We start from the raw sequence: 57,671 nt of genomic DNA, 5'->3' as shown, positions 1-57,671 counted from the left end.
TGCTCGCGGCCTATATCGGGGCTCCGCTGATCTTTCATCTATCCATGGCCTGCCTGGCCTGGAACTTCCCGATCACGAGCCGCAAGCATGGAATCATCCAGCGTCGCCTGGAGGCGCGAGCGCGACGTCTGGAGGCCAAGGCCGCGACCGAATGAGGGAGGCGCCTCTCAGCCCATATCCTTGATGAAGGTGCGGGTCAGCGCCTCGACATAGCGGATCAGATCCTTCCGCGTGCCGGACGGGTTCGAGATCATGTCCGTCGAGATGGCCACCGCCACCCCGTATATGAACGAGAAGAAGGCGTAGGTCCGCTTGCAGTGCTCATGCGACCAGGCGATGTCGTCGGCGCGGAAGAAGTCCTCGCCATAGACGATTTGCGTCAGGGTCGCGAGCGAGCGGTCCGCCAGCTCCACATATTTCGGGTTCTGCTTCGGATTTTTCGAATAGCCGAACATGATCCGGAAAAGCTGAGGCTTTTCGAGGCCTAGCTCGACGGTCTTGACCGCGCACTGGACCATCGCCTCCTCGCGGGGAAGGCCGCGCTTGAGGAGGCGGCGCATCATGCGGATGCGCTCCTCGAAGCCTTTCGCGGCGATCTCCAGAAGCAGGAATTCGAGGCTCGGATAGTGATTGTAGAAGTTGGCGGAGGTGACGCCTACTTCGCGGCAGAGGCGCCGGGCGGTGATGTCCTCGACGGTTTCGGTCGCCAGGATGCGCTCGGCCGCCTCCATCATGCGCAGCGGAACGTTCCCCTTGTGATAGGGGGCGTTGGCGCTGGCCGGCTCGGCGCCGGTGGGTAGAGAGGCGGTCATCGCGGCTTCATGGCTCCTTCGTCCGTGGCCGGTTCAGGCCGGCGCAACTACAACGCCCGCCTTGGTACACTTCGCGCCCGACTTGATAAATGCTGGGGTGGGCGGTGTCTTTCGATCGCCGTTTCAAAGGGATGGAAACGTCCATGGCGCGTCCAGTTCCGCCAGGCGAGCCAGCCTGAGCAGGATATCGTCGCGGTGACGGCGCGCGGTGATCTGAAGTCCGACGGGCAGGCCATCCGAGGTCAGGCCCGCCGGAATCGAGATCGAGGGGTTCCAGCAGGCGTTGGCCAACATGCCGAACGGTTCCGCGCCGGTGTAGGTCGCGTCGCGCCCGTCGATCACCGAGGGGATGGGATCGTCGGCGCCATAGGGGGCGCACGACGTGGCGGGCGACAGGAGAAGGTCGACCTCGGAGAAGAGATCGGCCACCTGCCGTTCAAGAAGATGGACGTTCTCCCAAGATTTCTTGACGTCGACCTCGCCGCGGTGCTCTCGGAACTTGGAGAGCAGTCGTTGGACCGGGGCGGAGAGCATGTCGAACCCGTCCGGCAAGATGCCGTCGCGGGTGAAGTCCTCCTCCAGCGTCGAGCCAAAGATGGCTCCGAAGTCGCGGTAGATGTTCACCGGACGGAAATCGACCTGGGTCTCCGCCAAGCGCGCGGCGCGCATCAGTCGTTGAGCGGCCTCGCGCGCGATCGCGACGACTTCCGGCTCGACCGGGGCGTAGCCATGGTCGGGCGTCCAGAAGGAGCGCAGGCCCGACACGTCCAGCGTCTCGATCGCGTCCTCGAAACGGCCGGGGTGGGCGGGCAGCGACTGGCGGTCGCCGTCATGCGGGCCGCTGGCCACATCCAGGTGACGGGCCGCGTCGGCGGCGGTTCGGGCGAGGGCGCCATGCACCGACCAGTTGGAGAAGCCGTTCATCTTGGGAATTCGGCCGTGGCTGGGCTTCAGGCCGACGAGACCGGTGAAGGCCGCCGGTTCGCGGATCGAGCCGCCGGCGTCGGTTCCGGTGGCCAGGGGCGTCATGCCGGCGGCGACGGCCGCCGAGGAGCCGCCGCTGGACCCCCCGGGCGTCTTGTCGAGGTTCCACGGATTTCGCGTCACGCCATAAAGCCGCGAGGTGGTCGCCGAATCCATGCCGAATTCCGAGGCGGCGGTGATGCCCACGATCACGGCTCCCGCGGCGCGCAACCGCGCGACATGGCGCGAGTCGGCCTTTTCCGGCGGATTGTCCTTCAGGAACCAGCTGCCTTGGGTGATGGGGAAGCCTTTGCACGCTTCCATGTCCTTCACGCCCAGTGGCACGCCCGCCAGCGGGCCAGGATCCTCGCCAGCCGCCACCGCTTGGTCGATTTCGTGGGCGCGGGCGAGGGCGCCTTCCGCGTCGACGCGGATGAAGGCGTTGATCGCCCCGTTGTGCTTTTCGATCGCGTCGAGCGCCTCCTTGATCCGATCCGTCGCCTTCAAGGCGCCTTTTCGAACCTGTTCCGCCGTTTCCACCGCCGTTCGCATAACGCTCATCCACAGAAGGTTGTCGGGTCTGACCTGTCGGTAGCCGCGGCGCCGATCTTATAGGCGCCAGGGTGTCGCCGGAACAAGCCAGTATGAGCAGTGTTGACATTGTCTTCAGCTCGTCACAACACTCAAAAAGTAAGCGGTGATCATATTAACGGCGTCGCTCAAAGGTCGGAGCGACCATTCCGGGAGGGAACATGAGGGGGTCTTGCCAGATGAAGGTTCTACTTCTCGCGGGCGTTGCGTGCTCGGTCATGGCTGCAAGCGCGGCGCGGGCCGAAGCCCCGGCCGATAAGAGCGACAAGGTCGACACCGTGCAAACGGTGGTCGTCACCGCGCGTCGCCGGGCCGAGGCGTTGCAGGAGGTTCCCGCGACCGTGACGGCCATCAGCGGGGCCGATCTGCGCGAGCGGGGCGTTACCAACATCCGGGACATCGTCGGCCTTGTCCCCAACGCGGTGATCCAGGACTCGCCTAACAACCTGAACACCTTCATCAACATCCGCGGGATGCAGCAGGTGAACACCCAGGCCGAACCGAATGTCGGCCTCTATCGCAACGGCCTGTACGCCGGCGGCGAGCGGGAGAACCTCGGCGCTCAGGTCGATATCGAACGGGTCGAGGTGCTGCGCGGGCCGCAGGGCGGCTACTACGGGCGCAGCTCGGTCGGCGGCACCGTCGACGTGATCGACGCCATGCCCAAGCACGACTTCGGCGGCTATGTGAAGGCGTCTTACGGCAGCTATCATCAGGCCGACATCGAGGGCGCGGTCAATGTGCCGGTCAATGACGTGGTCGCCCTTCGCTTCGCCGGGTGGAGCTTCAAGCAGACCCAAGCCGAAATGAAGAACGCGACGCTGAACCAGTATATCGGCGCCTTCAGCGACCGGGGCCTGCGCGCCAGCGCCTCCATTCAGCCCAACGATCGGCTGGATGTGCAGCTCCTCGCGGAATACGAGGCCTATCGCGGGCCTGCCCTGAGTTCCTACGCGCCGGGCGGCATTCACGGCAACGGCCTGACCTTCCAGCCGACGCCGAAGGAAACCTACGAGACGGTCTATCGCGACACGCCATCCGTCTCGTCGAAGACCAACGCCTATATGTTCGAGAAGATGACGTACCACACCGACCTCGGCGACCTGTCGGTGAACGCGAGCTATCGCCAATACGGCTTCCACTCGCTCTACGACCTCGACCAGACGCCGCTGGGGCCGCCCTACAACATCGCCGCGACGTCCGGCGAGCACGATGTGGTGCATGACACCTTCGTGGAGGGCCTGTTCTCGTCCAAGCAGGACCAGCCCTTCACCTGGATGGTCGGCGCTTCGTATTTCAAGGAAGACTACGCCTACTCGGTCGCGGGCCGTTACACGCTGAACGTCGACGCCGTGACTGGAATGCCCTTGGGTCTCGGCGTTCAGACCGTTCCCGTCGGAAGCCCCAGCCCCGGCACCAGCATCAACACCCGATCCTCATCGGTGTTCGCCACCGCCGCCTACGCCTTTGACGACCACTGGTCTCTCAGCGGCGGCCTGAGGTTCAATCATGACAGGAAGGCCCTGGTCTTCCGCTCGGGCATTCAGCCGATCGCCAATCCGACGCTCGCCTATGTGGCGGGCGCGGCCTTCGGCGCGACGTTCCCGACCTACAACCTCGACATCAGCAAGTCGTTCGACTTCACCGCGCCGTCGGTGACGCTGAAGTACGCGGTCAACACCGACCTGAACTTCTACGTGACCTATTCGACGGGCTTCCGTCCGGGCGCCTTCAATCTCACCCCGACCTCGGCGTCCACCGTGCCTTACGACGAGGAGCGGGCCCAGAACTACGAGGCTGGCGTCAAGGCCGTCCTGTTCGGCGGTAAGGCCTCGATCGACGCGGCCGTCTTCTACATGCCGCAGGACAACGTGCTGATCACCCAGTCCACGGCTCTGGCTCAATCCTACTACGCCAATGTGGGGACGAGCCGCACCAAGGGCGTCGAGGTCGAGTTCCTGTTCAAGCCGGTCTCGTGGTTCAGCGGCGGGATCAGCGTTGGCGTTCTTGATCCGCGCTTCGACAAGGCGGTGGTCAACGCGGGCAAGCCGAACGCCTTTACGCTGGACGGCAAGCTGCTGCCTTATACCCGGAAGGGGACGTTCAACGCGGTGTTCAACATCGATCGCCCCGTTACCGACGCCGTCCATTTCGTGGCCTCGGGCTCGGCGCGCATCGAATGGGGCGGCAAGCTGGGCGACTATGTCGGCGTGCTTCAGAGCTACAAGCAGTTCAACAAGATCGACCTGCAAGCCGGCGCGCTGGTCCACGATAATCTGCGGGTCACGGTCGGGGTGAAGAACCTGTTCGACCAGCACGTGCCGCAGTTCCTGTTCTACAACGGCGCCCAGACGGTGACCGAGGGGCGCACCTTCAGCTTCGACATCTCGCGCAAGTTCTGAGCTTAGACCGTCGCGGCGGCCGGCGCGCGCTGGCCCGGCGGAAGGCGGACGCCTGGCAGCCCCCAGTGCGTCCGCCGGCATGTCCGGCCGGCCGCGGGTTCCAGAGGACCTTTCCCCATGAAAAGACTGACCGCCAAGCGCGCCCTGGTCACGGCCTCGGGTCAGGGCATCGGTAGGGCCATCGCCGAACGCTTCGCGGCCGAGGGCGCCGAGGTCATCGCCACCGACATCAATCCGGCGCCGCTCGACGCGCTGAGCGGCGTGACGACCCGGGTGCTGGACGCGACCGACGCGGCCGCCGTCCGCGCCGCCGCCGCGGAAATCGGCGCCGTCGACATCCTCGTTAACGCGGTCGGCTATGTGCACTCCGGGTCGATCCTGGAGTGTGACGAGAAGGGTTGGTCCGACTCTTTCAGGATCAACGTCGACACCATGTATCAAACGTGCCGGGCGTTCCTGCCAGGAATGCTTGAGCGCGGCCGTGGCGTCATTCTCAACATCTCCTCCGTCGCCAGCTCCCTGAAGGGAGTTCCCAACCGCTTCGCCTACAGCGCCAGCAAGGGGGCGGTCCTTGGCCTGACGAACGCCATCGCGGCCGATTTCGTGGGGCAGGGGATCCGGTGCAACGCCATCTGCCCGGGCACCGTGGAGTCCCCCTCGTTGCTGGAGCGCTTGAAGGCGACGGGCGATTTCGAGGGCGCGCTCGCGGCCTTCCGGGCTCGTCAGCCGATGGGGCGCCTTGGCCAGCCCGAGGAAATCGCCGCCCTGGCCGCCTACCTCGTCAGCGATGAGGCCGCCTTCACCACGGGCCAGGCCCTGGTCATCGACGGCGGTTGGTCGATGTAGACCGGGCTCGTCCCCGTCTCTTGAAAGGAATCCCGGACGTGAAATTCATCCGCTTTGGAGAGCCCGGCGCCGAGAAGCCCGGCGTGATCGACGCCGACGGCGCCATCAGGGATCTGTGGGGTCTTGTCGCCGATATCGACGGCGCGACCCTTTCCAGAGGCGCGGATCTGGGTCTTGGATCGCTGGACCTCTCCGCCCTGCCGGTGGTTGATCCGGCGACGCGGATCGGTCCGTGCGTGGGCGGGGTAGGCAAGTTCGTCTGCATCGGCCTCAACTATTCGGATCACGCCGCCGAAACCGGCGCCGCCGTCCCGCCGGAACCTGTCGTATTTCTCAAGGCGACCAGCGCCATCTGCGGGCCCAACGACGCCATCGAGCGTCCCCGCGACTCGACCCGACTGGACTGGGAGGTCGAGCTTGGCCTCGTCATCGGCAAGAAGGCGAAATACGTTTCCGAAGCCGAGGCGATGGATCACCTGTTCGGCTATTGCGTGATCAACGACGTGTCGGAACGCGCGTTCCAGATGGATCGGCACGGCACGTGGGACAAGGGCAAGGGATGCGACACCTTCGGCCCCATCGGTCCCTGGCTTGTCACGCGCGACGAGATCGCCGATCCGTGCGCGCTGTCGATGTGGCTGGAGGTGAACGGCCGCCGTTTCCAGAACGGATCCACCGCCACGATGATCTACAAGCCCGCCTTCCTGATCGCCTATGTTTCGCGCTTCATGACTCTGATGCCGGGTGACATCATCTCGACCGGCACGCCGCCGGGCGTCGGCATGGGGCAAAAGCCGCCCTTCTGGCTCCAGCCCGGCGACGTGGTCGAGCTGGGCATAGAAGGCCTGGGGCGGCAGAAGCAGACGGTTGTACAGGGCTAGCCTTGGGCGCGAACCTTAGCGGGCCGCCATCTCCTTCTCCGCCGCCACGAGCAACTCGCGTGAGATGTCGGCGACCGTTCGCGCGCCGGTCAGGATCATGGTGACGCGCAGGTCGGCCGCCAGGAGGTCGAGCAGGCGCTCCACGCCGCGCTGACCATCCGCCGCGAGCGCATAGGCATAGGCGCGGCCTAGCAGGACGCCCTGGGCCCCGAGGGCCAGCATCCGCGCGACATCTAGGCCCGATCGAACGCCGGAGTCCGCGAGGATCGTAAGGTCGCCGCCCACCGCGTCGGCCACCCTTGGAAGCGCTCGCGCGGTGGGGATCGCGCCGTCGAGCTGGCGTCCGCCATGGTTGGAGACAACGATCCCGTCGGCGCCCATGCGCACGGCGTCGCGCGCATCCTCCGGATCGAGAATGCCCTTGAGGATCAGCTTGCCCTTCCAGCTGTCGCGAATCCACTCGAGGTCGGTCCAAGTGATCGACGGATCGAAGTTCCGGGCCAGGAACCCCGTATAGTCCTTCATCCCCATCCTGCGCCCGACATAGGCCTCGATGTTGCCGAACGACAGGGGACGACCCAGCAGGCCGACATCGACCGCCCATTCCGGATGGGTGAAGGCCTGCAGATATTGGCGTAGCGTGGCGGCGGGCCCCGCCATGCCCGAGCGCCGGTCGCGATAGCGAGAGCCCGGGGCGGGCATATCGACCGTGAAGACCAGGGTCTTCATGCCCGCGGCCCAGGCGCGTTCCAAGGCGTTGGTCATAAAGCCGCGATCCTTCAGCACATAGAGCTGGAACCAGAGCTGATCTCCGCCGGCGCGCGCGACCTCCTCGATCGAGCAGACGGAAACGGTCGACAGCACATAGGGAACGCCCTTGATCGCCGCCGCCCGCGCGACCTGGGTCTCGCCCCGGCGAGCGTACATGCCCGTGGCCCCGACGGGGCCGAACGCGATGGGCAGCGTCCAGCGATCGCCGAGGATCTCCGCGCCGAGGCTGGGCTCGCCGACGCCGCCGAGCACGCGCTGCCGCAAGGCGACCTCCCGCAGCGCTGTCACATTGGCGTTCATCGTGCTTTCGGTGACCGCGCCGCCGTCGATGTAATCGAACAGGAACCGGGGGAGGCGACGCCGAGCGGCTTCCCGATAGTCGGTGGGCGCGGAAATGATCATTGGCGGTTTCCCTGGCTCAGGCGCCGATAGCCGTGTTCTCGTCTCGATACTCGGGGTGTTTCAATGCGAAAAATGAGATGTTTGAATAGTTTTTAGTCGAAATTCGAATTTGGCGCGGAAGAGGCGGCCACAAGGTCCAGCCACGCCCTCGCGGCGTGGGAAAGATAGGCGCCGCGACGCCAGATCATGGTCAGCCGCCATTCGGTCTCGGCTTCGGCCAGGATGGGCGTCCCAAGGCCCGCGCGCAGAACGGGCTCGGCCAGCATGCGTGGCACGAAGGCGACACCCAGGCCTTCGGCGGCGAGTTCGAGCAGGAAATCGACCTGGCTGCTGCGGGCCGCGACCTCGGGCTCGAACCCATGTCGACCGCAGGCGGCCAGGATCAGCCGATTGATGCCGAAGCCCTCGCTGAACAGCAGAAAGGGAATGTCACGCAAGGCGTTGATATCGACGGCGCCAGCGCGCGCTAGCGGGTTGTCGGCGCGCAGCACCGCGACCAGGGGCTCTCGCCGGACGTCCTGCCAGTCGAGGTCGTCGAAACCGGGCATCAGGCTGGCGGCCAATTCCAGATCGCCGGAACGGACGAGGTTGGTCAACTCGTCGCCGCCATGCTCGGTCAGCTTGATTTCCAGGCCAGGATATAGCGCGCGAAAACGCGCGACGAGCGGACCGAAGATGCTGCTGCTGGCGACGGGCGGCAGGCCGAGGCGCAGGGTCCCGCGCTTCAGCCCGCGCACCTCGTCGATTTCGGCCAGCAGGTCGGCGCGATCCGCCAGAAGCTTCACCGCCCGGGGGTAGACGACCTCGCCAAGCGGCGTCGGCCGCGTTCTGTGACCGATGCGGTCGAGCAGTGGCGCGCCTATCTCGTCCTCCAGCTGCTTCACCGCCTTGCTGACAGTGGACTGGGTCGCGAAGACCACCTTGGCCGCGTGGGAAAAGCCTTGCTGGCGAACGACCTCGACAAAGGCGCGGAGCGTGCGGAACTCCATGTTCTATTCCCATTTCGAATGAGTGCTAGGAATATAGATCGTTTTCTTCTCGCCGCGCATCCGAATAGAGCCGTCGGGGATGCTCAACCTCAGCCCAACAAGCCGAACGGACAGGCCCAGCGCGAATGGCGCGCGACGTCGCCGCGCCCTCTCGCGCTACGTGGCGCGACAGGCCGGAAAAAAGGGCTACAGCTTCGAACCCGGCGCGCTGGCGGGGCCAGAGGGGCTGATAGGCGGGGCCGCGGTGGCGCTGCTGGTCGCCGTCGCGCTTGTCTTGCGTCGCCCGGATTTCGCGTGGGCGCCCTACGCGGCCTTCTGGACTTGCCTGGCGGACCCGGGCGGGGGGATGACGCGACGACTGCGGGTGATGACGGCCTTCATCGTCTGCGGCGGGCTCGTCGCGGGTCTGGTGTCGGCTTTCGCCGCCCCGTCTGGCTTGGCGAGCGGAGCGCTCCTTTCCGCGCTGGTCGGCTTACTGATCTATGTCGGGCTCTCGTCGTCGGGCATGGGCGGCGTCGGGGTCCTGGTGGGCGTCGTCGCCGTGGTCGCGGCGGAGCAGCCGGTCGGGGCGGCGGACGCGGTGATGGGCGCGCTGGTCTTTTTCCTGGGCGGCGCGCTGACCATGATCTTGTGCTTGGCGACCGTGGCTTGCGTCCCGCCGACGCGGCGTTCGCCGCGCGAGGATCGAGCGCCGCCGGCGGATCCGCGAGCTCTAAGCCATGCCGTGCTGGCCGCCATCGCCGTGATGGCGACCTATACGGCGGTCCACGCGCTGTCGCTGGCCTATCCGCAGTGGGCGACCGTCGCGGCCGTCGTGGTCGTTCGGCCCGACGTGCACGCCTCGCGCCGTCGGACGATCGAGCGCGTGGCCGGCAGCCTTATCGGCGCCGCCGCGGCCGCGCCCCTGATCCTGGCCGTTAAGGAGTCTTGGGCGCTGGTTCCGCCGATCTTCCTGCTGGCGGCGGCGGCGATCACCCTGCGCAAGGTCAACTACACCCTGTTCGTCAGCTTCCTGACACCTCTGTTCATCGTCATTGGCGCGACCATGGTTCCGAGCCTGGCTCACCAGGCGGCCGCCTCGCGGGCCGAGGACAACATGATCGGGAGCGTCCTCGCCACGCTGGGCTGCGCGCTAGTCTGGGGCGGGTGGCGGCTCGTGGGCGCCAGAATGCCGCGACGCCTCAAGACGAGCGGATGATGCTGGGCGGGCGTTTGGGCGCAAGGCCGCGCCGGCTGCGTTCAGCCCGCCACTCCCAGCAGGAGGCGCGCGCCGATGGCCAACGCCAAGGCCGGCGGCATGACCAGCGCTCCGACCTTGAGGAAGCGCCAGAACGTCACGTCCTCGCCTTCACGGCGGATGGCCGTAAGCCACAGAATGGTCGCGAGCGAGCCGGTGATCGACAGGTTCGGGCCCAGATCCACCCCGATCAGCAATGCGTCGATCACCATGCGAGGCGGTTGAGCCTGGCTGATCGCGGTGCTGGCGATAAGGCCCGCCGGCAGGTTGTTCATCAGGTTGGACGCGAAGGCGAGCAGGCCGCCCCAGACGGCCGCGGTGATAGGCGCGGAGCTTTGGGATGCTCTCTTGAGCGTTTGGGCGAGGGCGCCGATCAGTCCGGTGTGCTCCAGGGCTTCGACCAAGACGAAAAGCCCGGCCACCAGCGGTAGGACGCTCCAGGAAACGCTCTTCAGGACCGGCCAGGGCGCGGCCTTGCGGGCGACCAGGATGGCGACGGTCGTCGCCGCGCCGAGCAGGGCCGTGGGCGCGCCCAAGGGCTTGTCGAGCGCCGAAACGATCACCAGGGCAAGCGCCGTGATGGCGATTCCGGCGAGAGCCAGTTTACCGCCGCCCGACAGCGGCGGCTGGTCGATATCGCGCTCGCAAACCGCGTCCAGGCGGCGGGCCTCGACCCGCCTCAAGACCAGATAGGTCGCCAGGATGGCCAGCAGGGACGGCAGAGTGAAGCTCGCGAGCCACCGCCCCAGGGGCGGCGTATGGTCGCCATAGAGCACGATGTTGGCGGGGTTGGAGATCGGTAGGACGAAACTGGCGGCGTTGGCCACGAAGGCGCAGATGAACAGGTAGGGCAGCGGGTCCACCTTGGCCTTGCGCGCGGCCGCGAACACCGCGGGCGTCAGAACGACCGCCGTCGCGTCGTTGGACAAGAACACCGTCACCACCACGCCCACGGCGTAGATCAGCAGGAACAGGCGTCGTGGCGAGCCCTTGGCGTGATTGACCGCATAGGCCGCCACCCAGTCGAACAGGCCTTCTCGGCGCGCGACCTCCGACAGAAGCATCATGCCGATCAGAAAGAGGTAGACGTCCAGCCCCTTGCCGACCGCCGCCAGCCCCGCCGTCAGGGGAAGCAGCCCGGTCGCGACCAGCAGGATCGCGCCGCCGGCGGCCCAGATCGCTTCGGGGAGTCTGAAGGGGCGGGCGATGACGGCCGCGGTCGCGATCGCCGATATCGTCCAGATCGCCAGGTTGGCGGTCGATGGCGCCATGATCAACTTCAATAGAGGGGTTAGGCGCGCATCGGCCCTCGACCGGTAAAGCACATCGGAACGCCGAGGGCCACGCCCCAAGGCTTAGGGGGCGTGGTGTCCATCTCTTCGCGTGGCGCCATCGGCCGCGGCCTTAGGTTTCCGGACCCGAGGTCAGTTCGAAGAGGTTGTTCAACCTGTCGCGGACCTGTCCGAGAATGTCCTCGCCCCATTCCTCCGTCATGTTCGAGACCACGTCGCCAAAATGCGCGTGGTCGAGCAGGCGAAGGCCACAGACCCCGCACAGATGCAGGTCGAACACCGCCATCAGGGCCTTCAGGGCGCCGGTGCTGTTGACCCAGCGTCCGGGCGCGCCGGAGGTCGAAAAGCTGGTCAAGCTAACGCCGTCCAGCAGCGCCTCCATGCGGCCATTGATCGAAGCGTAGCCGAAGCCCATGCCGAACACCCGATCGACATAGCCCTTCAATATCGCCGGCGGCGCGTTGAACCAGAAGGGATAGACGAAGATCAGGCTCTTGACGTCCTTCAGCAACGCCCGTTCGGCGAGGACGTCGGCGGCCGGGGTCGCGCCCTGGCCAGTCGGCATCTCCTCGGCCTTCAGGCGCGGATCGAAATCCATCGCGTAGAGATCGCGCAGCACCACTTCGTGGCCATGCGCGCTCAGGTGGTCCACGCACGCGCGGGCCATCGCCGCGCCGAAGCTGGTGGGTTTGGGGTGGGCCAGGATCACCGCGTGTTTCATGCTTACGCCTCCTCCCGGGATGGCTAGGTCAGAAGGTTCGCTGGGCGACGAACAAGACGCTGCTCGTGAAAGACGCCCTCTTGGTTAGACCGAAGGGCGGTGAACTGGAATGCGGGACAATACCTAGGTCCGCGCCCTCCACGGTGGAGGCTTGACGGGGAAAGGCAGTCAAACCTTACCGATCTAGAGAGGCCAAGCTTGGGTGCGCGCTGACCAGTCTACCGCCTTAAGTAGATGTCCCGAAGTAGATATCCCGAATATGCCGACCAGGCGACGCGCGTACCATGAGACGGGTTACTGGGAGGCCGTGATGCCAGTCTCGATGCAAGCCGCCGTTGTTCGCGCCTTTGGCCAACCGCTCGTTCTGGAGAGCCGGCCACGACCGGCGCCCGGTCCTGGTCAGGTCTTGGTGCGGATCGCCGCCTGCGGGGTCTGCCACACCGATCTGCACGCCGCGCACGGCGATTGGCCGATCAAGCCGGCGCCGCCCTTCGTGCCGGGCCACGAAGGCGTCGGCGTCGTCGTCGAGATCGGCGCGGGCGTCGAGCATCTCAAGCAAGGGGATCGCGTTGGCGTGCCTTGGCTGCATACGGCCTGTGGCCGTTGCGAGCACTGCCTGTCCGGCTGGGAAACCTTGTGCCAGGAGCAGAAGAACACCGGCTATTCGGTCGATGGCGGCTTCGCGGAATACGCCCTGGCCGACGCCAATTATGTCGGACATATCCCCGACAATCTATCGTTTCTGGAGGCCGCGCCGATCCTGTGCGCCGGCGTCACCGTCTACAAGGGCTTGAAGGTCTTGAACGCCCAGCCCGGCGACTGGGTGGCGATTTCGGGCGTGGGCGGTCTTGGACACCTGGCGGTGCAATACGCCCTGGCGATGGGCTTCAAGGTCGCGGCCGTGGACGTGGCCGAAGACAAGCTCGAGTTGGCCAAATCCCTGGGCGCGCGCGTGGTCGTCAACGCCGCCAAGGCCGATCCGGTCGAGACGCTCACCCGGGAAATCGGCGGCGCGCATGGCGTGCTGGTCACGGCGGTTTCGACGCGCGCCTTTGCCCAAGCCCTGGGGATGGTCCGACGTGGCGGGACAGTGTCGCTCAATGGGCTGCCGCCCGGCGATTTCCCGCTGTCGATCTTCGACACCGTTCTGCGCGGAATAACCGTCCGGGGCTCGATCGTCGGCACGCGCCTGGATCTTCAGGAGGCGCTGGCCTTCGCGGCGGACGGCAAGGTTCGGGCGCGGATCGAACGCTATGCCGGCCTGCAAGACATCAACGCCATCTTCGCGCGGATGCTGGACGGGCGGATCGAAGGCCGGGCCGTGCTGGACCTGGAGGCGGCGGAGTAGGGGCGTCCCGTCGTTCACGCGAGCCGGGCGCGGGCCCGAAAGCCGGACCCGCCGCCCTTCTTTGAGACGGAGCAAGACGATGAAGAACATTCTCCTGCTGGTCCACGAGGACAAGGGCCAGGAAGCGCGACTTCAGACCGCGCTCGATCTGGCCAGGGCGCTGAACGGCCATATTCGCTGCGCCGAGGTCACGCCATTGCCCGTCTATCCGGGCGACTTCGACGGATCGATGGCGGGCATGGTCGTCGCCGAGGACATCAAGACCGAGGCGTCTCTTCGCCGTCGGCTCGATGCCCGACTGGCGCATGAAGACGTCAGCTTCGATTGGACGGATGACCTGGGCGACATGGCCCTGTGTCTCGCCAACCAGTCGCGATTGACGGATCTGATCATCGTCAATTGCAAGAAGGACGCCTTCTTCGAGCAGGATCGTCGCGGCCTAGCCAGCGATCTGGTGATGTCGGCGCGCTGTCCGATCGTCGCTGTTCCGGACGCGGCCGTGGGTCTGAATGTTTCGGGGACAGCCATGATCGCCTGGGATGGATCCGAACCCGCCGCGGCGGCCCTGCGGGCGGCGATCCCGCTGCTGAAGCTTGCGCGCTCGGTTCATCTGGTCTCGGTGGGCCAAATCGTCGACGGTCCCTCGGCGCGGGCCGCGGCCGTCTATCTCTCGCGCCATGATATTCACGCCAAGGTCCACTTGCTGGACTCGGTGGCGCAAACGCCGGACGTTCTGCTGCTGCGCCAGGCCGAGATCGATCGCGCCGCCTACTGCGTGATGGGGGCCTATGGACAGGGTCGTCTGTACGAGACCGTGTTCGGCGGCGTGACGCGGCGCATGATCGAGGCGGCCAGGATTCCGCTGATCTTGAGCCGGTAAGCTCTTGGAAGGCCCAGGTCGCCTCTTTGAGCGGCCCGGGCCTTGCCGTGAAACGCGCGCGCTCAGGCGTCTAAGGGCGTGACGGGCAGTTTCAGGAACACGTGACCCGCCGGTGTCGGCGGCGGCAGGGCTCCGGCCCGGATGTTCACTTGTAGCGAAGGCAGGATCAGCGTCGGCGGCGCCAGGCTCGCGTCGCGGGCCGAGCGCAGAGCGACGAAGTCGTCCTCCGACACACCGTCGCGAACATGAATATTGCTGGCGCGCTCCTCGGCGACCGTGGTCTCCCAGCGATAATCCGACCGGCCTTCCGGCAGATAGTCATGGCCGACGAAGATCCGTGTTTCGGGTGGCAGCGTCAGCAGCTTGCGGATCGAGCGGTACAGGGTTCGCGCGTCGCCGCCGGGAAAGTCGGCGCGAGCGGTGCCATAGTCCGGCATGAAGATCGTGTCGCCCACGAAGGCCGCGTCGCCAATCAGATAGGTCAGGCAGGCCGGCGTATGGCCCGGCGTATGTAGAGCCGTGATCGTCAGCTCGCCCAGCGGCAAGGATTCACCGTCATGCATCAGCACGTCGAAGGCGGAGCCGTCCGGAGCGATATCGGCTTCGAACACCGGCGCGAAGACCTTCTGAACCTCGACGATCCGGGCGCCGATCACGATCTTCGCCCCCGTTCTCCCGCGAATATGGTGGGCGGCCGACAGATGGTCCGCGTGAGCATGGGTCTCGAGTACGTAGCGCGGGGTCAGGCCGCGAGCCGCGATGGCGGCGAGCAGGGCGTCCGCCGCGCGGGTCGAAAGCCCGCCTGCTCTTGGCTCGAAATCGAGCACCGGATCGATGATGGCCGCCGCGCCGGTGGCGGGATCGGCGACGATATAGCTGACCGTGAAGGTGGCGGGATCGAAAAACGCTTGAACGTCGGGTCGCATGGCCGGAGCCTCCGAAGGGGACGAGATCATAATATTAGATCTTGCTAAATTAGATCAAGCTAATATATTGCGGTCATGTTCGATCTTTCGCGTTTCGACGTCAGCCAGTTCGAGATCAGCGCCGCGCGGGCCGCCAAGCTCCTGCGCGCTCTGGCCAACGAGCGTCGGCTGATGATCCTGTGCCAACTCGTCGACGGCGAACGGTCCGTGGGGCAGATCCAGCCCCTCGTCGGCCTCTCGCAGTCGGCTCTGTCGCAGCACTTGGCGGTGCTGCGAGAGGAGGGGATCGTGGCCTCGCGCCGCGAAGCCACCAGCCTCTGGTACCGGATCGCCGATCCCGCCGCCTTGAAGGTGGTCGGCACGCTCGCGGAGATCTTTTGTCCTCCGACAGAGAGCGCCGCTCATGACCACGCCACTGAATCCCCTGAAGCCTGAAGAGGTCGCTCGGCGTCTGGCCGACGGGCGCGCCGTGCTGATCGACATCCGCGAGTCCGACGAGTTCGCGCGGCGGCGGATTGGCGGGGCGCTATCTCGGCCCCTGTCGACCCTGGACGGCAAGGGTCTTGGCCTATCCGACGCGCGCGAGGTGATCTTCACCTGCCGCTCGGGAATGCGCACCGGCTCGAACGGTCAGCGTCTGTCGGTCGCTTGCGGGCGGCCCGCCCACGTGCTGGAGGGCGGGCTCGATGCCTGGGATCAAGCCGGGCTGCCGGTCGTGGTCGATGTCAAAGCGCCGCTGGAGCTGATGCGTCAGGTGCAGATCGTCGCCGGATCGCTAGTCCTGGTCGGCGTCATCCTAGGTCTGATGGTTTCGCCGTGGTTCCTCGGCGTGGCCGGCTTCGTTGGGGCGGGTTTGACCTTTGCCGGCGTCACCGGATTTTGCGGCATGGCGCGGCTGTTGGCTCTGGCGCCCTGGAATCGTCCGGCGTCGGCGTGAGATCATGGATCCCAGCCTCATCGTGGCCGCCTTCAGCGGAGCCTTGGTCGCCTTGCTGCTGACCCTGTTTGGCGGCGGCGGGTCCGTGCTCGCCACGCCCTTATTGCTTTATGCTGTCGGGGTGAAAGACGCGCATGTGGCGATCGGAACCTCGGCGGCGGCCGTGGCGGCGAACGCCGTCGTGGGCCTGGCCGCCCAGGCCCGAGCGGGGCGGGTGAAATGGCCCTGCGCCCTGACCTTTGGCGCGCCGGGTCTGGTCGGTTCGCTCGTCGGCGCGCATCTGGCCAAGGCTATTTCTGGGAAGCACCTGCTGGTCGGCTTCGCCGTGGCCATGGCGGCGGTCGGCCTGTCGATGTTTCGCGCGCCCCGGTCCCTGGGCGATCCGGATGTCCGGATCGATCCGGGGCGGGCCTTGAAGCTGGTTCCGATCGGCGCGGCGACCGGCCTTGCGGCGGGCTTTTTCGGCATCGGCGGCGGGTTCCTGATCGCGCCGGGCCTGATGGCGGCGACGGGCATGACGCTGGCCAACGCGGCCGCCTCGTCCCTGGTGTCGGTGGCGCTGTTTGGCGCCGCGACCAGCGTCAGCTACGCGGTCTCGGGTTTCGTCAACGGACCCCTGTTCCTGGCCCTGATCGCGGGCGGCGGAGTCGGCGTGTTGGTCGGCGCGCGCCTCGCGCCCCGCCTGGCGTCGCGGGGCGTGCTGGCGCGTCGAATATTCGCCGTCATGATCGTCGCGACGGCGGGCTACGTCTTTTGGCGCGCGGTCTCCGGCCTGTCGTAAAAGGCTCTAAATCAAATGTTTAGAGCGTGAGATAAGCTGAAGCCGGTTCCCACTTTCAGCCTCACGCTCTGGGCGGTCGTGCTATCTGTCGTCGGACATCGCCAGAGCCGCCACCGCGTTCGCCGCGCGCACCGTCAGGCAGCGGGCGGCGTGCTCCGCGCAGCGCGTGATCAGCGCGTCGCCTTCCGGGGTGGTGGCGATCTGGCCGGCCTCGTAGAGACTGGCCCGGCCGGTGCGCTTGGCGTGCGCCTCCTTGGCCGTCCAAAGTTCAAGAGCCAGGGGTGGCCGGCCAGCGATCCGCCGTCGCTCCTCGGGCGTGAAGGCGTCATCGGGGGGCGGATCCTGATCGAGGCGCTCGACATCGACGCCGACGGGCTGGCGCGCCACGGCGATGGCGAGGAAGGGCCAGCGGCCGCCCAGACTGACGTGCCAGCCCTCGGGCCCGACGATCACCGGCGCGCCGAGCGGCGAGCGGCCGATCTCGACCTCGTCCGGGTGACGTCCGGCCAAGGCGGCGACCAAACCCTTCACGAGCCGCCGCCGCGCCAGCCGCGACGCGCCGTCGGCCCGTCCGGCGAAGTCGGCATAGTCGGCCGAGGTCAGAGTGGTCCGCCCCATCACGGCCTCGGCTTCGGGACTTCCCAGCGACGTCAGCCACGCCAGGGGAAGCTCCGCAGCCGGCGAGAGGTCGAGCGGGCCGACGATCCAGCTCACCGCGCGGCGATACGCGCGGGCGAGCCTTCCCACGACGTGCCGGCGGGCAGGGTCTCGCCTTTCATCACCACCGACAGGTCGCCTAGCACCGCGTCTTCGGCCAGTTCGGCGTCGTAGAGCACGATGGCGTAGGATCCGATCGTGGCCCGGTCACGGATCGTGACGCCGCTGACCTTCATGACCCGGTCCTCAAAGAGGTGGGTCTGCAGGCCGCCGAGATCATTGATCGCCACGTCGTCGCCGATTTCGACCAGGTCGTGCTCGGTGATGTCGGTCGTATCGAGATAGCAGCGCTTGCCGATCTTACAGCCCAGCAGTCTTAGGTAGACGGCTAGCCAGGGCGTGCCGCGCAGAGGCTCGAGCAGATTGGGGCCGGCGAGGTTTTCGTAGGTGGCGGTGACCAGTTCCGTCCGCCACACGAAGGTGCTCCAAAGCGGCTGTATGGTCGACTTGTATCGGCCCATGACCAGCCATTTCAGCACCGCCACGAACAGACCCGCGCCCAAGGCGAAGCCCATGTAGAGGAATGGGAAGCTTAGCGCCATCAGCCAGCCGCCATAAGGCAGATCATCGATCGTGCTGACGGTCGAGAGCAGCATGGCGAACAACGCCAGGAACACCGTCAGCGACAGGATCACGCGAACGAACTCGATCGAGAGCCGCGTGGCGACCAGACGCTTGGAGGGGTTGAAACGCGCGCCCTCGTCGAACAGTCCCACCACTTGCCGGCTGGGCAGGGACAGCGGTGGCGAGCCGAACCAGGTGCCGCCGGGCTGGCTGGCCTCGCCGTGTTCGGGCGGCTTCGACAGCACCCCGATCAGCACCTCGTCGCCGATCGTCGCGCCGGTGGGCAGCAGGGCGGAATTGCCGATGAAGCTGCGTCGGCCAATCCGAGTGTGCTCCAGCCGGATGGCGCCGGGCTCGACGCGCGCGGCGCCGAACTGCACGGCGTCGGCGATGAAGCTCTCGGGACCGATCTCGACGAGGTCCGGCACGATCTTGGCGGCGGTCGAGATTTCGGCCCGCCGGCCAACCTTCACGCCAAGCGCCCGGTACCAGGGCAGGACGTACAGCGTGGCGTAGATCGGGTGCAGCAGTCGCAACGCGAGGTCGTTGATCTGCTGCACGAACCAGAAGCGTACATAGAAGAACGAATTCAGGCTGTAGCGTCCGGGCTTCACCTTGCCCATCAGCACGTGCTTGGCGAACACCGTCAGCAAGCACATCATCACCACATAGGTGATGGCCAACAGCGGCGTGATGAGCAGATAGCCATAGCCATCGGTCTGCCATTCCATCTCGATCATCAAGACGAGCCCCGGCGCGATCGGCAGGATGGCCATCAGCGGCAGCAACGCGGCGCCGACCAGCAAGGCCAGACTGGTCAGGATCCCGCGCAGAGGCGTCTCGGGCGGCGCCGCGCGCAGCTCCGCCTTGCGACCGGTGGGTTGGGCGGGTGAGCCGTCCCAGACCTCGCCGGCCGGCGCGTGCTGACCGGCGCCGAGCGCCGAAAGGTCTTCCAGCACCGCGCCTTCGCCCAGAGAAGCGCCGCGACCGACCACGGCCATCGAGCCGACGAAGGCCCGAGGCGCGATGGTCACCGGACCCAGGTGCAGCAGGCCGCGCTCGACCGCGCTGGTCGCCAGCAGAGCGTCGTCGCTAAGGATCGAGCCCTCGCCCAAGGTGACCAGGTCCGCCGCGTCGATGTTGCCTTGGCCGATGAACGCGCCCTTGCCGATCTTGGCGCCGAGAAGGCGGTAATAGACGCGGATCATCGGCGTCCCGGCCATGTACGGCGTGGCGATGACCTCCGAGAACCGCCGCACGAACCACCAGCGGAAATAGTACGCGCCCCATAGGGGATAGCTGCCCGCCCGGTAGCGGCCGATGACCAGCCACTTGACGGCGATGGAGGCCGCCACGGCGAGGGGCGGGATGAAGATGAAGCTGAGACCGCTCAGCAACAGGGCGCTGACCTTCGACATGTCGCCCGACAGGTGCGTGTAGGTCAGATAGGGGAAGAACCACTGCAGCCCGGCCACCGCATAGATCGGGATCAGGGCCAGGGTCTGGGCGACGTAGCAGGTCCAGCGCTTCCAATCGGCGATGCGATGGAAGTCCTGGGCCTCGTGACGCTTGCCGACGGGACGGTCGCCCAAGCGAGCGGCCAAGCCTCTGATGGTGGGCGCGGCGTACAGGTCCTGGATCGAAACGCCCTCCAGGCCCGGCAGCTTGCGGATGGCCGAGACCAGGCGCGCGGCCTTCAGCGAGTGACCGCCCAGGTCCTCGAAGAAATCCTCCAGCACCGAGACCTTGCGCGGGGCGAAGGCCTCGGCCCACACCGCGTGCAGGGTTTCTTCCATAGGCGTGGCGGGCGGCTCGATCTCGCCCTCGGTCTGAACCTCGCCTTGCGGTCGGACCAGCGCCTTGCGGTCCACCTTGCCCGAGGCGGGCAGGGTGGGCAGGGCGTCCAGCTGTTGATAGACCGCCGGGCGCATGTAGTTGGGCAGGCGTTCGCGAACGCGAGCGCGGATGGGTTCCAAATCGATCCCCGCGCCGCCGCGTCCGACCACGAAGGCGGCCAGCACCTCGCTGCCGTCCTCGTCCTGGAAGAGGTGTGCCACGGCCTGGGCCACGGCCGGATCCTCGGCGATGACCGACTCGATCTCGCCCAGTTCGACGCGGAAGCCGCGGATCTTCACCTGGGTGTCGATACGACCCAGGAACTCGATGTCGCCGACCGCGTCCAGCCGGACCAGGTCGCCAGAGCGATAGATCCGGGCGGGGGCGCCATCGGGCGTGTTGAACGGCGTGGTGACGAACTTGGCCTCGGTCAGGTCGGGGCGGCCGACATAACCCCTCCCAACGCCGGGACCGCCGATGACCAGCTCGCCCTCGGCGCCAGCCGGGACCGGCCAAAGGGATTCATCGACGATCCACGCGGAATAGCCCGGCAGCGGCCGGCCGATCGTCACGCGTTGACCCGGTTGCAGTTCGGTCCAGGTGGCCGTGACGGTGGTTTCGGTGGGGCCATAGGTATTGAGCAGGCGCAGGCCCGGCTTGGCCCATCGGGCGACCAGGTCCGGCGGACAGGCCTCGCCGCCCAGATTGAGCAAGCGCAGGCCGGGCATCTCGTGCTCGACCAGCGACAGCAGCGACGGCACCACGTGCCAGACCGTGACGCCCGCCTCGGCCAGCGGTCCGGCCATGTCCGGCCCCGCCTTGGCCAGGGTTTCAGAGGCCACCAGCAGGGTCGCCCCGACAAAGAAGGCGCTCCACATGGTCTCGACCGACATGTCGAAGGCCAGGCTGAAGCCGCCGAACACCCGGTCCTCCGGCTCCATCGCCAGGATGGCGCATTCCGAACGCACCAGATGGCAGGCGTTGGCGTGGGTGATCATCACGCCCTTGGGGCGCCCGGTCGTGCCGGAGGTATAGATGATATACGCGAGGTCGTCGGGCTGCGCGCCGGTGTGTTCGCGGGTGATCAAGGAGGGGACCTGAGCGGCGAGTTCGCCCAGTTCCTCATCGACCACCAGCGTGGCGATCGGCATGGCGCCGGCGCGTTCGCGCTCGGTCACCACCAGTCGCGCCCCGCTATCCTCGATGATGTAGTCGATCCGGTCCTGCGGATACGACCAGTCAACGGGCACGTAGCAGCCGCCGACCCAGAGGATGCCCAGGATGGCCATGTACTGGTCCAGGCCGCGCGGCAGGCAGATGACCACGCGATCGCCTCGGGTCACGCCCAGCGCCGTCAGATGATGGGCGAACTGCAGCGCGCGGCTGTGCAACTCGTCATAGCTGATCTCGGTGCGGCGCGCGCGATCGGGTTCGGGGTCCAGGATCCGCAGCGCGGTGCGCGTGGGCGTGCGGCGGTAGGCGGCCTCGAAGATCTCGTGCAGCAGTTCGTCGCGCGCATAGGGCTCGCCTTCACGCACCGGAGCGGTCGGCGCTATCGGCGCGAACACGCCGCCATCGACCCGAGCGTCCGCCGGCGAAAGATCATCGGCCATCCATACCTCGTCGTTCCCACCGTGTCCGGCGACGCCGGATTCGGTTCGTATGTTTCCTCCCGAGTTTGGCGTCCCCGGGGAGAGGCGTCCACCACGCGAGAAGGTCGTCCTGAACGCCGTGAAGGCGCGCGCCGCGCATCGGTGTCACGGGGCGCTAGTTCCGGTAGAGCCCGGCCGCGCGGCGTCGCGGTCGGCGGGAGTCCGCAGGCCTCGGACAAGGTCGAATATTCCAAGGCCCACGATGACGGTCAGGTGCATGAATAGGGTCACGAGGGCCAGGGCGGCCAGCAATTCGGCCACGGAAGAATGCGCGCCGAGCACCAGCAGCATCAGGTTCCCGAACACCAGGTCCTTGTTCGACAAGAAAGGGATGCGTGAGACCAGATAGCGCACGGCCAGCAGCACAAGCCAGACGCCAGGCGCGACCTGCGGCAACGACATCCGCCAGACCAGGACGGTGAGAGAAAGCGCGGCGATCAGTCGCACCGTATGGATGGCGGCGGTAAAGGCCAACTGCTTGGGGCGCAGCGAGAAGACTCGGCTTCCGAACGCCAGCAGGCCGACCGAAGCGGCGACGGGAACCAGGCCAGACCAGAGCGCGGGCCCGAGACGCTGGGCCAGATCGAGGGTCTTGAGCTGCGTCGCGCTGATCGCCGCGAGGCCCACGGTGAAGAGGTTGCCGAGCAGCGCCGACAGGATGTTCACGTCCTTGATGGCGCGGAATGGCGTGGCGACCGAGCCAGCCATCCGGCGGGCCCAGACATAAAGGTAGGCCTCGCCGCTATAGCCCACGACCACCTCGTTGATCGCCGTCTTGCGCAGCAGCGCCTCGAAGCCGGCGACCGGGAGGTTCCAGAGTCTGCGATAGATCACCAGGTCGCCCAGGGGCTGGACCAGGTACAGCAGCAGCAGCACCGGCCAGACCGCCAGCGGTAGCCGGAGAATCATCCTGAGCGCGTTCGTGGTCGCCCCGCCCAACTGCAGCAGAATGGCTGCCACCAGCCCCACCGACACAACGGCGCCCAGTACGTTCCACACGCGCGCGTTGCGATTTGTCGTCTCTTCCGGCGAATCGGCCTCCGCCGCGATGTCGGGGGACAAGGGCGCGTCCTTCGGCGGGATGTTCATCGCCTTGTCGCCGTTCCGCGCGGGGCTTGGTCCGCGACGGCCTTATAGTGCGCGAAGAGGTCGGCGAAATGGTCGATGTCGCGCCTAACATGGCTGGCGGCCTCGTTCGCGGCGGCCTTCAAAGATCTCTGGTCCCGCGAGAACAGGCGCCGGATCGCGGCGGCGGCGGCTTCGGCGTCGCCCCAATGATAGATTTCGGAGGTTTGGGGCAGGGCCAGGTGGGCGAAACCGCCACGGTCGGGGCCCACGACGGGCAACCCGCTGGCCATGGCTTCGGCGGGGATCAGGCCGAAGGTCTCGGACTCGCAGCCGTGAACCAAGGCGTCGGCGCTCGCCAGATGGGCGGCCAGCAGGCCTCTGTCGAGAATGGGCGCGAGCAAATGCACGTAAGGCTTTCCAGCGGCGGCGTGACGGACCCGGGAGCGGTCGATGCCGTCCCCTATCAGTACGAAGCCGATTGGAATATCCGCGCCGGCGCGGCTTACCGCCTCGATCACCATGGGCCAGCGCTTTTCCGGGTGGAAGCGCCCGACGCCCAAGACCAGCTTGGCGTCGTCGGGGAGGCCGCAAGCCTTCAAAAGCGCCGAACGCAGGCCCTCGTCCCGCTTTCGCGGTGAGAAGGCGTCGCGATTGATGCCCAGGGGAATGCTGGTCACGCCACGGACGCCCTGCTCCTCGAGACGATCGGCCAGCCAGGGGCCGCCGGTCACGATCGAGTCGAAGCGGTCGGTCGTCTTGCGCATGTAGCGCCAGAACCATCCGAACAGCCAGTCGATCTGCTCGGGACTGGCCACCGGCGCCAGCCAGCGCTGGGGATAGGACGCGACCGGATCGGCGTGCATGAACATCGCGCGGGGCGTGGGCGCGGGCCAGTTGGCGACGATCCAGGCTCCACGCCAGGGCGATGAGGCCTCGACAAGATCGGGCGCCAGGGACGCAAGCCGGTCATGCACCGGCGCCGCGTCCCAAAACATGTGATAGTTCGCGTCGAACGGCAGGCGAGGGGCGCGGATTTGGATCACGCCACCGCCGGGCCGCGCCTCGAATCGGTCTTCCGGCCCGGGCGCGATCACGAACAGTTCGTGGCCCAGCCCCGCGGCGGCTTCGATCTTACGGTCGATATAGGTCCGCACGCCGCCGCCAGTGGGCGAATAGAACTCGGCGACATCGACTACCCGCATTGCATTGTCCGGTATGCTTTCCCCAAAAAACGCCGTCGTTTCCACTAAATCAGTACCGTGACGGTGATGCGGCCGAGCGCCTTCATAAAAAATATGGCCTGACCTGCTGTAAATCGCGGTGGTTTCGAAATACGTGCGGCGGCGGGGCAGGCGCGTCGTCGTTGTCAGCGAGGACTGGACGCGCACGTGGAAGGACGATCATGGACATGAAGGCGCTGATGTATACGGATCGCGAGCGCCCGCTGCGGATCGCCCTGTTCTCGGGGAACTACAACTACACGATCGACGGCGCCAACAAATCGCTGAACCGGCTGGTCGGCCACCTTCTGAGGACGCTGGGCGCCGAGGTGCGGGTCTATTCTCCGACGTCGCCGCGTCCCGCCTTCGCGCCCGAGGGCGATCTCGTCTCGGTCCCGTCCGTGAAGATCCCCTTCCGGGCCGATTATCGCCTAGCGCTGGGTTTGCCGCGCTCGGTGCGGCGCGACGTCGAAGCGTTCGCGCCCGACCTGATCCATCTATCCGCGCCGGACTTCCTGGGCGGAGCGGCGCAGCGCCTGGGACGGGACCTTAAGATTCCGGTGGTCGCCAGCCTCCACACGCTGTTCGACACCTATCTGGACTACTACGGCCTGGGCCGGCTGCGGCCGCTGGTGCGTCGCAATCTCTGGAAGTTCTACGGCGGCTGCGACTACGTCCTGGCGCCGACGACCGCGATCGCCGAGGAGCTGAAGGCCCAGAACCTGCCGGCCCAGGTCCGAATCTGGGCGCGGGGCGTAGACCCGGAACTCTTCAACCCGGCGCGCCGCGATGACGCCTGGCGGCTGGCCCAGGGCTTCGACCCCAACCGCCCGGTGATCGTCTTCCTGGGGCGGCTCGTCATGGAAAAGGGCCTTGGGGCCTTCGCCGAGACGATCCAGCGATTGGAAGACGCCGGGCGGGCGCCTCAGGTTCTGGTGATCGGCGATGGTCCGGCCCGCGCCTGGTTCGAGGAAAGGCTGCCTAAGGCGGTCTTCGCGGGCTTCCTATCCGGCGAGACCCTGGCGAAGGCGCTCGCCAGCGGGGATATCTTCCTCAATCCGAGTACGACCGAGACCTTCGGCAACGTGAACCTGGAGGCGATGGCGTCCGGGTTGGCGATGGTGTGCGCCGACGCGCCCAACACCCGGGCCCTGCTGCGCCATGGCCGAAACGCCCTTCTGTGCGCCGACCAGCCCGAGGCCTACGCCGAGGCGCTGTCCCAGCTCCTTCTGGATGGCGAGGAGCGTCGGCGCTTGGCGCTGGAGGCCCTGGAGCGCAGCGCCGCCTACCGCTGGACGGAGATCCTGGACGAGGTCGTCGAGGTCTATGCCGAGGCCCTGGGGCGTTCGTCGAAGGTTTCCGAGCCGTTCGCCCCGGAAGCTCGTCCTCTGGTTCGAAGGCAAGGCGGAGCGGTCGAGCCTCAACCGGCGGGCTTGCCCGTTCTCTAGAGAAAATGCTCTAGACGCCCGACTCCGGAGAGCGCGCTCGCGCGATAGCCATTCATGATCCCGACCACGCTCGACCGTTACCTGCTCAGGCGCGCCCTGACGCCGATGGCGGCCGTTCTCATCAGCACGATGGTGGCGTTCCTGATGGAGCGCCTGATGCGGTCGTTCGACCTGCTGTCCCAGACGTCGGAAGGCTTGCGGTTTCTATCCGAGCTCCTGGTCAACCTCGTTCCGCATTATGTGGGCCTGACCCTGCCTGGCGGCTTCTTCATCGGCCTCTTTGTCGTCGTCAACGGACTGAACCGCAGCTCCGAAATCGACGCGATCCTGGCCAGCGGCGTATCGTTGGGGCGGTTCGCCGCGCCTTTCGTCGGCCTGGGCGTGCTGCTGATGTTCCTCAGCGTGCTGCTGTTCGGGTTTATTCAGCCCTATAGCCGTTATGCCTATCACGCCGTGCTCCACGCGGTTCAGAACGCGGGATGGAATGGCGACGTGCGACCAAGGGCTCTGCTGTCCGCCGGCCCCGAGGTCTTTCTGACCGCCGACCGAGCCGATCCCAGCGGCAGCCACCTTCAGCACGTCTTCATACGCAAGATCGGTCCCGAGGGCCGCGAGGACCTGCTCTCGGCCGCCGCCGGAGAGCTGCGCAAGAACGCCGACAACATGAGCGTTCGGCTTGAGCTGATCGACGGTCGCCAGGTCAGCACGACCAAGCGCGCCGAGGTCTATGTGCTGAACTTCACCCGCACGGTCGTCGACCTGCCGCTGGCGCCGCCGTCCAAGCCGCTCAAGGAGCGCGGCGGCGAGGTGAGCGAACTCACCCTCGTGGAGCTGGCGCAACAAGGTTTTGGGCGGGCGGAGCCGGCTTTGCCCCGCCAGACCCTGCTGGCCGAACTCTATTCTCGATCGGCGCGCGCGCTGCTGCTGCCCTTCCTGCCGCTTCTCGCCGTGCCGTTCGGCCTCAGCGCCAAGCGCGCGGGGGCGGGGTCGGCGATGTCCACCGGCGGGCTTTTGCTGTTCAGTTTCGAAACCCAGATGGTCCTGGGTCAAGGCCTGTCCTCGGGCGCGCGTCTTCCGGCGCTGTTCACGATCGCCTTGCCGGCCGCGGGCTTCATGGCGGCTTGCGTCGTCACGTTCCTGGTCAGCCGCAAGCGTCCGGGCGAGAACCCGGTGAGCTGGCTGACCGAGCACATCGCCGAGGTGTTCCGCGCGATCGCCAAGGCCCTCAAACCGCGCCGCGCCAAGCCCTCTTAAGACGCTCAAGCGAAAGCTTGACTGGGCGGGAGACGGGAGCGTCAAGGCGCTCCCGCGGCGCTGTGTGCTTTCAAGACAACATCCTACCGGTAATTTGGTCTAGTCCAAACGGGACGGCCTCTCCGCTGGGATCTCCTTCAAAAATTACCGGCCGCGCACATTGAAATGTCACATGGGTGTCGCCGCCGGCTGCTTTAAGCGTTTTGGTCCATACCAGTTGGGGCAGGGGAACCATCATGTCGAAGCGCTATTCCGCTCGAGCCGCGCGCTCGAACCGCAAGAATCTTTTGCTGGCGACCGTCTCGGCGCTGGTGGTGGGCGCCAGCGGGTCGACCGCTTTCGCGCGTCAGGCCCCGAGCCCGGCGGCGGGCGATCAGGTCGATGAAGTCGTCGTCACCGGCTTTCGCAAGTCGCTCAGCGACGCCCGGGCCATCAAGCGCGACTCCATCATCCTGAAGGACGCGATCGTCGCCGAGGACATGGCGAAGTTTCCGGAATTGAACCTGGCCGAGTCGCTGCAGCGCCTGCCGGGCGTGCAGATCACCCGAGAAGCGGGCGAGGGGCGGCGGATCTCGCTGCGCGGTCTGGGTCCGGATTTCGCCCGCGTGCAACTGAACGGCATGGAAGTTCTGGGTAATGTCGACTCGGCTCAGGACAGCCGCGGCCAGCGCTCGCGCGACCGGGCCTTCGACTTCAACATCTTCGCCTCCGAACTGTTCTCGAAGGTCGAGGTCGAAAAGACCTTCGAGGCCGCGCAGAACGAAGGCGGCATGGCCGGCACGGTGGGTCTCTTCACCGGCAAGCCGTTTGACTACAAGACCGGCTCCAAGGGCGCCGTCTCGCTGAAGTTGGGCACCAACCAATACACCAAGGACGCCCAGCCGCGGATCGCCGCTCTGTTCAGCCAGAACTGGGACAACAAGTTCGGCGTCGCGTTCTCGGTCGCCTACGGCAAGCGCGAGACCACCGAGCAGGGGCACAACACGTACAACTACAGCCACCTGTCCAAGAGCGACGTTCAGGGTCTTCTCAACAAGGGCGTCGACATCTCCCACCTGACCGCCGCGCAGCAGGCCCGGTTCATGGCGGGCGACCTCTATTTCGCCGACGGCAACCGTCTGTCGTCCTGGAACGCGAAGCAGGAGCGCCTGGGCCTGACGGGCGCCGTGCAGTGGAAGCCCGTCGACAATCTGCTGCTGACGCTCGACGTGCTGCACGGCGAATTCACCACGCACCGCGACGAACTGCACTTGGCGACCCGTCCGCTGAACGGCCTGGGCTCGACCACGCTGGACGGCGCCAAGGGCTCGCCCTGGCCCGCTCAATTCCAAAACGGCACGGTGCTGAACGACTTCCGCGTCGACCCCAATGGCTACGTCACGATGACCAACGCCAGCAACGTGACCTTCGGCAGCGAGCACCGCCGCGAGCTGAACAAGAACCGCTTCAACCAGGTGGCCCTGACCGGCAAGTGGGACGCCACGGATCGCCTGGTGATCGATGGCCACGTCGGTTACGAGAAGTCGACCTACAGGACGCCGTATGACGACAAGCTCTACATGCGGGCCAAGGGCAATCTGATCGCCGACTACGGCGTCGATGGGCGCTCGGCGACGTTCCAGTATCCGAACTGGGATCCGACCAACCCGGCCAACTACGCGATGGACAACTTCTACTATCGCTCCTTCCGCAACGAGTCGGAGCTGATGGAAGGCGTGGTCAACGCCCACTACACGCTGAACCCGGTGTGGACCCTGCGGGCGGGGGCCGCCTATCACAAGTTCAAGCAGGACGGCATCGACCTGTTCTATGACGGCGGCGCCAACGGCACGACCGGCAAGACGCGCGGCACGTCGGTCGCCGACATCACGACGGTGTTTAGCAACAGCGCCGGCTCGTGGCTGATCGGCGACTACGCCAAGGCCTTCGCCAAGTACAAAGAGTACCACCGCCTCGAGAAGAACACCGACGGAACGGGCGGCGTTATCCAGGACATCGAGAACGTCTACAACACCCAAGAGGCGACCGTTTCGGAGTACATCCAGGCCGATTGGGACACCCAGCTGCTGGGCAAGCGCTTCCGCGGGAATATCGGCCTGCGCGGCTACCAGACCGACACGCGCAGCTCGGGTTGGATCCAGGGCGACAGCTACGCCTACCTCGGTACGACCGACGTCAAGGGCAGCTATTCAGGCGTCCTGCCAGCGCTGAACACCGTGTTGGAACTGACGCCGGAACTGCTGGTGCGCTTCGCCGCCACCGAGAACCTGAACCGTCCGAGCCTGGGATCGATGGCCGCTCGCGGCAGCGCCTTCCAGGGTAATGAGACCTGCAACCTGAATGCCGACGCGGCCCACCAGAACTGCGACATCACCGCCTCGCGCGGCAATCCCAACCTGAAGCCGTTCAAGGACAAGACCCTGGACCTGTCGGTCGAATACTACTTCGGCAAGGTGGGGCTGCTGTCGGCGGGCGTGTTCCAGAAGCGCGTCACCAACTTCATCGGCTCGACGACGCTGACGAATATCCCGTTCAGCCAGACCGGCGTGCCCTACAGCACGATCCCCGGGGCGACCGCGAACACGATCGTCAAGGAATTCTCGATGCCGACCAACGTGGCCGGCACCAAGAAGATCACCGGGGTCGAGCTGGTCGCGCAGAGCCAGTTCACGTTCCTGCCCGCGCCGTTCAACAACCTGGGCATGACGGCGAACTACACCTATGTCGATGTGCCCGACGAGATCACCGGCATCTCGAAGACGAGCTACAACGCGACGCTCTACTACGAGACCGATCGTTGGGGCCTGCGCGGTTCGCTGAGCCACCGCGCGCGTTGGTACACGGGTCGTAGCGCCAACCCCATGAGCGCCGACACGCGCGGCTTCGAGGGCTCGACCTATGTGGACGCCTCGGCCTTCTACAACTTCACCGAGACGCTTCAGTTCTCGCTGAACGCCATCAACCTGACCAACCAGAAGGATACCCAGTTCTGGGGTCAGAACCGCTACCTCTATAACCAGAACCAGAGCGGCACGACTTACATGATGGGTCTCAGCTACAAGTTCTGACACGCATAGGCGCTAGGGTGGGCGTCCGGCTTCCTGGAGGAGACGGACGCTCCGCTCTTTTGACCAGGCCATGATCGTTTCACATAGCCACCGCTTCATCTTCGCCGCGGTGCCCAAGACCGGCACCCATTCGGTGCGTCAGGCCCTGCGCGAGCATCTGAGCGAGGACGACGTCGAGCAGGTAGGGCTGTTCGTCGACAAGCGCTTTCCCTGGGCGGACCTGGCCGCGATCAGGCATGGCCATTTGGCCCTGCGGCAGGTGCGTCCTTATCTCGGCGAACAGGCCTTCGCCGACTATTTCAAGTTCGCCTTCGTGCGGAATCCGTTCGACCGCTTCGTCTCGTACTGCGCGTTCATGTTGCGCGGGGGCGACGACTTCCAGCGACGGCCGCGCGATGTCATGCGCTATTTCCTCTTCGAGGAACCGCCGGAACAACACATCCTGTTCCAGCCGCAGTCGTCGCTGCTGGTGGACGAGGATGGCGGCCTCCTGACCGACGGGATCGGTCGGGTGGAGGACATGCAGGGCTCCTACGACGCGATCTGCGCGCGGATCGGCATTCCATCCCGCCGGCTCGACCGCGTGAACGGCAGCCAGCATGGCGACTACCGCCAGTACTATGACCCCCTCCTGATCGAGGCGGTCGCCGCGCGCTACAAGCAGGACCTCGATCTCTTCGGCTACACGTTCGAGGGCGCGCGATGAGCGGGCCGTCCGCCAATCCTCGCAAGACGGAGACGGTGAGAGACCTGGGGGCGGTCGACATCGGCGCCCTTCGGGCCAATGTCATGGCGATCCCAGAGGCGGTCTGGGCCGCCGAAAACGCCAGCAAACCCAACAAGTTCGAGGTGTTGGACGGCACGCGGCACATCGTCTTTCGTTTCGTGGATGGTCCCCTCGACTGGCGGGGCTCCCATGATCGTCCGGCCTGGGCGCCGTGGCGGAACTTGCTGGAGCCCGTGCTGGCGGACGCGGTTCGTGATTATGGCTACGCGCGGGGCGTGTTTCCTCGGGTGATGCTGGCGCGCATGGCCCCGGGCGGGTTCATACATCCGCACATCGACGCCAATCCCGCCGCGAAGTGGCCCCACAAGATCCACGTGCCGATCACGACCAATCCCGGCGTGGTGTCGTTCTTCGGCGGGGCCGAGCGCCACTTTCCGGTTGGTCAGGCGGTCGAGGTCAACAACCTCGCGCCGCATTGGGTGCGCAACGACGGCGACAGCGATCGCATCCATCTGATCTTCGAATATTACGATCCCGACCAGCCGGCGCCGGCGTGGCTCGCGCCGCTTCTCCAGGCGAGCGTCGCGCGGTGAGCCGGCAACGCGACGCCTTGCTGGAGGAGGCGCGGGCGCTGCGGACACGTCAGCGCGCGCCCGAGGCGCTGGCCGTCCTGGCGCGGTTGGAAGCGTTGCTGCCTCGGTTCAGCCGTCTCCATCAGGAGCGCGGGCATTGCTACATTCTGCTTGGCGACGCGCCCCGCGCGATCGAGGCGCTGAGCACGGCGGTCGGCCTCAATCCGACCTTGCCGACCAGCTGGGACATGCTGGAGCAGCTCTATCGGATGCTGGGCGACGCGCCTCGCGCAGAGGCGGCGGCGCGCCATCTGGCGGCGCTGAAGCAGTTGCCGGTCCAGGTGGTGGTCGCCAACAGCCTTTTCGCCGACGGCGATATCGAGGCGGCCGAGGCGATCCTCCGCGAGTATCTGCGCGATCACGACGGCAATGTCGGCGCGCGCCGTCTGCTGGCCCGGATCCGCGCGGAGAGCGGCGCGCTCGACGAGGCCGAGGCCTTGCTCGAAACGGCGCTGGCCCAAGCGCCGGACTACCACGCCGCCCGACTGGACTACGCGATGACGCTGCTCCAGAGGCAAAAGCCCGCGCGCGCCCGGGAGGAGGCGGAGCGGCTGCTGGAGCACGATCCGGACAACCGCGACTATATCAAGCAATACGCCGCCGCCTGCGTCGCCCTGGGCGACCACGAACCGGTGATCGACCTCTACGGCCGATTGCTGGACGGCCAGCCGCCGTCCGGGTCCGAGGTCGCCGATCTGCGGCTCTGGCGGGGCAATGCCTTGAAGGTCACGGGCCGCCAAGCCGAGGCGGTCGCCGATTACCGCGCTTCGCTCCATGCGCGGCCAGACAACGGCGTGGCTTGGTTTAGCCTCGCCAACCTGAAGACCTATCGTTTCAGCGATGACGAATTGGGACGTTTGCGAGCGGCCGAGGCCCGCCCCGACCTGCAACGGATGGATCGCGTCTATCTGAACTTCGCGCTGGGCAAGGCTCTGGAAGATCGAGGCGACTACGCGGCGTCATGGCGAAGCTATGAGCGCGGCAACGCGTTGAGGCGCTTGGACAGCCGGTATAGGTCGGAGGTCGCCCAGGCCTGCGCACGGAGTTCGAAGCAGAGCTTGTCCGCCGAGGTCTTCGCGGCCCGCGCGGGTTGGGGCGCGGACGATCCCGCGCCGATTTTCGTCGTGGGTCTGCCGCGCTCGGGGTCGACCCTGATCGAGCAGATTTTGGCCTCGCATTCGGCGGTCGAGGGGACGCAGGAGCTGACGGAGATCGGCCGTTACGCCGCCGAGCTCGGGGGGCGCGATCCCGACTGCGGCCTGCCCTTGGACCCCGAAGCCCTGCTGCGTCTGACCGCCGAGGAGGCGAGGGGGCTGGGCGAGCGCTTCCTGGCCGAGACGCGCGCCTACCGGCGGCTGGGGCGGCCGTTCTTCATCGACAAGATGCCCAACAATTTCTGGCACATCGGCCTGATCCACCTGATCCTGCCGCGAGCGACTATCATCGATGTCCGCCGCGAGCCGATGGCCTGCTGCTTCAGCAACCTGAAGCAGCTGTTCGGCACGACCAATCAGGAATTCACTTACGGCGTCGAGGACATCGCCCGCTATTATCGGGTCTATCTCGACATGATGCGGCACTGGGATAAGGTGCTGCCCGGCCGGGTGCTGCGGGTGTCCTATGAAGACCTCGTCGAGGATCTCGAGGGCGGCGTGCGGCGGATGCTGGACCATTGCCGGCTGCCCTTCGAGCCGGCCTGTCTGACCTTTTACGCGACCCAACGCAGCGTGCGCACTCCCAGTTCGGAGCAGGTGCGCCAGCCGATCGGCCGCGAGGGGCTGGATCAATGGCGTCGCTACGCGCCCTGGCTGGCGCCGCTGCGCGAGGCGCTGGGCGATTCGCTGACCGACTACAGGACCTGACGATGCGGCTGCCGCGACCCTTCTATCAGCTTCCAGTGCTGTTCGACGTGGAACGACTTCAGGCCGAGGTCGCCGCCTTGCCGGACGAGGCCTGGGTGGCGCATCCGGATCGGCTGCGCGGCAATAGCGCCGCGCGCCTGATCACCGTGGATGGGGCCGAAACCGACGCGGTCCACGGCCAGATGCTGCCGACGCCCTGGCTGATGAGGATGCCCTATCTGCGCCAGGTTCTGGCGGGGTTCGGCGTGGTCTGGAGCCGCTCGCGGCTGATGAGGCTGGCGCCGGGTGTCGGCGTTCCCGAGCACGCGGACATCAACTACCACTGGCATACCCGCGTGCGACTGCACATTCCGGTCTTCACGCAGCCCGCCGTGCGTTTTCACTGTGACGGGCAGTCCGTGCACATGGCGGCCGGCGAGGCCTGGATCTTCGACAACTGGCGTCGCCATCACGTCGAGAACGGGGCGGACCAGGATCGTATCCATCTGGTCGCCGACACCACCGGCACGGCTTCGTTCTGGCGCTTCGCCTATGGTCAATCGCCACCCCGCGATCGGTGGCCCACTCTGGCTTGGGATCCGAGCGCTGATCCCGAGCTGCTGACCGAGAACGATCAGCGCACGCCGATCATGCCGGCCGCCGAGGCGCAATGGCTGGTCGAGGATCTGCGCGACGAGCTTTCGCTGGCCGTTGACACGCCTGAAGCCCGGATGCGCGCCGCGCGGCTGAACCTGCTGCTGGAGAGCTTCATCCAGGATTGGCGCCAACTCTGCGCCCTGCATGGAACCGGCGGTCGGGGGCGGCCTGAGTTTCAGCGTCTGATCCACGCCGTGCGCGAAGCCGCCGGGCCGCTGGGCGAAGGCCTCGTCATGCGCGCCAACAGCGCCAGCGCGCTTCTGGTGCTGGAAAAGCGCGTCTTGCAGCACCTGGTCGCGGACGAGGCGCTTTCGCCCTGATCAGGCTTGGGCCGCTCGCGCGATCTGATCGCGCAGGAGGTCCTGATAAGACTCGAAGCTGGAGACCTCGGCCTCCGGCGCCTTGCCAGCCTCGTCATAGCCGCGCAGCCGTAGGGCGTCCTGGGCGGCCGGCTCGGCCAGAAACGCGGCGATCTCCGCCGAATTCATCGGTCCTCCCTGCAGAGCCAGGCTTTGCAGGGAGGCCTTGCTGAGGTGTTCCAGATAGGCCGGATCCACCGCGACCCGGTAGCGCTTGGCCGCGACGTGCAAGCGGATGGGCTCGGTGACCTCGGGGCCAAAGGCGCGGGCCAGATAGCCGGCGCTGATCTGCTCGTGGCGCGTGTCGACGCCGTGATCCGCGGCGTCCTCGCCGGCCTTTTGCATCATGTGCCCGACATCGTGCAGCAGGGCCGCGGCGATCAAGGCGGGCGGCGCGCCATCCAGCTTGGCGTGGTGGGCGGTCTGTACGGCGTGGTCCAGCTGGCTGACGTCCTCGCCATAGCGCAAATCGCCCAGGCGGTTGAACAGGGTGGTCAGTTCGGCGACGAAGGCGTCGGCCGTCGGGCGAGCGGTCATTGAAGATCCGTGGGAGAGCTTAGAGGCGCATCCGGCCTATGCCGGGATCGGTGCGGCTGGCGCGGCCGGTCTCGAGGTGTCCGGCCAGACGTTGAACAAACGAAGGATCATCGGCCAGGGTCAGGGTCAGATCGTACCAGTGGTCGCTGCCCCGCAGGTCGAGGACCGAACGGACGCCGCTGGGCCGCAGCGCGATGGTCTGGCGCGCCTCGCCTTCGGCCAGCGGATAGTCCTCGGCCATATGAAGCGTCGCGGACCCCATGCCGGACAGGCTGATGACGAGCCGGGCGCGGGCGTCGGCGGAGGCCGTCACCAGGGGCTGAGCCTTGGACGTGTCTCCCGCGAAGCGACGATAGAAGCCATGCGGGCCATGAACCGTGAGATCGTAGGGACCCGGCGGGCGTCCGGGCTTGTTCCAGTGGCCAGCGGCGTATTTCTGGCCCGCCGCCAGGGTGAAGCGCCACGGACCGTCGCGGTCGGTGTTGTCGAAGACCTGGAATACCGCGCCGGCCCGACCGGCGTTGACGAGATCGATCCATACCGCGCCGTCGCGCACCCGCGCGTCGGCGGAGATCACGTAGGGCAGGGCGCGCGCGGCCCGCCGGGGACCTTCTTGAACCGAGAGGGTCTGTTTGGCCGGAATGCGCAGGCTCGGCGCGGCCTTGGAGCGCGCCACGCGCTGCATGTAGTCGGCCGTCGCCGGCAGCGACAGGGTCGACCAGTCCTGGTTTGGATTGGCGAAGTCGAAGGCCGAGGTCAGGTCGCCGCAAACCGTCCGGCGCCAGTCGCTGATATTCTCCTCGCGCACGCCGAAGCGCTTTTCCAGGAAGCGCAAGGTCGAGGTGTGATCGAACACCTCCGAGCACACGAAGCCGCCGCGGCTCCAGGGCGAGACGATGATCGCCGGCACCCGGATGCCCAGGCCCAGCGGATGGGCGCCGGGGTTGTCGACCTTGGCCTGGCCATAGTCCTTGGCCTCGCCGGCGACCGAGACCGAGCTCCATCCTTGTTCGGGCGTCAGCGGCGGCATCGGCGGCTGCATGTGATCGTAGAAGCCGCCGGCCTCGTCATAGTTGACGATGAAGACCGTCTTGGCGAACACCTCGGGGTGATCGACGAGGGCCTTGATCAGCTCGGCGCAAACATGCTCCCCCTTGGAGGGTTCCGCCTGCGGGTGTTCGGACAGGTCGGCGGCGGTGACGATCCATGACACCTGGGGCAAACGGTCGGCGGCGATATCGGCGCGGAAGGCCTCGACCAACTGCTGGCCGTCCGAGCGCGTGCGGTCGGGGCCGGTCTTGCCTTCGCTGACCCATGAGCGGCCGCGCGCATAGAGCTCGGAATCCTTGGCGCACGGGCGGAACGGCTTGAACACCGACAGGATGTTGTCGCCGAAATTATCGTACTCTTGGTAGACCTTCCAGCTGACGCCGGCCGCCTGCAGGCGCTCGGCATAGGTGGTCCAGGTGTAGGGCCCCTTGGCCATGACCTTGTCTTCGGCCATGTCGGCGCTGGGCGTTTCGTCCTCGCCGTAGTTGCTAATTTCCGGATCGCCGCCGACCTTGCCGCCGCCGTTGCAGCCCGTCCAGAGATGCAGACGGTTGGGATAGGTCTGGGTCAGTGTGGAGCAGTGGTACGCGTCGCAGATCGTGAAGGCGCTGGCCAGGGCGTGGTAGAACGCCAAGTCCGAGGCCTTGTAGTAGACCATGCGCTTGTGAAGCTCGCCCGAATGGCCCCACTGGTCGTAGCGGCCGCCGTTGACGATGGTGGTCGCCGCCTGGTGACCTTGGTCCGAGCCGTCGACCGTGTAGGCGTTGGTCGCCGAGGCGTCGCCATGAAACGGCAGGACATAGCCGTCGGGATGCTCCTGGCTGGGCTGGCGCCACACCGAGGCGCCGCCCGGCAGGCGTTGAGGGCGCGGGTCGCCCAGGCCTCTCACGCCGTTCAGCGTCCCGAAGTAGTGATCGAAGGCGCGGTTCTCCTGCATGAAGATGACGACGTGCTCGACGTCCATGATCGTGCCGGTGCGGTGACGCGCGGGAATGGCCATGGCCTTGGCGATCGTCGCGGGCAGAAGTCCGGCGGCCGCGCCCGTGACGGCGGCGCGTAAGAGCGTGCGACGGTCGGGAGTCATGACCTGGATCTCCAAAATTTCACATTTGGTATAGACCAGTAGGCGACGCGGCGTCCGCGAAACTTTCGTGAAGTCTTGATCCGGGTTGGACTCCCCTCACGGTGGTCTGATCCACTTCCTTGACCCAGGGGGAGCCGCCTTCCATCTTCGTGCTGGCGGGAATCGACCGCTGGCCAGGTCGTCCGATGCAGCAGCTCGACAGTCACCAGTATCTGGGCGTGCGTGACGACATCGCGGCGCGTATCGCCGCCGGCGAGTTCAAGCCGGGCGAGCGCCTGCCTTCCGAGCGTCAGCTGCAGGTCGGCGGCGGGGTGGCGCGCGGCACGGTGCGCGAGGCCCTGTTCCAGCTCGAGGCGGAAGGGGTCATCTACCGCAAGGACCGCAGCGGCTGGTACGTGTCGCCGCCGCCCGTCGTCTATGATCCGACCCGCTGGGAAGGCTTCATGTCCTACGTCGAGGCGCAGGGGCGACGGCCGGAAACCGAGACGCTGAGCAAGGTCGAGATCGTCTGCGACGGCATGTTGGCTCAGATCTTCTCCCGCCCCATCGGCGCGCCGATGTACTGGATTCGCCGCCGCCGTCTGATCGATGGTCGGGCGGTTCTGATCGAGAGCATCATCGTCGACGCCGCTCGCGCGCCGGGCCTGATCGAACACGATCTCAACGGTTCCCTGACGAGCGTGCTGAAGACCGTCTATGGCGTCGGCGTGGCGCGCAACAAGGTCGACATGCGACCGTGCGCCCTGACCCGCGACGAGGCAGAGGCTCTTCGCGTGAAGTCGGGTCTGCCGGGCCTTAGCCTGGTGCGAACCTGCTACGACGCCCAAGGCCACGTGGTGGAGTTCGATCGCGAATACTGGCGTCACGACGCCTTGACGGTCAGCGTCGACATCCGCGTCCGCTAGGACGCCCGGCGGCGTCATCGAGGCGACATGTACTTGGTATAGACCAAGCCGCTCCATAGGGGCGTTATCATGACATCTGGGACTCGGCGCTGGCTCGAACGCGCCACGCCGCTGGCCTTCACCCTGTTCGCGGGGCTGGCCGGCTTCTGCGCCTATTTCTCGATGTACGCCTTCCGAAAGCCCTTCGCCGCCGCGACCTTCGGCGTGGTCGAGGGTTGGCATTTCGCCATCGACTACAAGATCGCCCTCGTTCTGGCCCAGGTCGCCGGCTACGCCGCCTCCAAGCTGATCGGCGTCCGCGTGATCTCGGAGGTCAAGCCGGCGCATCGCGGCGCGGCGATCCTTGTCTTGATCGGCCTGTCGTGGTTGGCCCTGATCGGGTTCGCGGTGATCCCCGCGCCTTGGAACGTCGCGGCCTTGTTCCTGAACGGCCTGCCGCTGGGGATGATCTGGGGGCTGGTGTTCGGCTTCATGGAGGGACGGCGCACGTCCGAGGTGCTGGGCGCGATCCTTTGCGCGAGCTTCATTCTGTCATCCGGCGTGGTGAAGTCGGTGGGCAAGTGGCTGATGGTCGACGCCCACGTCTCTCCGTTCTGGATGCCCGCCGCCACGGGCGCGATCTTCATGCCGCTGCTGGCGGTCTCGGTCTGGGCCTTGATGCAGCTTCCGCCGCCGAACGCCGCCGACGAGGCGGCGCGTGTCCGACGCGAACCCATGGACAGCGGGCAGCGAAAGGCCTTCGTGGCCGCCTATGGCCCCGGGATCGCGCTGTTGGTGCTATCCTATGTCCTACTGACGGCGCTGCGAGACTTCCGGGACAACTTCGCCGCCGAGCTGTGGACCGGCTTGGGCTTTGGCAAGGAGTCGGCGGTCTTCACCGCCAGCGAGCTTCCCGTGGCCGTTCTGTCGCTGGGCGTGATGGCCGCGGTCATGGTGGTGCGCGACAATCTTCGCGCGCTGCTGGTGATGCACGGTGTGATCCTGGCGGGCTTTTTGACGCTGGGACTGTCCACCCTGGCGTTCCAGGCCCACCTCCTGGCGCCGCTGCCGTGGATGATCCTGACCGGCGCGGGGCTCTACATGGCCTATACGCCGTTCAACGCCATGCTTTTCGACCGGATGATCGCGTTCAGCGGCCGGGTCGGCACGGCGGGGTTCCTGATCTATGTCGCCGACGCATCCGGCTATCTTGGCAGCGTGGCCCTGCTGGTCTGGCGGAACTTCGCCATGGTGGCGATGGACTGGCTGAATTTCTTCGTCCTCAGCGCCTATGCGACCAGCATTCTGGGCGCCGCCTGCACCGTTCTGGCCGGCGCCTATTTCCTCAAGCGTAGTCCGACGCCGACGACTTCGCGCTCGTCCGAACCCGTCGCTAGCGCCTCCGGGTTGTAAGGGCGTCAAGCTCGCTTTCGTGGTGGGAGCTACCGGCGATCTCGCCATGATGTCGCGAGGTCGCCTTTAGACCCTGTCTGGTACGCGCAGGGGCAAGTTTTGTGACCACGCGGCCGCATTTACGGCCATCGGTGGCCCAACATCCGGGCTGGCGCGACATTTTCAGTGAAATGTCAGAGGCCGCGCCTCGTCGCCGGCCGTCATCGGCGGATGATGACTTCGAGGCGTTGACCTGGGGATAACCGCCGCAGGCGGTGGGCGCGACGGCCTCGAACGAGGACCGCATGTCGAATTACCGGCTACTGCTGGCGGGCTGTTCCGCTCTTGTCCTTCTGGCGCACACGCACGCGGCGCTGGCGGACGAAACTCCCACGCCGACCGACACCGTCGATGAGGTGGTGGTCAAGGCGCGCGACAAGGCTGGCCTGCTGGAGAAGCAGCCCAGCAACACCGTCTTTGGTATCGACAAGCCGCTGCTGGAGACGCCGCGCTCGGCTAGTTTCGTCAGCGACGTGACGCTGCAACGCTATGGCATCGAGACCATCGACGGCCTGACCGCCGTATCGCCCGGGACCTATACCGCCAGCTTCTACGGCGTGCCCGGCGCGCTGAACATCCGCGGCACCCTGGCCGAAAACTACTTCCGCGGCTTCAAGCGCATCGAAAATCGCGGCACCTATTCGACCCCGATCGGCGCGGCCGATCAGATCCAGGTCGTGCGCGGTCCGCCTACGCCCATCTACGGCTCGGGCAAGGTGGGCGGGATGCTCAACTTCATCCCGAAGTCGGGCAAGAACGAGGGCGGCTACCTGACCGAACCGACCGGCGAGGTCACCCTGACCTACGGCGCGTACAACAGGAAGAACGCGACGGCCCAAATCGGCCTGCCGGCCAACTTTGGCTCGGTGGTCGGGGGCATCCACGCCTATGGCGAGGTCGAGGACAGCCACAGCTATTACAAAGGCATCTATCCGCGTCGTCAGACCGGCGAGGTCTCGGCCGACTTCGATCTGGGCAAGGGTTGGAGCACCGCCTTCGGCGGGATGATCTACCATTCGAACGGCGACGTTCAGACGCCCGGCTGGAACCGCCTGACCCAGGACCTGATCAACCACCAGACCTATATCACCGGCCGCGACACCTCGCTGAAGGACGCCGACGGCAACGGACGTCTGACGCCGAACGAGATCGGCTTTTACCCCTACGCCAGCGCGATGTATCTGGCCTATTACGGCTATCCGACCACGGACGCGCTTCACACGCTGGACACCGGCGTTGGCACGACCAAGCTTAGCCCGCGCACGGTCTATATCAGCGGCGCGGACTTCTCGAAGACCCGCACCAATACGCTCTACTACGACCTGGCCAAGGAACTGACGCCGGGCAGCACCCTGAAGCTGCAGCTGTTCTACGACGACCAGGAGAACAAGCGCTTCGTGTCCTACGGCTATCCAGCCTGGTTCGACAGCTCGGTCTGGGAAGCGCGTCTGACCTACAACTTCGCCTATGACATCGGCGCCGTCACGTCGAAGTCGTTCGTCGGCGTGTCCTATCGCGACTTCAGCGGTCGCCGCCGCGAAAGCTACAACAGCGGCCTGATCGCGCTGGATCGTCGCGACATCGCCTACGGCGCCACCCCCACCGACATCATCGGCAGCCCGTTCAACCCCGGCGACGGCGTGAAGTGGGAGAACGACAACCGCTCCAAGTGGCGGCAGGAAGGCGTTTTCTTCACCACCGACATCATGCTGGGCCAGCGCCTGAACCTGATGCTGGGCGGCCGCTACGACGACTATGACGTCAAGTCCAACGACACCGGCTTCCTGACCTATACGATCGCCGGACAGCAGAAGGCCAGCAAGGGAAAGGGGACCTACACGGCGAGCCTGACCTACAAGACGCCGGCCGGGATCATGCCCTACATCAGCTACGCCAAGGCCTCGGCGCTGGAAATGAGCCAGGCGGGCGATATCGCGCCGGGCCTGGTGGCCACCGACGCTTGGCTGTCGAATAGCAACCTGGCCGAGGCCGGGGTGAAGTTCCAGCTTCTGAAGGGCACGCTGGTCGGGTCGCTGGCCGGCTACCGCCAGAACCGCACCCAGCTGGTCAACGGTCCGCCGATCTCGGTGCAGGGCACGCGGGCCAAGGGCGTGGAGCTGGAAGTGCGCTGGCTGGCCAGCGAGCATGTCAGCTTCACCTTCTCGGGCAACACCCAGCATACCACGGTCAAGGGGCCGGACACGTCGTTCCAGTATATCCCGGCCTATACCGCCGGCGTCGCGGGTCCGCAGGCCTACGGCGGCACCTATGTGGTCTGGAATTTCAACAGCCTGCCGGGCCGCGCCGGCGACTACGACTACACCCTGATCCCGAAATCCGTCGTCAGTCTCTATGGGGCCTATACCAGCAGCGACTACGACTGGGGCAAGGTCGGCGGTACGCTGGGCGTCACCCATGTGACCAAGACCTCGGGCACCGTCCAGAACGCGGTCACCTATCCGGCCTATGCGGTGGTCAACGGCAGCCTCTACTACGAGCATGGCCCGTACACGGCCACGTTCAACGTCGATAACCTGTTCAACAAGCTTTATTTCACGCCCGACGCCGACAGCTACGCCAATCTCGGCGCGCTGCCCAGCAAGGGGCGCGAGTGGCGCCTGACCCTGGCCCGGAAGTTCTAGTTCCCGCGCGGCGCGTCCCGCCAGGGTCGCGTCGCGAGCTTACATGGAAGGCTCGATGCGATGCCGAACGCTCAATGGCGATCCTGGATCATCCTGGGGGCGCTTTCCCTTCTTCTGTTCCTGATCACCGCCTCGACCTTCTCGTCTCTGGGCGTGGTGCTGCCGGCCATGATCAAGGAGCTGAAGTGGAATTTCGCCTCGGCCTTCCTCGGCTTCACCCTGTTGGGGGCGTTTTGCGGGGGCTCGTCGTGGTTGCCGGCCATGCTGATCCGGCGGATCGGCGTGCGCGCCACCATCCTGATCGGATCGGCGGTGATGGTCGCCGGTTTCGGCTGTCTGACCCTCGCCCACGGCTTGCCGGTTTATCTGGCGGGCACGGCGCTGCTGGGAGTCGGCTACCAGATGATGGCTCTGATCCCGGCCACACACCTGCTGTCGATGCTGTTCAAGAAGCGGGCCCTGCCGTTCGGGATCTATTTCACCACCGGCTCGCTGGGCGGGGTCGTCGGACCGTGGATGGCCCTGGTCGGGCTCGATCTGGCCCATGGCGGCTGGCGGCCCTATTGGGCTTGGCAAGCCGTCGCCTCGGCGGTGGTCGGCGTCCTCTCGGCCGCCTTGGTCGGCGGCGAGGCTTGGCTGAAAAGCGCCGCCGTCGAGACCGATAAGGCCGTGGCCGAGGAGGCGGCGACCCAACCGGCCAACGCCCGCGTCTATCGCACCACGGTCGACTGGACCGTCGCGGAGGCGCTGCGGACGCCGCAGTTCTATGTGATCCTCTCGGCCTACTTCGCCCATCTGCTGGGCGGGGTCACGGCCGTCAGCCTGGCGCCTAGCCATTTCAGCGAACTGGGCGTCGCCTCGACGGTGGCCGTGGCCGCGCTGAGTCTGGAGTCCCTGATGCAGGTGGCGGCGCGGATGAGCGGCGGCCTGCTGGCGGATCGGATCGATCCGCGCTGGCTTCTGGCCGGCGCCCAAGGAATGATGGCCGTCGGACTGGTGGCCCTGGCTGGCGCGACGACCTGGCCGCTGATGATGGTCTTCGCCCTCGGCGTCGGAGTGGGCTTCGGCATGACCGTGCTGGCCGTCAGCATCTTGCTGCTGAACTACTATGGTCGGAAGAATAACCTCGAACTGTTCTCGATGGTTTGCATGGTGGGCGCCGTTTCGGCCCTGGGACCCGTGATCGGCGGCTTCATGCGCGATCGTCTGGGCGGCTTCGCGCCGACCTTCCAGGTCTTCGCGGCCGTCATCGGCGTTATCTTCGTGGCCGCGCTGTTCATGCGTCCGCCGCGCAAGAGCATAGAGGAAGACGTCATCGCCCCGGCGCCCGCGCCGTCGCCCATCCTGTTGCGCGACGCGGCCTGATTCAAAAGGACACAGAGAGAAGCCATGTTCCACCGTCCTTCCCAGCACAAGGATTTCGGGGTCTTCCTGCCGGTCGCCAATGGCGGTTGGATCATCTCGAAGACCACGCCGACGCTCGATGGCCTCTATGCGCAAAATCGCGCGGCGGCCGTGAAGGCCGACGAGGTCGGCATGGATTTCGTGATGTCGATGGGCAAGTTCCGCGGCTTCGGCGGCGAGACCGACCACTGGGGCACGGCGCTCGAGTCCGTCACCATGATGGCCGGCATCGCCGAGGCCACCAAGAACGTGAAGATCTGGGCGACCATCCATCCGTTGCTTCAGAACCCGGCCGTGGCGGCCAAGATGATCGCCACCCTCGACCACATCAGCGGCGGTCGCGCCGGGCTCAACATCGTGGCCGGCGCCTATAAGGGCGAGTTCGACCAGATGGGCGCGTGGGACGACAGCCTGACCCACGATGACCGCTACGCCCTGACCGAGGAATGGACCACGATCGTCAAGCGCCTGTGGTCCGAGGACAGCGTCGACTTCGCCGGCAAGTACTTCACGATGAAAGACTGCCAGTCCAAGCCCAAGCCGCTGTCCAAGCCCCGCCCGGACCTGGTCTGCGCCGGCATGAGCGACCGGGGCTTCCAGTTCTCGGTGCGTGAGGCCGACGTCTGCTTCATCGGCGGCCGCACACCCGACGAGCGTCGCGACGCCTCGCTGCGGGCCAAGAAGACCGCCGAGACGATGGGCAAGACGATCAAGACTTTCGCCATGTGCACGGTTGTTCATGGCGACACCGACGCGGACGCCGAGGCCAAGGTCGAGCACTACAAGAGCGGCGCCGACATGGGCGCCATCCTGGCCATGCTCGAAAGCTGGGGCGTGCCGGCCGAGAAGCTGTCGAGCGTGGCGGCGGCTCAAGGCGCGTTCATGACCCAGACCGTGGTGGGCGCGCCGAAGACCTGCGCGGCGCAGATCGAGGAATTCCTGCGCTACTGCGAGCTGGACGGCCTGATGATGATCTTCCCCGACTATGTGGAAGGGCTGACCATGTTCGGGTCCGAGATCCTGCCGGGCCTGCGGGCGGTGTTCTCGTGAACGCCGTGACGACGAGCGCGAACCTCGCCGACGGCTTGGCGACCTGGATCGCCCCGTCGCGAACGGCTGTCCTGGTGATCGACATCCAGGTCGACTTCGCCTCGCCGGACGGCGCGCTGGGCGCCTATGTCGACATGACCGCGGTACGGCCCGCCGTGGCCGCCGCCGAGCGGCTGGTCGAGACCGCGCGGCGGGCCGGTGTTCCGGTGGTCTTCGTCGGTCTCTTCACCACGCCCGAAGCGGACTCGCCGAGCTGGAAGGAACGCCTGCGTCGCCGAGGCGGCAATGCCGAAGACGAGAGCGCTCTTTGCCGCGAGGGCGAGGTCGGCTCGGATTTCTACGGCCCCAAGCCCTTGCCGGGCGAGGCCGTGGTGAAAAAGACCCGCTACAGCGGCTTCCTGGGCACCGACCTCGACGCGCGGCTCAAGGCCCTGGGCGTGGACACCCTGGTGGTGGCCGGCCTGACCACCGAGTGCTGCGTCGACAGCACCGTGCGCGACGCCTTCAACCTCGACTACCACGTGTTCGTCGCCGCCGACGCCTGCGCCGCTTACGAGGCCGACATCCACGCGGCGTCGCTGAAGGTGATGGACCTGAACAGCGCGATCCTGACCGACACCGCTCAGGTCGCCGCCGCCTGGAGCGCCTGACCCATGGCCGATGGCTTTCCGACCCTGGGCGCCAGCGCGCCTTACAAGGTCACCGACGCCGATCGCGCGGCCATCGCCGCCGCCATCGACGAGACCGAGATCGTCGAGCTGGCCCTGACGCTGGGCAACATTCCCGCGCCCTCCGGCAAGGAGCTGGAAGTGGCGACCTATGTCCACGACTGGATGACGCGCGAGGGCTTCTCGCCGCGCAGGGTCGGGGCCACGCCCGAGCGGCCCAACATCATCGGGACATATGGCGGCAAGGGCGTCGGCAAGAACTTGCTGTTCACGGCGCACCTCGACACCGAGGCCCCCACCTGGAACCCTGATCTCGACGCCTACAAGTACGCGCCCGAGACTCTGGCCAATCCGGAGTGGGAAAAGTGCTGGCTGGAGGACGGCAAGCTCTATGGCTACCCGATCGCCAATGATCGCGGCCCGATGAGCTGCTTCCTGATCGCCGCCAAGGCGCTGAAAAAGGCTGGCTATGACCTGGCCGGCAAGATGTACCTGACCGCCTGTCCCGGCGAGATCGGCCCCGAGCCGATCGAGGAGCACCGGGGCGTGGCCTATATGGGCAAGGACATCGGGGCTCACTACCTGTTCCATCACGGCGGCGTCGCGCCCGACTACGCCATCGCCGCCGAGGGCTGCGACTTCGGGCTGACCTGGGTGGGGTGCGGCTACGCCGTGTTCCGGTTCCAGGTGTGGGGCGAGGGGGTCTTCACCCCGCTGCTGGAGCATCCGGCGACCGCCGCTCAGCATCCCAATCCGATCTACAAGCTCGGCAAGCTGACCGAGGCCATCCACGCCTGGAGCGGCGAGTACGAGAAGAAGAGCCGTTACGACAGCCCCGGCGGCGTCGCCCAGCCCAAGTCGCAGATCGCCTCGGTGCGCGGCGGCATTCCGTTCGCCTTTGGAGCCGGGACCGAGCTGGTCAACCTCTATCTGGAGGTGGGCCTGACGCCCAAGCAGCGGGTCGCCGAGGTTCAGCACTCGCTGGAGGCCATGGTGCGAGAGGCCGGCCTGGGCCGGATCGACATCGAGCCGGTCGTTGTACGCCACGGCTTCGAGGCCGACGCGGCCGAGGTGGCCCCGCTGGTCGGCGCCGTCGATGCCGCCACCCAGCTGGGGCTCGGCCATCCGGTCGCTCTGGCCAATCCGGTCTATTCCAGCATGTGGCGAGACCACAACGTCTTCAACATGCATCGGATTCCGGCCATCACCACCGGCTTCCGCCGCTGGCGGCCGACGCCGAAGGACCTGGTCGACAGCGCCCTGATCTACGCCCTGACGGCCCTGGCGATCTGCGGTCGCGCCGAAGAGGGTGAAGCCGGCCGCCGTCCGGCTTCGGCGGTCTATCCCGACAATCCGTTCGGAAACGCCGAATGAGCGCCGTGTCTCGAGTCCAAAGCCCCGAGCCGGCGGACTTCCGCAAGGCGATGAGCAGTTTCGCCGCCGGCGTGACGGTGGTGACCGGCTGTCACGAGGGGCGCCTGGTCGGAACCACGGTCAGCGCCTTCAGCTCGGTGTCGATGGACCCGCCGCTGGTCATGGTCTGCCTCAAGCGCGACAGCCGCACCCTGGCGGCGCTTAGCCAGACCAAGGCGTTCTGCGTCAACATCCTGGCCCAGGAGCAGGGCGACTTGGCCTACCGCTTCGCCAAGAGCGGCGCCGACGACCGTTTCGCTCTGACCGCCGTCGAGGCGAGCGCCAGCGGCGCGCCGTTGCTGGCTGGCTGCGTGGCGGCGATCGAGTGCGACCTGCACGCCGCCCACGACGGCGGCGATCACGAAATCCTGGTCGGACGCGTCCTGCGCGTCGTGACCGATGAAACCAAGACGCCGCTGGTCTATGTGCGCGGCGCCTTCTTGAACGCTTAGGAGGTGGCCGCGCATGGCCTATGACGTGCTCGACGTGAAGCCCATGACCCGCCGGATCGGCGCGGAGATCTTCGGCGTCGACCTGGGCAAGCCGCTCTCGAACCGCCAGTTCGAGGAAATCCATCAGGCCCTGACCCAGCACCAGGTGATCTTCTTTCGCGACCAGGACATGTCGCATGAGGCGCACAAGGATTTAGGCCGCAAGTTCGGGAACTTGGCCATACATTCTGGCGTGCCCGGACTGCCGGACCATCCGGAGATCGTGGCCATCCACGCCGACGCCAATTCCAAGTTCGTGGCGGGCGAGAACTGGCATTCGGACCTGACCTGCGATCCCGAGCCGCCTCTGGGCAGCATCCTTTACATGAAGGTCCTGCCGGAAGACGGCGGCGACACCTGCTTCGCCAGCATGTACTGGGCCTACGACACCCTGTCGGACCGGATGAAGGCCTATCTGGAGGGGCTGAACGCCGTTCACGACGCCAACCCGGTCTACAAGGCGATCTTCCCGGACATCGACCGGAAGTACAATTGCTCGTCCCACCCGATCGTCCGCACCCACCCGGTCAGCGGTCGCAAGAGCCTGTTCGTCAATCCGTCCTACACCACCCACATCGAAGGCGTGTCCAAGGCCGAGAGCAACGCGATCTTGAACTATCTCTACCAGCACGCCAGCAATCCGGATTTCCAGGTGCGTTTCCGCTGGAAGGAAAATTCGGTGGCCTTCTGGGACAATCGCTGCACCTGGCATCAGGCGATTTGGGATTATTTCCCCGACACGCGCACCGGCTACCGGGTGACCATCGCGGGCGACAAGCCCTTCTAGTCATGGGCGCCCCGCGCGCCGGGGGCGACCCTGGCGCGCGGCGGCTGGCTATTCTCGGGTGTAGTCCGTCGGAATCTGGGGATCCGAGCCGGCCTTGCCCCACAGCACGATTTCGTTGCCCCACGGGTCGCGGAAGGCGTGGTTGTAGCCGTTGAATTCCTTCCAGTAGTGGTTCTTCCACAGCAGGGTCGCGCCTAGCGCCTCGGCGGCGCCCAGGATGCGGTCGGCGCTGTCGTCGTCGCTGATCAGAACCCAAATGCGCGGCTTGCGCCCCTCGGTGCTCAGCCCGCGAGGCTCGACGCCTTCCGGCTCGGGGTGCGGGCGGGCGTTGGCGGCCTTGAAGATGCCGAGGTGCAGGTTGCCGATCTCGCTGTCGGTCCCGTCGGGCTTCTTGAAGAAGCCGCCGGGCACCATGCGGTGGTAGACGCCCTCGGGACGAGCGTCGTTCTCCCAGCCGAACACCTGGGCGTAGAACGCGCCGGCGGCGGAAGGGTCGTCTGAAGCCAGGTCCACGAAGATCAGGGTATTGGGCTTTGTCACGGGAAAAGCTCGCGTTTCAGGTCAAGTCTTGAAGCTGATCGAGAGACTCAGGGCCTTCCAGGCCTCGATGTCGGCGGCCAGGGTTTCGGCGGCGTGGCGCGCGTACTTCAGGGCGTCCTCGCCCAGCAGCAGGTGCATCGGCGGATCCTCGACATCGGCGATGGCCAGGATGGCCTGGGCGGCCTTGGCGGGATCGCCAGGCTCCTGGCCGGCGTGCTCGGCCATGATCCGCTCGGCGTCCCGGGCTAGACCGTCATAGTCGGTGAGCTTTTGGGCCACGAGGGTCTTGGAACTCGAGGCGAAGTCAGTGCGCAGGCCGCCCGGCGCGACGTTGACGACCTTGACGCCGAGCTCGGCCACTTCCTGGGCGAGCGATTGGGTCAGGCCCTCCAAGGCCCACTTGCTGGCGCAGTAGACGCCCGTGCCGGCCCAGACCGCCAGGCCCGAGACCGAGGTGATATTGATGATCCGGCCGGCGCGACGCGCGCGCATCGCCGGCAGGGCCGCCTTCAGCACCGCCAGAGGGCCGATGACATTGGTTTCGAACTGGGCCCGGACCTCGTCCAGCGAAGCTTCCTCGACCGCGCCGACAAGGCCGTAGCCGGCGTTGTTGACCAGGACGTCGATCCGTCCGGTCACCGTTTCGGCCTTGGCCACGGCGGTCTTCACGGCGGCTTCGTCGGTGACGTCGAGGATCAAGGCGTGTCCGCCACGGGCAGCGAAGGCAGCGGCCGCCTCGGGCTTGCGAACCGTGCCCACGACGACGTCGCCCCGGTCGAGGGCCGCCAGGGCGATGTCTCGCCCAAGGCCGCCCGAAACGCCGGTGATGAACCAGGTCTTGGCCATCAGTACGGCTTGTCGCCCTTGACCCACAGCCGATGCATGGTCCGGAAGTACTTGGTGTCGTCGTAAAGCGTGCCGGTATGCAGGGTGCAGCGGTTGTCCCACATCAAGAGGTCGCCGACCCGCCACTTGTGGCGATAGACGAACTGGTCCTGGGTCATGAACTCGACCAACTCGTCCAGCAGCGCCAGACCCGCCGGGCCGGGCATGCCGATCACCTCGGTGACGGTGCCGGTCGAGGGCCATAGCGCCTTTCGGCCGTCGGCCGGATGCGTGCGGATCAGCGGGTGTTCGACGTCGGGATTGGCCGCCTCCATCTCCGGCGACAGGGTCTGCTGTTCGCCGAACGTCCGTGTGGCCATGAAATGCTTGTAGCTGTGATGCAGCTTCAGCCCCTCCAAGAGGGCCTGCCGGTCGGCGGGCAGAGCGTTCCAGGCGGCGCAACCATCGGCCAGCAGCGTGTCAGAGCCTTCCTCCGGCACTTCGACCGCGTAGAGCATGGTCAGCATCACCGGTTCGGGTTTGTAGCTGTAGTCGGTATGCCAGCCGACGCCATCGTTGTGCGCGCCGATCGGCTTGCCGTCGACCACACGGTTCGAGAGGATGAAGATCTTCGGGTATCCCTTGAGCGTAAAACGCGTTTGCGTGTGATCTTCGGCCTCCCCGAAGCGGCCGATGAAGCGCATCAGGTCGTCAGGCGTCATCTTCTGGTCGCGCAGGGCGATCGCGCCGTGGCGATGAAAGGTGTCGACCACCTGGTCTAGCGCCGCGTCGGAGGCGGTCGCCAAATCAAGCCCCGTGATCTCGGCGCCGAAGCCGGCCTTCAGATCCTTGATGGCGATGTCGGCGGTCGGCGTCATGGCGTCCTCGAAGATGCGATCATTCACGGAACCTAGGCTCGCCGACCGGATCGGTCTTGCCCAAACGCGCACGAAAGCTTTCTCGTCGCCCTGGCGGATGATTGGGCCTTGGGCGCCGAAGGCGGACTTGCGGCGCCCAGCGCTCACGGATGCGGCGATCGGCGCGCGGGGGCGTTTGACGACCAACTCTTCGTGCGCGCTGAGGCAAGACCCGCTCATGGTCCGGTCCTAGCGTCAGGGTCGACTTCGACTTTCAGAGCGCCTCACGATGAACCCGCGCCCGAGCTTTCTCAGCGACGCCTTTTTCGACGGCCTTTCACGGTCGATGCTGGGCGTCGAGGCCGCCGAGACCCTGCCGCCGGCCTGCTACACCGACGCCGACTTCTACGAGTTCGAGAAGGAGGCGCTGTTCAATCATGAATGGCTGTGCGTCGGGCGCGTGGACTGGGTCAAGGAGCCAGGCGACTTCTTCACGACGCGCATCATCGGCGAGCCAATCATCGTCACGCGCAATCGCGACAACGAGATCAAGGCGATGTCGGCCGTATGTCAGCATCGCGCCATGCTGGTGGCCGAGGGACGGGGCAACACGCGCGGCTTCGTCTGTCCCTATCACCACTGGGTCTACTCGCTGAACGGCGATCTGGTGAACGCGCCGGCGATGGAGCGGACTTGCGACTTCGACAAGAAGGCGGTGAAGCTGCCGACCTTCAAGGTCGAGATCTGGCTGGGCTTCATCTTCATCAATTTCGACGCCGAGGCTCCGCCGCTGGCCCCGCGTCTGGAGGCGGTGGAGGCCGCCATCGCCAATTACGACCTGACGAACGCCGAGGGGCTTTCGCCGCCGATGACCGGTCAGTTCGCCTGGAACTGGAAGGTGATGTTCGAGAACAACAACGATGGCTATCACGCTAGCAAGCTGCACCGGGGGCCGCTGCACGACTTCATTCCCAGTGAGCTGTGCAGCTTCCCCGAGGCCGGAGCGGGCGACGCGGGTTTCCTGCGCTTCAATGGCACGCTGCACGCCGATGTCAGCTTCAATCCGACCCAGAAGGCCGTGCTGCCGGTCTTTCCAAAGCTGAGCGAGACCGATCGAAACCGCGCGACCTTCGCCAATATCCCGCCGACGCTGTCGCTGGTGATGACCAGCGACATGGTCATCTATCTGATCCTGCGGCCGACGGGCCCCGAGACCATGGAACAGGACACCGGCCTTCTGGTGGCGCCGGGCGCGACCGAGACGCCCGGCTTCGAGGAGCGCCTCGAGATGATCATGACCTCGGCGGGCAAGATCATCGCCCAGGACATGCATGTCGACGAACTGGTTCAGCAGGGCCTGCGCTCGCGGTTCGCCATCCGGGGCCGCTATTCCTGGCAGGAGGGGGCGCAGGTGCAGTTCAACCGCTGGCTGACGCCGCGCTACCAACGGGCCTGGACGGCCCTGAAGGCTGCCGGCGCGCCGGCGCCCGCCAACGAGGAGGCCGCCGCGTGAGCCGCTTGCCGGTCATCTTCTTCGGTCACGGCAGCCCGATGATCGCGCTGGAGTCCAACGACACCACAAGGACCTGGAAGGCCATCGGCGACGCCGTTGGTAAGCCCAAGGCGATCCTCTGCGTTTCGGCGCACTGGCTGACGCGCGGCATAGCGGTGACGGCCATGACCAAGCCGCGCACCATCCATGATTTCGGAGCATCCTTTCCCAAGGCCCTGTTCGACCAGCAATATCCCGCGCCGGGTTCACCCGAGCTGGCCGCGCGGGTTCGCGAGATCCTCGCGCCGACGCCGGTGGCGCTGGACGAGAGCGGCTGGGGCTTGGACCACGGGACATGGTCGGTGCTGGGCAAGGCCTTTCCCGCCGCCGACGTGCCGGTGGTGCAGCTGGGCATGGACGCGACGAAGCCGCCGGCCTGGCACTTCGAGATCGGCCAGCGCCTGGCGCCGCTCAGAGACGAAGGCGTGCTGATCGTCGGCACCGGCAATATCGTCCATAACCTACCGGCCATGGACTGGGGCGACCGCCACTGCCGGCCCTACGACTGGTCCCAGCGGTTCAACGACTACATCAAGACCGCCATCGTCGAGGACGCGCCCGAGCGGGCGGTGGATTTCGAGAGCCAGGGCCAGGACGCCCAGCGCTCGGTTCCGACGCCCGACCATTACTGGCCGCTGCTTTACGTGCTGGGCGCGCGCCAGCCCGGCGACCGCGTCGCCTTCGCCCCAGATCACATCGAGCACGGCTCCTTGAGCATGACCACGGTCACGCTCACGCCTCAAGCCGCCTGATCGGAGACTTCGATGTCCTTTATCTGCGAACCCGGCCAGACCCGCCCCGACGTCCTTCCGGGCGCGCTGCACCATCTGAAAGCCACCCCTCAGACCGTGCACTGGGGTTATTTCGACCCGGCGACCCCGCCTTCGCTGCGCATCAAGAGCGGTGACCTTGTTCAGGCCGAGGCCATTACCCACCATGCCGGCGACGCGCCGGAACTGATGATGGACGAAGGCGTCACCCGGATCTTCAAGGAGATCCCCGAGGACGATCGCAACCCCGGCGTCCACATCATGACCGGGCCGATCTATGTCGAGGACGCCAAGCCGGGCGACGTGCTGGAAGTGCGCTACCTGCGCATGGTCCCGCGCAACAATTACGGCTCCAATCTCGCGGCCAACTGGGGTCACCTCTACAAGGATTTCGACGAGAAGGAGCGGGTGACGATCTACGAGCTGGACCCGAACACCAACACCGCCAGCGCCCTTTATGCCTACGATTTCGAAGGCAAGTACCTGATCCCGGGCACGATCACCCACTGCCCCGCGTGCGATCGCCAGCCGGCCCTGAAGGGCGTTCGCGTGCCCGCTCGTCCGCACCTGGGCACCGCCGGCGTCGCGCCCGCGGTCGAGGGTCGCGTCAGCACCATCCCGCCGGGCGAGCATGGCGGCAATATCGACAACTGGCGTATCGGGGCCGGGGCGACGATGTACTACACCGTTCAGGTCGAGGGCGGCCTGTTCTCGATCGGCGACCCCCACGTCAGCCAGGGCGATGGCGAGATCTCGGGCACCGCCATCGAAAGCTCGCTGAACGTCCTGATGCAGATCGTTCTACGCAAGGATATCCAGACGCCGGGCCCGCTGCTGGAGACGCCCAAATGGTGGATCGTCCACGGCTTCAACGAGGATCTTGACCTGGCTATGCGCGACGCCTCGACCAAGATGCTGAGCCTGCTCAGCGACCAGGTCGGGCTGTCGCGGAACGACGCCTATTCGCTGATGAGCGTGGCGGCCGACTTCGGCGTCACCCAGGTGGTCGACGGCACTCAAGGCTGCCACGTGCGAGTGCCGCGCGACATCTTCCCCAAGATGCGGGACTAGGCGCATGAAGGCCTGGTCGTTCAGCACCGAAAGCCACCCTCGGGCCGAGCGGGCGGAAGCCTGGCGCGAGGCCATGGGGCGGCTTGGCCTTCCGATCGAAGGCCTTTCGGATGGCGAGCCGGCGGCGGCCTCGGTGGTGTGCCTGACCTCGCCGCTGGGGATCGAATTCGCCTTGGTCGAGGCTGGCGCCCAGACGATTTCGGGGCGCCTCTCGGGGCAGCCGGCGGCGGTCTGGCTGGCGGTGCTGCTTCACGGCGAGGCGACCTTGGTCACCGAGGACCTGGCCGCCAGCATATCGCCGGGCGACATCGCCTTTGGCCCGACCGGACACGCCGCGGCCCTCCGCCTTGAGACACGCTCGCGCCTGCTGTTCGTGCGCGCGCCGCGCGTGGCGCTGGATCACCGCTTGATCAAGCCTTTCAATTTGCGTGTGGGTTGGCTCGAGGGCTCCCAGGGCGTGCCGCGCATTCTGTCCGACCTGTTGCGGGCGACGGCGGAGGAGCTGGAGAACCTTTCGGTCGATCAGCTGCGGCCGGTCGACCTGGCCCTGACCGAGTTCCTGGCGCAGTGCCTGCTGGAGCGCGGCGCGGCCAACGCGGACGCCGCCGACGCCTCGACGCCGACGGCGCACCTGCAGCGGCTTTGCCAGACCATCGAGACCCTGTTGCCCGACCCGGACCTCTCCCTGCGCCGCGTCGCGGACGAGGAGGGCGTCTCGCCGCGTTACGTGCAGAAGCTGTTCGCCTCGGCCAACGAGACGTTCAGCCATTATCTGCGGTCGCGTCGGCTGGATCGCTGCCGCATCGACCTGGCCAGTCCGCAACACGCGCGGCTGTCGATCTCCGAGATCTGCTTCCGCTGGGGCTTCAACGGTTCGGCCCATTTCAGCCGGGCCTTCCGCGAGCAGTACGGCCAGTCGCCGAGGGAGTTTCGGCAGGGACGAGAAATCCCCCGCGCCAGCGACGGCGCGCCTCGGCTTCCGCCTGAAATCTATTCGAGTCCGGCCTGACCGAGACGCCTCGAACCTGTGTTCTCTAGGCGCGTCGGGCGCGACCAAAGCGCCAGATCAAGGCCGGCAGCAGGACTAGGCTGGCCAGGGTCGAGCTGACAAGGCCGCCCAGGATGACGATCGCCATCGGTCCTTGGATCTCGCGCCCGGCCTGGCCCGTCTGGACCGCCAGCGGCAGCACGCCCAGGGCGGTGACCAGGGCGGTCATCAGGATCGGCGTGACGCGCTCGCGGGTCGCGCGGATCAGGGTCGCCAGCGACCAGGTCTGTCCCTCGGCGGTGATCAGGTGATCCAGGTGCGAGACCAGCAGGATCGCGTTGCGGGCCGCCACCCCGAACAAGGTGACGAAGCCGACCAGCGAGCCCAGCGAGAGACTGGCTCCGGTCAGGGCCACGGCCGCCACCCCGCCCACGAGGGCGAAAGGCGCGGCGGCGACGATCAGCGCCACGGCCCGGCCGTCGCCGAACGCGATCAGCAGCACCGCGACGATGGCGCCCAGGGCGATGGCGATATTGAAGGCCAGTTCCCGTTGCGCCGCCCGCGCGCCCGCGGCCGCGCCGCCATAGTCAAGATAGACGCCGGCGGGCAGGACGACCTGCTTGGCGATCGCCTTCTGGACCGCGTCGGTGACCTTCTGGGCGTCCTTGGGCGCCGGATTGGCGGTGACGACCTGACGCTGGCGGCCGCCTTCGTGCGAGACGCTGGTTCGACCCTCGGCGAGGGCGACCCGGGCGACCGATTTCAGCGGAACGACCATGCCCGAACTGGACCGCAGCAGCAGATCGCCGACGCTTTCGGGATCCTGGCGCAGCTCGGGGCGGGTGGTCACGGCGATGTCGATCGCCCGGGTCTCTTCGTAGATCTGAGCGGCGGTCGCGCCCTGATAGGCGGTCTGCACGGCCTGCAAGGCTTCGGCGGGCGTCAGGCCGTAGCGCGCCAGGGCGGGCAGGTCGAGATCGACGCGCACCACGGGCGTGCCCGGCGGGGTCTGGACCTTCACGTCGACCGCGCCCGGGACCTTTTCCATCACCGCCGCGATCTGGGCGGCCGTCCTGTCCAGGGTGTCGAGGTCGGCGCCGTAGACGCCCACGCTGAGCGCGGCCGTTTCACCGGTCAGAGACTCGCCGATGCGGTCGCCCAGGAAGGTCATCACCTCGCTGCGCAGGCCTGGATAGGCGTCGAGTGTCTCGTGGATGGCCTTCTGAATGCGGTCCTGGTCCTTGCCCGACAGGTGCGGCTTCAGTTCGACGTGGAACTCGCTGCGCTCGGGGCCGAAGGTGTCTTCGCCGCCCGGCGACCGGCCAATCTGTTGTTCGACGGTGGCGACGCCAGGAATGGCCAGCAGATCGCGGGTGACCCCCTCGCCGTATCGCCGCATGACATTCAGCGAGGTTCCTGGCGGCGTGGAGACGACGAGGACGAAGTGCCCCTCGCGAAAGCTGGGCAGAAGCTCCGAATTGAACAGCAACAGGCCGCCGGCGGTGAGCAGGGTCGCGGCCACGGCGGCGATAAGAGCCCAGGTGGAGCGATCGCAGACGCGGGTCAGCACGCCTTCGTGCCAGGCCTTGGCGCGGGTCAGGAAGGCGGGTTCGTCGGGCAAGCGCGCCCTGTCCAACATCAGCAGGGCCAGCGGCGGCGTGACCACGATGGCGACGGCCAAAGACGCCGCCGTCGCCACGATAAACGCGGCGGCCAGCGGCGCGAAGAACGCGCCTTGCAGGCCATGCAGCAGCAGCACCGGAACCAGCACCAGGGCCACGACGAGCGTCGCGTAGATCACCGGCGCGCGCACCTCCAGCGAGGCGGCCAGAACGATGTCGGCGGCGGCTTCCTCGCCCCGCAGCCGCAAGCGGCGCACGATGTTCTCCACATCGATCACGGCGTCGTCGACCACCACGCCCAGGGCGACGGCCAGGCCGCCGAGGGTCATGGTGTTGATGGTCCAGCCCAGGCGGTCCAGTACGATCACGGCGGTCAGCAGCGACAGCGGGATCGAGACGAAGGACACCGCCACCGCGCGGAGACCTCGCATGAAGACGAGCAGGACCAACGCGATCAGCACCGCCCCGATCACCAGGTCCTCGGTGATGCCGGAAAGGGCGGTCCCGATGAAGTTGGCCGGACGGTGCAGCCCGGCCTCCATTCTGACGCCCTGGGCGTCCAGCGCGGGCTTCAGCTCGGCGAGCGAGGCCTCGACCGCGCGCGTGGCGTTCAGGGTGTTGGCTCCATATTGGCTGGAGAGGCTGACCAGCACGCCGGGCTTGCCCATGATCAGGGCTTCGCCGACATCGGGCGCCGGCGCGGAGACCACATCGGCGACGTCGCCGATCCGGACGGGCGCGCCCGATTGGCCCCCGACATTGATCGGCGCGGCGGCGATGTCGGAAGGCGAGCGCGCCTGGCCGCGCGCCTCGATCAGGATGCGCTGTTCGGGGGTGTCGATGAAGCCGCCGCCGCTGACGCCGGTGGCGGTCTTCACGGCGGCGACGAGATCACCGAGGGAAAGGTCGCGGGCCGCCAGATCGGCGGGACGGGCGCGAACCTCGAAACGGCGCACCTCGCCACCATAGACCGTGGCGCGGGCCACGCCGGGCGTCGCCAGCAGGCGCGGCCGCACCGTCCATTGCACCAGATCGCGCAGCGCCATCGGGCTCAGCTTATCGGAGGTGAAGCCGATCTTCAGCAGGTCCATGGTCGATGAGGTCAGCGGAGCGACCTTGGGGGCGTCGACGCCCGCCGGCAGGGTTCCGTTGATCTCGCCCAACGCCTCGGCCACGACCTGGCGGGCGCGATACGGATCCGAGCCTTCGGCGAACACCACATTGACCACCGACAGGCCCTGGATGGACTCCGAGCGCACGGCCGCGACGCCGGCGGCGCCGTTGACCGCTTGCTCGACCGGTCGCGTGACCAGTTGCTCGACCTGTTCGGCGGTCAGGCCCGGGGCCTCTGTCTGGACCTCGGCCTGGGCGGGGACGAAATCGGGGAAGACGTCGAACTTGGCGCGCGACAGGGTCAGGCCGCCGTAGACCAGCAGCACCAGCGCCGCGACGGCGACCAGGCGAGGCCGGTCCAGCGACCAGCGGACGATGGCGGAGAGCACGGTCTAGTCCTCGTCCTTCTTGGCGTCCGACTTGGGCGGCGCGGTTTCGGCCGCCAGAAGCGCCGCCGCGCCTTCGACGACGACGAGCTCGCCAGGCCTGAAGCCGGTCGGCGCGAACAGGCCGTCCATCTGGGGCGCGCCGCCGACCACTGGCCGGCGCTCGAACTGGTCGGCGCCCTTGCGGACATAGGCGAAGGTGAGCCCGCCGACGCGCACGAGGCCCGCGCGCGGCAGAACGACGCCGGCCGCGCCATCGGCGCGATCCAGGATGGCGGTGGCGGTCATGCCCACCGACAGCAAAGCGGCCTTGGGACCGGAGACCAGGCCGATCAGTCCGGCGGATTGGAGGCGCGGGTCGGCGACGCGGGCGACGCCGAGGACCGTGGCCGTCGCGCTGCCTTGCGGGCCGAGGTCCAGGCGCATGGTACGAACGCCTTCCAGGCTAGCGGCGGCGTCGACGCGCACCAGCGCCGCCCGCCCGGACGCGACGTCCGCGATCACGCGCGCGCGGCGAGCATCGGCGGCGAAAGCGGGGCCCCACTCCAGGGCCACCCGACGGCGCAACAGCGCCAGCTTGATAGCGTCGGCCCGCGCTTGCGCCCGAGCGGCCTCGGCCACCTTGCGCGACACGGTGGCGTCTTCGGCGGCCAGGGCCTTCTC

The 57,671-nt window shown here is 66.8% G+C and carries 48 protein-coding genes (1 of these 48 running past the window's edge); 30 read left to right on the top strand and 18 right to left on the bottom strand.

The features are described 5' to 3' along the window. Window positions 1–155: the end of an MFS transporter gene (locus tag FCU40_RS00240; protein WP_342672519.1), read on the top strand. Its footprint begins 1,228 nt before the window's first position; the window shows 155 of its 1,383 coding nt (coding positions 1,229–1,383); the start codon falls outside the window, past its left edge; the stop codon is at window positions 153–155. A 12-nt stretch (window positions 156–167) separates the two neighbouring features. Here the strand turns inward: FCU40_RS00240 and FCU40_RS00235 are convergent, their stop codons facing one another. Both FCU40_RS00235 and FCU40_RS00230 read right to left on the bottom strand, forming a co-directional pair. Continuing rightward, window positions 168–812: a TetR/AcrR family transcriptional regulator gene (locus FCU40_RS00235; RefSeq protein WP_004615548.1), complete on the bottom strand. Its 645-nt coding sequence runs from the start codon at window positions 810–812 to the stop codon at window positions 168–170. A gap of 123 nt (window positions 813–935) precedes the next feature. Further along, on the bottom strand, window positions 936–2,282 hold the full coding sequence (locus tag FCU40_RS00230; protein WP_168072078.1) for an amidase family protein: 1,347 nt from the start codon (window positions 2,280–2,282) through the stop codon (window positions 936–938). A 263-nt stretch (window positions 2,283–2,545) separates the two neighbouring features. Here FCU40_RS00230 and FCU40_RS00225 point away from each other — a divergent pair, with 263 nt between their 5' ends. The 3 genes from FCU40_RS00225 (at window position 2,546) to FCU40_RS00215 (ending at window position 6,495) form a co-directional block, all read left to right on the top strand. After that, on the top strand, window positions 2,546–4,768 hold the full coding sequence (locus tag FCU40_RS00225) for a TonB-dependent receptor (protein WP_168072076.1): 2,223 nt from the start codon (window positions 2,546–2,548) through the stop codon (window positions 4,766–4,768). A gap of 117 nt (window positions 4,769–4,885) precedes the next feature. After that, entirely contained in the window at window positions 4,886–5,614 is a 729-nt protein-coding gene (locus tag FCU40_RS00220; RefSeq protein ID WP_168072074.1) for an SDR family oxidoreductase, read from the top strand. A gap of 38 nt (window positions 5,615–5,652) precedes the next feature. Continuing rightward, window positions 5,653–6,495, top strand: coding sequence for a fumarylacetoacetate hydrolase family protein (locus FCU40_RS00215; RefSeq protein ID WP_168072072.1), 843 nt, complete (start codon window positions 5,653–5,655; stop codon window positions 6,493–6,495). A 15-nt stretch (window positions 6,496–6,510) separates the two neighbouring features. Here the strand turns inward: FCU40_RS00215 and lldD are convergent, their stop codons facing one another. After that, window positions 6,511–7,668, bottom strand: coding sequence for an FMN-dependent L-lactate dehydrogenase LldD (gene lldD, locus FCU40_RS00210; RefSeq protein ID WP_168072070.1), 1,158 nt, complete (start codon window positions 7,666–7,668; stop codon window positions 6,511–6,513). Between the two features lie 92 nt (window positions 7,669–7,760). Beyond that, window positions 7,761–8,657: a LysR family transcriptional regulator gene (locus FCU40_RS00205; protein ID WP_168072068.1), complete on the bottom strand. Its 897-nt coding sequence runs from the start codon at window positions 8,655–8,657 to the stop codon at window positions 7,761–7,763. 79 nt (window positions 8,658–8,736) lie between these two features. On the opposite strand from FCU40_RS00205, the gene FCU40_RS00200 reads away from it, so the two are divergent. After that, window positions 8,737–9,855, top strand: a complete 1,119-nt coding sequence (locus FCU40_RS00200; RefSeq protein WP_168072067.1) for an FUSC family protein — start codon at window positions 8,737–8,739, stop codon at window positions 9,853–9,855. A 41-nt stretch (window positions 9,856–9,896) separates the two neighbouring features. Here FCU40_RS00200 and FCU40_RS00195 read toward each other — a convergent pair whose 3' ends face one another. Further along, window positions 9,897–11,165, bottom strand: a complete 1,269-nt coding sequence (locus FCU40_RS00195) for an arsenic transporter (RefSeq protein WP_168072065.1) — start codon at window positions 11,163–11,165, stop codon at window positions 9,897–9,899. Between the two features lie 133 nt (window positions 11,166–11,298). Then, window positions 11,299–11,907: an NAD(P)H-dependent oxidoreductase gene (locus tag FCU40_RS00190; RefSeq protein WP_168072063.1), complete on the bottom strand. Its 609-nt coding sequence runs from the start codon at window positions 11,905–11,907 to the stop codon at window positions 11,299–11,301. Window positions 11,908–12,217: 310 nt separating this feature from the next. On the opposite strand from FCU40_RS00190, the gene adhP reads away from it, so the two are divergent. Continuing rightward, a complete protein-coding gene (gene adhP / locus FCU40_RS00185; RefSeq protein ID WP_168072061.1) occupies window positions 12,218–13,255 on the top strand; it encodes an alcohol dehydrogenase AdhP in 1,038 nt (345 codons plus the stop codon). 79 nt (window positions 13,256–13,334) lie between these two features. Next, window positions 13,335–14,135: a universal stress protein gene (locus FCU40_RS00180; protein ID WP_168072059.1), complete on the top strand. Its 801-nt coding sequence runs from the start codon at window positions 13,335–13,337 to the stop codon at window positions 14,133–14,135. A gap of 62 nt (window positions 14,136–14,197) precedes the next feature. Here FCU40_RS00180 and FCU40_RS00175 read toward each other — a convergent pair whose 3' ends face one another. After that, entirely contained in the window at window positions 14,198–15,061 is an 864-nt protein-coding gene (locus tag FCU40_RS00175) for an MBL fold metallo-hydrolase (protein ID WP_168072057.1), read from the bottom strand. Window positions 15,062–15,136: 75 nt separating this feature from the next. On the opposite strand from FCU40_RS00175, the gene FCU40_RS00170 reads away from it, so the two are divergent. The 3 genes from FCU40_RS00170 to FCU40_RS00160 are packed head-to-tail and all read left to right on the top strand — an operon-like array spanning window position 15,137 to window position 16,779. Next, window positions 15,137–15,496, top strand: a complete 360-nt coding sequence (locus FCU40_RS00170) for a metalloregulator ArsR/SmtB family transcription factor (RefSeq protein ID WP_168072055.1) — start codon at window positions 15,137–15,139, stop codon at window positions 15,494–15,496. Continuing rightward, window positions 15,465–15,998 (top strand): rhodanese family protein, encoded by a 534-nt coding sequence (locus tag FCU40_RS00165; protein ID WP_168072053.1) that lies wholly within the window; start codon window positions 15,465–15,467, stop codon window positions 15,996–15,998. Before FCU40_RS00170 ends, FCU40_RS00165 begins: the two co-directional genes overlap by 32 nt. Window positions 15,999–16,002: 4 nt before the next feature. Beyond that, complete coding sequence (locus FCU40_RS00160; protein ID WP_168072051.1) at window positions 16,003–16,779, top strand: sulfite exporter TauE/SafE family protein; 777 nt, start codon at window positions 16,003–16,005, stop codon at window positions 16,777–16,779. 81 nt (window positions 16,780–16,860) lie between these two features. Here the strand turns inward: FCU40_RS00160 and FCU40_RS00155 are convergent, their stop codons facing one another. From FCU40_RS00155 to FCU40_RS00140, 4 genes are all read right to left on the bottom strand, one after another. Further along, entirely contained in the window at window positions 16,861–17,493 is a 633-nt protein-coding gene (locus FCU40_RS00155) for a 4'-phosphopantetheinyl transferase superfamily protein (RefSeq protein ID WP_168072049.1), read from the bottom strand. Beyond that, window positions 17,490–21,509 carry a Pls/PosA family non-ribosomal peptide synthetase gene (locus FCU40_RS00150; RefSeq protein WP_168072047.1) on the bottom strand — a complete coding sequence of 1,340 codons (4,020 nt, stop codon included), beginning with the start codon at window positions 21,507–21,509 and terminating at the stop codon, window positions 17,490–17,492. The genes FCU40_RS00155 and FCU40_RS00150 overlap by 4 nt, the downstream gene beginning before the upstream one ends. Window positions 21,510–21,653: 144 nt before the next feature. Continuing rightward, entirely contained in the window at window positions 21,654–22,637 is a 984-nt protein-coding gene (locus FCU40_RS00145) for a hypothetical protein (protein ID WP_168072045.1), read from the bottom strand. Continuing rightward, window positions 22,634–23,818, bottom strand: coding sequence for a glycosyltransferase (locus FCU40_RS00140; RefSeq protein ID WP_168072043.1), 1,185 nt, complete (start codon window positions 23,816–23,818; stop codon window positions 22,634–22,636). The genes FCU40_RS00145 and FCU40_RS00140 overlap by 4 nt, the downstream gene beginning before the upstream one ends. A 200-nt stretch (window positions 23,819–24,018) precedes the next feature. Between FCU40_RS00140 and FCU40_RS00135 the strand changes: the two genes are divergently transcribed. The 7 genes from FCU40_RS00135 (at window position 24,019) to FCU40_RS00105 (ending at window position 33,783) form a co-directional block, all read left to right on the top strand. Then, window positions 24,019–25,284 carry a glycosyltransferase family 1 protein gene (locus tag FCU40_RS00135; protein WP_168072041.1) on the top strand — a complete coding sequence of 422 codons (1,266 nt, stop codon included), beginning with the start codon at window positions 24,019–24,021 and terminating at the stop codon, window positions 25,282–25,284. A gap of 54 nt (window positions 25,285–25,338) precedes the next feature. Further along, window positions 25,339–26,538 carry an LptF/LptG family permease gene (locus FCU40_RS00130; RefSeq protein ID WP_168072039.1) on the top strand — a complete coding sequence of 400 codons (1,200 nt, stop codon included), beginning with the start codon at window positions 25,339–25,341 and terminating at the stop codon, window positions 26,536–26,538. Between the two features lie 236 nt (window positions 26,539–26,774). Continuing rightward, window positions 26,775–29,606, top strand: a complete 2,832-nt coding sequence (locus FCU40_RS00125; protein ID WP_168072037.1) for a TonB-dependent receptor — start codon at window positions 26,775–26,777, stop codon at window positions 29,604–29,606. Between the two features lie 70 nt (window positions 29,607–29,676). After that, on the top strand, window positions 29,677–30,312 hold the full coding sequence (locus tag FCU40_RS00120) for a sulfotransferase family 2 domain-containing protein (RefSeq protein WP_168072035.1): 636 nt from the start codon (window positions 29,677–29,679) through the stop codon (window positions 30,310–30,312). Beyond that, window positions 30,309–30,926, top strand: a complete 618-nt coding sequence (locus FCU40_RS00115; protein ID WP_168072033.1) for an aspartyl/asparaginyl beta-hydroxylase domain-containing protein — start codon at window positions 30,309–30,311, stop codon at window positions 30,924–30,926. Before FCU40_RS00120 ends, FCU40_RS00115 begins: the two co-directional genes overlap by 4 nt. After that, window positions 30,923–32,827 (top strand): tetratricopeptide repeat-containing sulfotransferase family protein, encoded by a 1,905-nt coding sequence (locus tag FCU40_RS00110; RefSeq protein ID WP_168072031.1) that lies wholly within the window; start codon window positions 30,923–30,925, stop codon window positions 32,825–32,827. The genes FCU40_RS00115 and FCU40_RS00110 overlap by 4 nt, the downstream gene beginning before the upstream one ends. A gap of 2 nt (window positions 32,828–32,829) precedes the next feature. After that, on the top strand, window positions 32,830–33,783 hold the full coding sequence (locus FCU40_RS00105; protein ID WP_168072029.1) for an aspartyl/asparaginyl beta-hydroxylase domain-containing protein: 954 nt from the start codon (window positions 32,830–32,832) through the stop codon (window positions 33,781–33,783). Here FCU40_RS00105 and FCU40_RS00100 read toward each other — a convergent pair whose 3' ends face one another. Further along, window positions 33,784–34,359: an HD domain-containing protein gene (locus FCU40_RS00100; RefSeq protein WP_168072028.1), complete on the bottom strand. Its 576-nt coding sequence runs from the start codon at window positions 34,357–34,359 to the stop codon at window positions 33,784–33,786. Between the two features lie 19 nt (window positions 34,360–34,378). After that, window positions 34,379–36,493, bottom strand: a complete 2,115-nt coding sequence (locus FCU40_RS00095; protein WP_168072026.1) for a phospholipase C, phosphocholine-specific — start codon at window positions 36,491–36,493, stop codon at window positions 34,379–34,381. Window positions 36,494–36,642: 149 nt separating this feature from the next. Between FCU40_RS00095 and FCU40_RS00090 the strand changes: the two genes are divergently transcribed. From FCU40_RS00090 to FCU40_RS00050, 9 genes are all read left to right on the top strand, one after another. Beyond that, on the top strand, window positions 36,643–37,398 hold the full coding sequence (locus FCU40_RS00090) for a UTRA domain-containing protein (RefSeq protein ID WP_241693519.1): 756 nt from the start codon (window positions 36,643–36,645) through the stop codon (window positions 37,396–37,398). 69 nt (window positions 37,399–37,467) lie between these two features. Then, a complete protein-coding gene (locus tag FCU40_RS00085) occupies window positions 37,468–38,790 on the top strand; it encodes a DUF5690 family protein (protein WP_168072024.1) in 1,323 nt (440 codons plus the stop codon). Window positions 38,791–39,074: 284 nt separating this feature from the next. Further along, on the top strand, window positions 39,075–41,471 hold the full coding sequence (locus FCU40_RS00080) for a TonB-dependent receptor (RefSeq protein WP_168072022.1): 2,397 nt from the start codon (window positions 39,075–39,077) through the stop codon (window positions 41,469–41,471). Between the two features lie 60 nt (window positions 41,472–41,531). Continuing rightward, complete coding sequence (locus FCU40_RS00075) at window positions 41,532–42,836, top strand: MFS transporter (RefSeq protein ID WP_168072021.1); 1,305 nt, start codon at window positions 41,532–41,534, stop codon at window positions 42,834–42,836. A 24-nt stretch (window positions 42,837–42,860) separates the two neighbouring features. Continuing rightward, window positions 42,861–43,925 (top strand): LLM class flavin-dependent oxidoreductase, encoded by a 1,065-nt coding sequence (locus FCU40_RS00070; RefSeq protein ID WP_168072019.1) that lies wholly within the window; start codon window positions 42,861–42,863, stop codon window positions 43,923–43,925. Beyond that, window positions 43,922–44,575 carry a cysteine hydrolase gene (locus FCU40_RS00065; protein ID WP_168072017.1) on the top strand — a complete coding sequence of 218 codons (654 nt, stop codon included), beginning with the start codon at window positions 43,922–43,924 and terminating at the stop codon, window positions 44,573–44,575. Before FCU40_RS00070 ends, FCU40_RS00065 begins: the two co-directional genes overlap by 4 nt. Window positions 44,576–44,578: 3 nt before the next feature. Next, window positions 44,579–45,967: a peptidase M20 gene (locus FCU40_RS00060; RefSeq protein WP_168072015.1), complete on the top strand. Its 1,389-nt coding sequence runs from the start codon at window positions 44,579–44,581 to the stop codon at window positions 45,965–45,967. Continuing rightward, a complete protein-coding gene (locus FCU40_RS00055; RefSeq protein WP_168072013.1) occupies window positions 45,964–46,458 on the top strand; it encodes a flavin reductase family protein in 495 nt (164 codons plus the stop codon). Before FCU40_RS00060 ends, FCU40_RS00055 begins: the two co-directional genes overlap by 4 nt. Window positions 46,459–46,471: 13 nt before the next feature. Next, on the top strand, window positions 46,472–47,284 hold the full coding sequence (locus tag FCU40_RS00050; protein WP_168072012.1) for a TauD/TfdA family dioxygenase: 813 nt from the start codon (window positions 46,472–46,474) through the stop codon (window positions 47,282–47,284). Between the two features lie 48 nt (window positions 47,285–47,332). Here the strand turns inward: FCU40_RS00050 and FCU40_RS00045 are convergent, their stop codons facing one another. The 3 genes from FCU40_RS00045 to FCU40_RS00035 are packed head-to-tail and all read right to left on the bottom strand — an operon-like array spanning window position 47,333 to window position 49,554. After that, complete coding sequence (locus tag FCU40_RS00045; protein WP_168072010.1) at window positions 47,333–47,824, bottom strand: VOC family protein; 492 nt, start codon at window positions 47,822–47,824, stop codon at window positions 47,333–47,335. A 21-nt stretch (window positions 47,825–47,845) separates the two neighbouring features. Continuing rightward, entirely contained in the window at window positions 47,846–48,670 is an 825-nt protein-coding gene (locus FCU40_RS00040) for an oxidoreductase (RefSeq protein WP_168072008.1), read from the bottom strand. Continuing rightward, window positions 48,670–49,554: a TauD/TfdA family dioxygenase gene (locus FCU40_RS00035; protein WP_241693518.1), complete on the bottom strand. Its 885-nt coding sequence runs from the start codon at window positions 49,552–49,554 to the stop codon at window positions 48,670–48,672. Before FCU40_RS00035 ends, FCU40_RS00040 begins: the two co-directional genes overlap by 1 nt. Window positions 49,555–49,795: 241 nt before the next feature. On the opposite strand from FCU40_RS00035, the gene FCU40_RS00030 reads away from it, so the two are divergent. The 4 genes from FCU40_RS00030 to FCU40_RS00015 are packed head-to-tail and all read left to right on the top strand — an operon-like array spanning window position 49,796 to window position 53,908. Next, window positions 49,796–51,019 carry an SRPBCC family protein gene (locus tag FCU40_RS00030; RefSeq protein ID WP_168072006.1) on the top strand — a complete coding sequence of 408 codons (1,224 nt, stop codon included), beginning with the start codon at window positions 49,796–49,798 and terminating at the stop codon, window positions 51,017–51,019. After that, entirely contained in the window at window positions 51,016–51,810 is a 795-nt protein-coding gene (gene ygiD / locus FCU40_RS00025; RefSeq protein ID WP_168071998.1) for a 4,5-DOPA dioxygenase extradiol, read from the top strand. The genes FCU40_RS00030 and ygiD overlap by 4 nt, the downstream gene beginning before the upstream one ends. Window positions 51,811–51,822: 12 nt before the next feature. Beyond that, window positions 51,823–52,899 (top strand): acetamidase/formamidase family protein, encoded by a 1,077-nt coding sequence (locus tag FCU40_RS00020; protein ID WP_168071996.1) that lies wholly within the window; start codon window positions 51,823–51,825, stop codon window positions 52,897–52,899. A 4-nt stretch (window positions 52,900–52,903) separates the two neighbouring features. Continuing rightward, entirely contained in the window at window positions 52,904–53,908 is a 1,005-nt protein-coding gene (locus tag FCU40_RS00015; protein ID WP_168071994.1) for a helix-turn-helix domain-containing protein, read from the top strand. Window positions 53,909–53,933: 25 nt separating this feature from the next. Here FCU40_RS00015 and FCU40_RS00010 read toward each other — a convergent pair whose 3' ends face one another. Continuing rightward, the gene (locus FCU40_RS00010) at window positions 53,934–57,011 is read right to left on the bottom strand and encodes an efflux RND transporter permease subunit (RefSeq protein ID WP_168071992.1); all 3,078 of its coding nucleotides are present in this window, start codon (window positions 57,009–57,011) and stop codon (window positions 53,934–53,936) included. A gap of 3 nt (window positions 57,012–57,014) precedes the next feature. Next, the coding region (locus FCU40_RS00005) for an efflux RND transporter periplasmic adaptor subunit (RefSeq protein WP_168071990.1) at window positions 57,015–57,671 on the bottom strand (657 nt) is incomplete at its 5' end.

The sequence above is a fragment of the Caulobacter sp. SSI4214 genome, assembly GCF_012184455.1.
GTDB lineage: Bacteria > Pseudomonadota > Alphaproteobacteria > Caulobacterales > Caulobacteraceae > Caulobacter > Caulobacter vibrioides_E.
This window is presented reverse-complemented; position numbering and strand designations above follow the sequence as displayed.

What these genes read in the sequence shown, in the direction of transcription:
- FCU40_RS00235 (WP_004615548.1), bottom strand. Translation starts at nt 812, where the DNA reads ATGACCGCCTCTCTACCCACCGGCGCCGAGCCGGCCAGCGCCAACGCC.
- FCU40_RS00225 (WP_168072076.1), top strand. Translation starts at nt 2,546, where the DNA reads ATGAAGGTTCTACTTCTCGCGGGCGTTGCGTGCTCGGTCATGGCTGCA.
- FCU40_RS00220 (WP_168072074.1), top strand. Translation starts at nt 4,886, where the DNA reads ATGAAAAGACTGACCGCCAAGCGCGCCCTGGTCACGGCCTCGGGTCAG.
- lldD (WP_168072070.1), bottom strand. Translation starts at nt 7,668, where the DNA reads ATGATCATTTCCGCGCCCACCGACTATCGGGAAGCCGCTCGGCGTCGC.
- FCU40_RS00205 (WP_168072068.1), bottom strand. Translation starts at nt 8,657, where the DNA reads ATGGAGTTCCGCACGCTCCGCGCCTTTGTCGAGGTCGTTCGCCAGCAA.
- FCU40_RS00200 (WP_168072067.1), top strand. Translation starts at nt 8,737, where the DNA reads ATGCTCAACCTCAGCCCAACAAGCCGAACGGACAGGCCCAGCGCGAAT.
- FCU40_RS00195 (WP_168072065.1), bottom strand. Translation starts at nt 11,165, where the DNA reads ATGGCGCCATCGACCGCCAACCTGGCGATCTGGACGATATCGGCGATC.
- FCU40_RS00190 (WP_168072063.1), bottom strand. Translation starts at nt 11,907, where the DNA reads ATGAAACACGCGGTGATCCTGGCCCACCCCAAACCCACCAGCTTCGGC.
- adhP (WP_168072061.1), top strand. Translation starts at nt 12,218, where the DNA reads ATGCCAGTCTCGATGCAAGCCGCCGTTGTTCGCGCCTTTGGCCAACCG.
- FCU40_RS00180 (WP_168072059.1), top strand. Translation starts at nt 13,335, where the DNA reads ATGAAGAACATTCTCCTGCTGGTCCACGAGGACAAGGGCCAGGAAGCG.
- FCU40_RS00175 (WP_168072057.1), bottom strand. Translation starts at nt 15,061, where the DNA reads ATGCGACCCGACGTTCAAGCGTTTTTCGATCCCGCCACCTTCACGGTC.
- FCU40_RS00170 (WP_168072055.1), top strand. Translation starts at nt 15,137, where the DNA reads ATGTTCGATCTTTCGCGTTTCGACGTCAGCCAGTTCGAGATCAGCGCC.
- FCU40_RS00165 (WP_168072053.1), top strand. Translation starts at nt 15,465, where the DNA reads ATGACCACGCCACTGAATCCCCTGAAGCCTGAAGAGGTCGCTCGGCGT.
- FCU40_RS00160 (WP_168072051.1), top strand. Translation starts at nt 16,003, where the DNA reads ATGGATCCCAGCCTCATCGTGGCCGCCTTCAGCGGAGCCTTGGTCGCC.
- FCU40_RS00150 (WP_168072047.1), bottom strand. Translation starts at nt 21,509, where the DNA reads ATGGCCGATGATCTTTCGCCGGCGGACGCTCGGGTCGATGGCGGCGTG.
- FCU40_RS00145 (WP_168072045.1), bottom strand. Translation starts at nt 22,637, where the DNA reads ATGAACATCCCGCCGAAGGACGCGCCCTTGTCCCCCGACATCGCGGCG.
- FCU40_RS00140 (WP_168072043.1), bottom strand. Translation starts at nt 23,818, where the DNA reads ATGCGGGTAGTCGATGTCGCCGAGTTCTATTCGCCCACTGGCGGCGGC.
- FCU40_RS00135 (WP_168072041.1), top strand. Translation starts at nt 24,019, where the DNA reads ATGGACATGAAGGCGCTGATGTATACGGATCGCGAGCGCCCGCTGCGG.
- FCU40_RS00130 (WP_168072039.1), top strand. Translation starts at nt 25,339, where the DNA reads ATGATCCCGACCACGCTCGACCGTTACCTGCTCAGGCGCGCCCTGACG.
- FCU40_RS00125 (WP_168072037.1), top strand. Translation starts at nt 26,775, where the DNA reads ATGTCGAAGCGCTATTCCGCTCGAGCCGCGCGCTCGAACCGCAAGAAT.
- FCU40_RS00120 (WP_168072035.1), top strand. Translation starts at nt 29,677, where the DNA reads ATGATCGTTTCACATAGCCACCGCTTCATCTTCGCCGCGGTGCCCAAG.
- FCU40_RS00115 (WP_168072033.1), top strand. Translation starts at nt 30,309, where the DNA reads ATGAGCGGGCCGTCCGCCAATCCTCGCAAGACGGAGACGGTGAGAGAC.
- FCU40_RS00105 (WP_168072029.1), top strand. Translation starts at nt 32,830, where the DNA reads ATGCGGCTGCCGCGACCCTTCTATCAGCTTCCAGTGCTGTTCGACGTG.
- FCU40_RS00100 (WP_168072028.1), bottom strand. Translation starts at nt 34,359, where the DNA reads ATGACCGCTCGCCCGACGGCCGACGCCTTCGTCGCCGAACTGACCACC.
- FCU40_RS00095 (WP_168072026.1), bottom strand. Translation starts at nt 36,493, where the DNA reads ATGACTCCCGACCGTCGCACGCTCTTACGCGCCGCCGTCACGGGCGCG.
- FCU40_RS00085 (WP_168072024.1), top strand. Translation starts at nt 37,468, where the DNA reads ATGACATCTGGGACTCGGCGCTGGCTCGAACGCGCCACGCCGCTGGCC.
- FCU40_RS00080 (WP_168072022.1), top strand. Translation starts at nt 39,075, where the DNA reads ATGTCGAATTACCGGCTACTGCTGGCGGGCTGTTCCGCTCTTGTCCTT.
- FCU40_RS00075 (WP_168072021.1), top strand. Translation starts at nt 41,532, where the DNA reads ATGCCGAACGCTCAATGGCGATCCTGGATCATCCTGGGGGCGCTTTCC.
- FCU40_RS00070 (WP_168072019.1), top strand. Translation starts at nt 42,861, where the DNA reads ATGTTCCACCGTCCTTCCCAGCACAAGGATTTCGGGGTCTTCCTGCCG.
- FCU40_RS00060 (WP_168072015.1), top strand. Translation starts at nt 44,579, where the DNA reads ATGGCCGATGGCTTTCCGACCCTGGGCGCCAGCGCGCCTTACAAGGTC.
- FCU40_RS00055 (WP_168072013.1), top strand. Translation starts at nt 45,964, where the DNA reads ATGAGCGCCGTGTCTCGAGTCCAAAGCCCCGAGCCGGCGGACTTCCGC.
- FCU40_RS00050 (WP_168072012.1), top strand. Translation starts at nt 46,472, where the DNA reads ATGGCCTATGACGTGCTCGACGTGAAGCCCATGACCCGCCGGATCGGC.
- FCU40_RS00040 (WP_168072008.1), bottom strand. Translation starts at nt 48,670, where the DNA reads ATGGCCAAGACCTGGTTCATCACCGGCGTTTCGGGCGGCCTTGGGCGA.
- FCU40_RS00030 (WP_168072006.1), top strand. Translation starts at nt 49,796, where the DNA reads ATGAACCCGCGCCCGAGCTTTCTCAGCGACGCCTTTTTCGACGGCCTT.
- FCU40_RS00020 (WP_168071996.1), top strand. Translation starts at nt 51,823, where the DNA reads ATGTCCTTTATCTGCGAACCCGGCCAGACCCGCCCCGACGTCCTTCCG.
- FCU40_RS00015 (WP_168071994.1), top strand. Translation starts at nt 52,904, where the DNA reads ATGAAGGCCTGGTCGTTCAGCACCGAAAGCCACCCTCGGGCCGAGCGG.